Source organism: Hydrogenophaga intermedia, from assembly GCF_023715105.1.
Taxonomy (GTDB): Bacteria; Pseudomonadota; Gammaproteobacteria; order Burkholderiales; family Burkholderiaceae_C; genus Hydrogenophaga; species Hydrogenophaga intermedia_A.
This window is the reverse complement of record NZ_JAMBNO010000002.1, coordinates 222,333-278,849: the sequence shown is the minus strand read 5'-3', so window position 1 is coordinate 278,849 and position 56,517 is coordinate 222,333. Positions and strand designations below refer to the sequence as shown.

Annotated in this window: 53 protein-coding genes and 1 other RNA gene (2 of these 54 running past the window's edge); 42 read left to right on the top strand and 12 right to left on the bottom strand. The window is 68.8% G+C overall.

The genetic code is table 11. The features are described from left to right. The 3 genes in view from M3149_RS03040 to M3149_RS03030 are tightly spaced (at most 12 nt apart) and all read right to left on the bottom strand, a layout consistent with a single transcriptional unit that may run on beyond the window. A protein-coding gene (locus tag M3149_RS03040) for an ABC transporter ATP-binding protein (protein ID WP_251707854.1) crosses the window boundary here: on the bottom strand, window positions 1–217 show its beginning. The gene continues 614 nt to the left of window position 1, outside the view; only the first 217 of its 831 coding nucleotides appear in the window; its start codon is at window positions 215–217; its stop codon lies off the left edge, out of view. 5 nt (window positions 218–222) lie between these two features. Continuing rightward, window positions 223–1,299 (bottom strand): branched-chain amino acid ABC transporter permease, encoded by a 1,077-nt coding sequence (locus M3149_RS03035; RefSeq protein WP_251707853.1) that lies wholly within the window; start codon window positions 1,297–1,299, stop codon window positions 223–225. Between the two features lie 12 nt (window positions 1,300–1,311). Next, window positions 1,312–2,187 carry a branched-chain amino acid ABC transporter permease gene (locus M3149_RS03030; protein WP_251707852.1) on the bottom strand — a complete coding sequence of 292 codons (876 nt, stop codon included), beginning with the start codon at window positions 2,185–2,187 and terminating at the stop codon, window positions 1,312–1,314. A gap of 150 nt (window positions 2,188–2,337) precedes the next feature. On the opposite strand from M3149_RS03030, the gene M3149_RS03025 reads away from it, so the two are divergent. From M3149_RS03025 to M3149_RS03000, 6 genes are all read left to right on the top strand, one after another. After that, complete coding sequence (locus tag M3149_RS03025; RefSeq protein ID WP_251707851.1) at window positions 2,338–3,747, top strand: acyclic terpene utilization AtuA family protein; 1,410 nt, start codon at window positions 2,338–2,340, stop codon at window positions 3,745–3,747. Further along, window positions 3,744–4,124, top strand: coding sequence for an AtuA-related protein (locus M3149_RS03020; protein ID WP_251707850.1), 381 nt, complete (start codon window positions 3,744–3,746; stop codon window positions 4,122–4,124). Before M3149_RS03025 ends, M3149_RS03020 begins: the two co-directional genes overlap by 4 nt. Further along, window positions 4,121–4,936 (top strand): crotonase/enoyl-CoA hydratase family protein, encoded by an 816-nt coding sequence (locus tag M3149_RS03015; protein WP_251707849.1) that lies wholly within the window; start codon window positions 4,121–4,123, stop codon window positions 4,934–4,936. Before M3149_RS03020 ends, M3149_RS03015 begins: the two co-directional genes overlap by 4 nt. 95 nt (window positions 4,937–5,031) lie before the next feature. Further along, on the top strand, window positions 5,032–5,766 hold the full coding sequence (locus M3149_RS03010) for a type 1 glutamine amidotransferase (RefSeq protein WP_251707848.1): 735 nt from the start codon (window positions 5,032–5,034) through the stop codon (window positions 5,764–5,766). Window positions 5,767–5,809: 43 nt separating this feature from the next. Next, window positions 5,810–7,399: a L,D-transpeptidase family protein gene (locus M3149_RS03005; RefSeq protein WP_251707847.1), complete on the top strand. Its 1,590-nt coding sequence runs from the start codon at window positions 5,810–5,812 to the stop codon at window positions 7,397–7,399. After that, entirely contained in the window at window positions 7,396–7,959 is a 564-nt protein-coding gene (locus M3149_RS03000) for a DUF882 domain-containing protein (RefSeq protein ID WP_251707846.1), read from the top strand. Before M3149_RS03005 ends, M3149_RS03000 begins: the two co-directional genes overlap by 4 nt. On the opposite strand, the gene M3149_RS02995 is transcribed toward M3149_RS03000, so the two are convergent. Further along, a complete protein-coding gene (locus tag M3149_RS02995; protein ID WP_251707845.1) occupies window positions 7,956–8,405 on the bottom strand; it encodes an acyl-CoA thioesterase in 450 nt (149 codons plus the stop codon). The two genes, M3149_RS03000 and M3149_RS02995, sit on opposite strands and share 4 nt — an antisense overlap. A 33-nt stretch (window positions 8,406–8,438) precedes the next feature. On the opposite strand from M3149_RS02995, the gene M3149_RS02990 reads away from it, so the two are divergent. The 5 genes from M3149_RS02990 (at window position 8,439) to htpX (ending at window position 14,071) form a co-directional block, all read left to right on the top strand. After that, on the top strand, window positions 8,439–10,283 hold the full coding sequence (locus M3149_RS02990) for an ABCB family ABC transporter ATP-binding protein/permease (protein ID WP_251707844.1): 1,845 nt from the start codon (window positions 8,439–8,441) through the stop codon (window positions 10,281–10,283). Window positions 10,284–10,292: 9 nt separating this feature from the next. Continuing rightward, window positions 10,293–11,225, top strand: a complete 933-nt coding sequence (locus M3149_RS02985; RefSeq protein ID WP_251707843.1) for a LysR substrate-binding domain-containing protein — start codon at window positions 10,293–10,295, stop codon at window positions 11,223–11,225. A gap of 28 nt (window positions 11,226–11,253) precedes the next feature. Next, window positions 11,254–12,300: a dihydroorotase gene (gene pyrC / locus M3149_RS02980; RefSeq protein WP_251707842.1), complete on the top strand. Its 1,047-nt coding sequence runs from the start codon at window positions 11,254–11,256 to the stop codon at window positions 12,298–12,300. 13 nt (window positions 12,301–12,313) lie between these two features. After that, window positions 12,314–13,054: a DUF3025 domain-containing protein gene (locus tag M3149_RS02975; RefSeq protein ID WP_251707841.1), complete on the top strand. Its 741-nt coding sequence runs from the start codon at window positions 12,314–12,316 to the stop codon at window positions 13,052–13,054. A gap of 147 nt (window positions 13,055–13,201) precedes the next feature. Continuing rightward, window positions 13,202–14,071, top strand: coding sequence for a protease HtpX (gene htpX / locus M3149_RS02970; protein WP_251707840.1), 870 nt, complete (start codon window positions 13,202–13,204; stop codon window positions 14,069–14,071). 62 nt (window positions 14,072–14,133) lie between these two features. On the opposite strand, the gene M3149_RS02965 is transcribed toward htpX, so the two are convergent. After that, window positions 14,134–14,841, bottom strand: a complete 708-nt coding sequence (locus M3149_RS02965) for a glycine zipper 2TM domain-containing protein (protein WP_435370724.1) — start codon at window positions 14,839–14,841, stop codon at window positions 14,134–14,136. Between the two features lie 104 nt (window positions 14,842–14,945). Further along, entirely contained in the window at window positions 14,946–16,796 is a 1,851-nt protein-coding gene (locus M3149_RS02960) for an NAD(P)/FAD-dependent oxidoreductase (protein WP_251707839.1), read from the bottom strand. 73 nt (window positions 16,797–16,869) lie between these two features. Here M3149_RS02960 and rnpB point away from each other — a divergent pair. Continuing rightward, window positions 16,870–17,219: RNase P RNA component class A (gene rnpB, locus M3149_RS02955), an RNA gene on the top strand. A 51-nt stretch (window positions 17,220–17,270) separates the two neighbouring features. Here rnpB and M3149_RS02950 read toward each other — a convergent pair. Next, window positions 17,271–18,971 (bottom strand): MBL fold metallo-hydrolase, encoded by a 1,701-nt coding sequence (locus M3149_RS02950; protein ID WP_251707838.1) that lies wholly within the window; start codon window positions 18,969–18,971, stop codon window positions 17,271–17,273. An 81-nt stretch (window positions 18,972–19,052) separates the two neighbouring features. Here M3149_RS02950 and dapF point away from each other — a divergent pair, with 81 nt between their 5' ends. The 30 genes from dapF to M3149_RS02800 all read left to right on the top strand — a co-directional run bounded on the left by dapF (window position 19,053) and on the right by M3149_RS02800 (window position 52,016). Next, the gene (dapF, locus tag M3149_RS02945; RefSeq protein WP_251707837.1) at window positions 19,053–19,928 is read left to right on the top strand and encodes a diaminopimelate epimerase; all 876 of its coding nucleotides are present in this window, start codon (window positions 19,053–19,055) and stop codon (window positions 19,926–19,928) included. 23 nt (window positions 19,929–19,951) lie between these two features. After that, a complete protein-coding gene (locus M3149_RS02940; RefSeq protein ID WP_251707836.1) occupies window positions 19,952–20,650 on the top strand; it encodes a DUF484 family protein in 699 nt (232 codons plus the stop codon). 61 nt (window positions 20,651–20,711) lie between these two features. After that, on the top strand, window positions 20,712–21,662 hold the full coding sequence (locus M3149_RS02935; protein WP_251707835.1) for a tyrosine recombinase XerC: 951 nt from the start codon (window positions 20,712–20,714) through the stop codon (window positions 21,660–21,662). Between the two features lie 25 nt (window positions 21,663–21,687). Continuing rightward, on the top strand, window positions 21,688–22,878 hold the full coding sequence (locus M3149_RS02930) for a class I SAM-dependent rRNA methyltransferase (RefSeq protein WP_251707834.1): 1,191 nt from the start codon (window positions 21,688–21,690) through the stop codon (window positions 22,876–22,878). 56 nt (window positions 22,879–22,934) lie between these two features. After that, window positions 22,935–24,014, top strand: coding sequence for a CobW family GTP-binding protein (locus tag M3149_RS02925; RefSeq protein WP_251707833.1), 1,080 nt, complete (start codon window positions 22,935–22,937; stop codon window positions 24,012–24,014). 283 nt (window positions 24,015–24,297) lie between these two features. Next, window positions 24,298–25,353 (top strand): RNA polymerase-binding protein DksA, encoded by a 1,056-nt coding sequence (gene dksA / locus M3149_RS02920; protein WP_251707832.1) that lies wholly within the window; start codon window positions 24,298–24,300, stop codon window positions 25,351–25,353. Window positions 25,354–25,386: 33 nt separating this feature from the next. Next, on the top strand, window positions 25,387–27,186 hold the full coding sequence (locus M3149_RS02915) for an STAS domain-containing protein (protein WP_251707831.1): 1,800 nt from the start codon (window positions 25,387–25,389) through the stop codon (window positions 27,184–27,186). A gap of 98 nt (window positions 27,187–27,284) precedes the next feature. Beyond that, complete coding sequence (gene hslV / locus M3149_RS02910) at window positions 27,285–27,833, top strand: ATP-dependent protease subunit HslV (protein WP_251707830.1); 549 nt, start codon at window positions 27,285–27,287, stop codon at window positions 27,831–27,833. A gap of 10 nt (window positions 27,834–27,843) precedes the next feature. After that, the gene (hslU, locus tag M3149_RS02905; RefSeq protein ID WP_251707829.1) at window positions 27,844–29,178 is read left to right on the top strand and encodes an ATP-dependent protease ATPase subunit HslU; all 1,335 of its coding nucleotides are present in this window, start codon (window positions 27,844–27,846) and stop codon (window positions 29,176–29,178) included. A 281-nt stretch (window positions 29,179–29,459) separates the two neighbouring features. After that, window positions 29,460–29,876: a division/cell wall cluster transcriptional repressor MraZ gene (gene mraZ / locus M3149_RS02900; RefSeq protein WP_251707828.1), complete on the top strand. Its 417-nt coding sequence runs from the start codon at window positions 29,460–29,462 to the stop codon at window positions 29,874–29,876. A gap of 8 nt (window positions 29,877–29,884) precedes the next feature. After that, on the top strand, window positions 29,885–30,808 hold the full coding sequence (gene rsmH / locus M3149_RS02895) for a 16S rRNA (cytosine(1402)-N(4))-methyltransferase RsmH (RefSeq protein ID WP_251707827.1): 924 nt from the start codon (window positions 29,885–29,887) through the stop codon (window positions 30,806–30,808). Further along, window positions 30,805–31,113 (top strand): cell division protein FtsL, encoded by a 309-nt coding sequence (ftsL, locus tag M3149_RS02890; protein WP_251707826.1) that lies wholly within the window; start codon window positions 30,805–30,807, stop codon window positions 31,111–31,113. The genes rsmH and ftsL overlap by 4 nt, the downstream gene beginning before the upstream one ends. Then, a complete protein-coding gene (locus tag M3149_RS02885) occupies window positions 31,110–32,843 on the top strand; it encodes a peptidoglycan D,D-transpeptidase FtsI family protein (protein ID WP_251707825.1) in 1,734 nt (577 codons plus the stop codon). Before ftsL ends, M3149_RS02885 begins: the two co-directional genes overlap by 4 nt. After that, the gene (locus M3149_RS02880; protein WP_251707824.1) at window positions 32,843–34,357 is read left to right on the top strand and encodes a UDP-N-acetylmuramoyl-L-alanyl-D-glutamate--2,6-diaminopimelate ligase; all 1,515 of its coding nucleotides are present in this window, start codon (window positions 32,843–32,845) and stop codon (window positions 34,355–34,357) included. The genes M3149_RS02885 and M3149_RS02880 overlap by 1 nt, the downstream gene beginning before the upstream one ends. Then, entirely contained in the window at window positions 34,354–35,775 is a 1,422-nt protein-coding gene (locus M3149_RS02875; RefSeq protein WP_251707823.1) for a UDP-N-acetylmuramoyl-tripeptide--D-alanyl-D-alanine ligase, read from the top strand. Before M3149_RS02880 ends, M3149_RS02875 begins: the two co-directional genes overlap by 4 nt. Further along, window positions 35,765–36,943 (top strand): phospho-N-acetylmuramoyl-pentapeptide-transferase, encoded by a 1,179-nt coding sequence (mraY, locus tag M3149_RS02870; protein WP_251707822.1) that lies wholly within the window; start codon window positions 35,765–35,767, stop codon window positions 36,941–36,943. Before M3149_RS02875 ends, mraY begins: the two co-directional genes overlap by 11 nt. Next, window positions 36,940–38,745 (top strand): UDP-N-acetylmuramoyl-L-alanine--D-glutamate ligase, encoded by a 1,806-nt coding sequence (gene murD / locus M3149_RS02865; protein WP_251707821.1) that lies wholly within the window; start codon window positions 36,940–36,942, stop codon window positions 38,743–38,745. The genes mraY and murD overlap by 4 nt, the downstream gene beginning before the upstream one ends. Then, window positions 38,742–40,049, top strand: coding sequence for a putative lipid II flippase FtsW (gene ftsW / locus M3149_RS02860; RefSeq protein WP_435370723.1), 1,308 nt, complete (start codon window positions 38,742–38,744; stop codon window positions 40,047–40,049). Before murD ends, ftsW begins: the two co-directional genes overlap by 4 nt. After that, the gene (gene murG / locus M3149_RS02855; protein WP_435370722.1) at window positions 40,046–41,128 is read left to right on the top strand and encodes an undecaprenyldiphospho-muramoylpentapeptide beta-N-acetylglucosaminyltransferase; all 1,083 of its coding nucleotides are present in this window, start codon (window positions 40,046–40,048) and stop codon (window positions 41,126–41,128) included. The genes ftsW and murG overlap by 4 nt, the downstream gene beginning before the upstream one ends. Further along, a complete protein-coding gene (gene murC, locus M3149_RS02850) occupies window positions 41,125–42,525 on the top strand; it encodes a UDP-N-acetylmuramate--L-alanine ligase (RefSeq protein WP_251707820.1) in 1,401 nt (466 codons plus the stop codon). Before murG ends, murC begins: the two co-directional genes overlap by 4 nt. Further along, window positions 42,522–43,460 carry a D-alanine--D-alanine ligase gene (locus M3149_RS02845; RefSeq protein ID WP_251707819.1) on the top strand — a complete coding sequence of 313 codons (939 nt, stop codon included), beginning with the start codon at window positions 42,522–42,524 and terminating at the stop codon, window positions 43,458–43,460. The genes murC and M3149_RS02845 overlap by 4 nt, the downstream gene beginning before the upstream one ends. 17 nt (window positions 43,461–43,477) lie before the next feature. Then, window positions 43,478–44,278: a cell division protein FtsQ/DivIB gene (locus M3149_RS02840; protein WP_251707818.1), complete on the top strand. Its 801-nt coding sequence runs from the start codon at window positions 43,478–43,480 to the stop codon at window positions 44,276–44,278. 15 nt (window positions 44,279–44,293) lie between these two features. Beyond that, the gene (gene ftsA / locus M3149_RS02835) at window positions 44,294–45,523 is read left to right on the top strand and encodes a cell division protein FtsA (RefSeq protein ID WP_251707817.1); all 1,230 of its coding nucleotides are present in this window, start codon (window positions 44,294–44,296) and stop codon (window positions 45,521–45,523) included. A gap of 160 nt (window positions 45,524–45,683) precedes the next feature. Then, window positions 45,684–46,904, top strand: coding sequence for a cell division protein FtsZ (gene ftsZ, locus M3149_RS02830; protein ID WP_251707816.1), 1,221 nt, complete (start codon window positions 45,684–45,686; stop codon window positions 46,902–46,904). A 414-nt stretch (window positions 46,905–47,318) separates the two neighbouring features. Next, window positions 47,319–48,242, top strand: coding sequence for a UDP-3-O-acyl-N-acetylglucosamine deacetylase (lpxC, locus tag M3149_RS02825; RefSeq protein ID WP_251707815.1), 924 nt, complete (start codon window positions 47,319–47,321; stop codon window positions 48,240–48,242). A gap of 11 nt (window positions 48,243–48,253) precedes the next feature. Further along, window positions 48,254–48,430 carry a hypothetical protein gene (locus M3149_RS02820; RefSeq protein ID WP_251707814.1) on the top strand — a complete coding sequence of 59 codons (177 nt, stop codon included), beginning with the start codon at window positions 48,254–48,256 and terminating at the stop codon, window positions 48,428–48,430. Beyond that, window positions 48,427–48,816: a response regulator transcription factor gene (locus M3149_RS02815; RefSeq protein ID WP_251707813.1), complete on the top strand. Its 390-nt coding sequence runs from the start codon at window positions 48,427–48,429 to the stop codon at window positions 48,814–48,816. The genes M3149_RS02820 and M3149_RS02815 overlap by 4 nt, the downstream gene beginning before the upstream one ends. Beyond that, window positions 48,813–49,574: a YaiO family outer membrane beta-barrel protein gene (locus tag M3149_RS02810; RefSeq protein ID WP_251707812.1), complete on the top strand. Its 762-nt coding sequence runs from the start codon at window positions 48,813–48,815 to the stop codon at window positions 49,572–49,574. Before M3149_RS02815 ends, M3149_RS02810 begins: the two co-directional genes overlap by 4 nt. 13 nt (window positions 49,575–49,587) lie before the next feature. After that, window positions 49,588–50,613, top strand: a complete 1,026-nt coding sequence (locus M3149_RS02805) for a HEAT repeat domain-containing protein (protein ID WP_251707811.1) — start codon at window positions 49,588–49,590, stop codon at window positions 50,611–50,613. Beyond that, entirely contained in the window at window positions 50,610–52,016 is a 1,407-nt protein-coding gene (locus M3149_RS02800) for a glycosyltransferase family 2 protein (protein ID WP_251707810.1), read from the top strand. Before M3149_RS02805 ends, M3149_RS02800 begins: the two co-directional genes overlap by 4 nt. Before the next feature lie 27 nt (window positions 52,017–52,043). Here the strand turns inward: M3149_RS02800 and M3149_RS02795 are convergent, their stop codons facing one another. The 5 genes in view from M3149_RS02795 to mtgA are tightly spaced (at most 7 nt apart) and all read right to left on the bottom strand, a layout consistent with a single transcriptional unit that may run on beyond the window. Continuing rightward, on the bottom strand, window positions 52,044–54,299 hold the full coding sequence (locus M3149_RS02795) for an ATP-binding protein (RefSeq protein WP_251707809.1): 2,256 nt from the start codon (window positions 54,297–54,299) through the stop codon (window positions 52,044–52,046). A 7-nt stretch (window positions 54,300–54,306) separates the two neighbouring features. Further along, entirely contained in the window at window positions 54,307–54,855 is a 549-nt protein-coding gene (ruvC, locus tag M3149_RS02790; protein ID WP_251707808.1) for a crossover junction endodeoxyribonuclease RuvC, read from the bottom strand. Continuing rightward, on the bottom strand, window positions 54,852–55,838 hold the full coding sequence (locus tag M3149_RS02785) for a phosphatidate cytidylyltransferase (RefSeq protein ID WP_251707807.1): 987 nt from the start codon (window positions 55,836–55,838) through the stop codon (window positions 54,852–54,854). Before M3149_RS02785 ends, ruvC begins: the two co-directional genes overlap by 4 nt. Next, window positions 55,838–56,455: a lysophospholipid acyltransferase family protein gene (locus M3149_RS02780; protein WP_251707806.1), complete on the bottom strand. Its 618-nt coding sequence runs from the start codon at window positions 56,453–56,455 to the stop codon at window positions 55,838–55,840. Before M3149_RS02780 ends, M3149_RS02785 begins: the two co-directional genes overlap by 1 nt. Continuing rightward, window positions 56,452–56,517, bottom strand: partial view of a monofunctional biosynthetic peptidoglycan transglycosylase gene (gene mtgA, locus M3149_RS02775; RefSeq protein WP_251707805.1) — the end only. It continues 681 nt past the right edge of the window; the window shows 66 of its 747 coding nt (coding positions 682–747); its start codon lies off the right edge, out of view — the gene reads right to left on this strand; the stop codon is at window positions 56,452–56,454. The genes M3149_RS02780 and mtgA overlap by 4 nt, the downstream gene beginning before the upstream one ends.

Genomic DNA, 56,517 nt, shown 5'->3' with positions numbered 1-56,517 from the left:
GCAAGGTGCCCTCGGGGCCCGAGTAATCGATGGTGCCGGTGGTGGGCGTGTAGATGCGGCTGATGAGGTTGAACACCGTGGTCTTGCCGGCGCCGTTGGGGCCGATCAGGGTGAACACCTCACCCTTCTTCACATCGAAGCTCACGTTGTTGACGGCCAGCACGCCGCCGAAGCGCACGCTCAGGTTCTTTGCAGAGAGGAGGACGTCGTCGTTCATGGTGTTCACTTCAGGCGGTCGGACTTCTGGAACGACTTCTGCCGCTTGAACATGCCCTTGCGGTAGAACGGGAACAGCTGGAAATAGGCGCGCACCTTGAGCCAGCGCCCGTAGAGCCCCATGGGCTCGAACAGCACGAAGGCAATCAGCACCAGGCCGTACACCGTGCCCTGCAGGCCCGCGGCCTGGCCGATGGCGGCGGGCAGGTAGTCCTTGCCGACGGCGATCAGCTGCGGCATCACGATCAGGAAGATCGCGCCGAGAAAGGCGCCGTGGATGGAACCCAGCCCGCCGATCACCACCATGAGCAGCAGGTCGATCGACTGGATGATGGAGAACTGCTCGGGCGAGAGGAACTGGATCTTGTGCGCATAGAGCGCGCCACCCAGGCCCGCCAGTGCGGCCGACAGTGCGAACGACAGCGTCTTGTAGCGCGCCAGGTGAATGCCCATGCTCTGCGCCGAGATCTCCGAGTCGCGGATGGCGACAAAGGCGCGGCCGGTGGATGAGCGCATGAGGTTGACGATGGCCAGCGTGCTGGCCACGCACACCACCAAGCACAGGAAGTAGAACTCGTTGGTGGAGTCGAGCTCCCAGCCGAACAGGCTGGGGTAGTTCACCATCAGGCCCTTGTTGCCGCCCGTGACCGACTCCCAGCGCGCCAGGCCTTCCTCGACGATGAATCCGAAGGCCAGCGTGGCCATGCCGAGGTAGATGCCCTTGACGCGCAACGCCGGCAGGCCCACCACCACCCCCACCGCCGCAGCCAGCAGGGCGGCGCAGGCCAGCGCGACGGGAAAGGGCACACCCGCGTTCACCATGACGGCCTGCGTGTAGGCGCCCACGCCCAGAAACGCCGCGTGGCCCAGCGAGAACAGGCCGGTGAAGCCGGCCAGCAGCATGAGGCCCAGACCGACAATGCCGTAGATCAGCACGAAGGTGAGCTGCGCCAGCCAGTATTCGTCGATGGCCCAGGGCGCGGCGATGAGGAACAGGCACAGCAGGCCGTACCAGAACACACGGCCGCCGTGCTTGGCGAGGCGGATGTCCTGGTCGTAGTCGGTTTTGAAGAGGAAGCGCATGTCGATGTGGCCTCAGACTTTTTTACGCAGCTTCTCGCCGAACAAGCCGTTGGGCTTGAGCACCAGCATGATCAGCACCACGATGTAAGGCGCGATGTCCTTGAAGCCCTCGGGCAGGTAGAAGCCCGCGACCGCCTCGACGATGCCGATGATCAGCCCGCCCACGATGGCGCCGGGCAGGCTGCCGAAGCCGCCCACCACCGCGGCCGGGAAGGCCTTGAGGCCGATGAAGCCCATGTTGGCGTGCACGAAGGTGATGGGCGCCAGCAGCAGGCCCGCGATGGCGGCCACGCCAGCGGCCAGGCCCCACACCAGGCCGTTGATGCGCTTGACCGGAATGCCCATGTAGTACGCGGCCAGCTGGTTCTGCGACGCCGCCTGCATGGCGATGCCGAGCTTGCTGTAGCGGAACATCGTGAACAGCAGCCCGCACAGCAGTGCGGTGGCGCCGATCACCACGATCTGCTCGGCCGAGATCACGAGCGCGCCCAGGTTGAGCACCTGCCCCGCATAGGGCACCGGCAGCGTGTGCGTCTCGGTGCCGATGTTGGGGATCATGGTGATGAGCCCGCGCAGCACGAAGCCCACGCCGATGGTGAGCATCACGATCGAGAAGGCCGGTTGCCCGAGGATGGGGCGGATCACCAGACGCTCCAGGCCGATGCCGAACAGCATCATGCCGATGATGGCCGCCGGCACCGACACCCAGTAGGGGAAGCCCAGCATCGTCATCGTGAGCAGGCCACCGAACGCACCCACCATCATGAGATCGCCCTGGGCGAAGCTCACGGTTTCGGTGGCCTTGTAGATGAGCACGAAGCCCAACGCGATCAGGCCGTAGATGCATCCCTGGGCCGCGCCGCTGATCAGCAGTTGCAGCAGTTGCACGGAACTGTCTCCTGTCTTGTGGTGCCACGGGGCCGGTCGGTGCTTGCTGCAGGCTTTGGAGCAGGCCTTGCCCGAGGGTCGAAGATTTATAGCTGTCCTCCCCGGGACTGCCGCTAGGGGTTCTCCCCCATCGGCAGTCGCGCAGGTGCCATGAACATCGTCGCCATGAAATCGATTCGAATAGGCGCCGGCCTGGGCTTCTACGGCGACGCCTGGGAGCCGATCGCCGCGAGCATCGAGCGCGGCGGTGTGCAGTTCATCGCGAGCGACCACCTGGCCGAGCTCACGCTGGCCATCCTGCAAAAGGACCGCCAGCGCGACCCCGCGCTCGGTTACGCGCGCGACGTGGTGCCATTGCTGCTGCGCCTGTGGCCGCTGATGCAGCGCCACGGCGTGCGCTTCGTCTGCAACGCGGGCGGCCTCAACCCGCACGGCGCTGCGCAAGCGGTGCTGGCGGCCTTTGCGGCCAAGGGGCTGAAGGCGCGCATCGCGGTGGTCACCGGAGACGACGTGCTGCCGCGGCTGCAGGAGGCAGCGGCCGACTTCCCCCACCTGTTCAACGGTTCAGCGGTGCAGGGCGTGCGCGAGCGTCTCGTCTTTGCCAACGCCTACCTGGGTGCGGCGCCCATCGTGCAGGCGCTCGACGACGGGGCACAGATCGTCATCACCGGCCGCGTCGCCGACGCGGCGCTGTTCCTCGCGCCGGCGGTGCATGCGTTGGGCTGGCGCTTGACGCACGCGCGGGAGCCCGCCGACCTCGACCGCCTGGCACAAGGCCTCACCGTGGGGCACCTGCTCGAATGCTCGGGCCAGGGCAGCGGTGGCAATTTCGGTGCGCAAGGCACGTGGCAGACCATCCCCGACCTCGCCCACATCGGCTACCCCATCGCCGAGGTGTGGGAGGACGGCAGCGCGCTCATCACCAAGGCGCCGGGCACGGGCGGGCGCATCAATTTCGACACCGTGCGCCAGCAACTGATGTACGAGGTGCACAACCCGCACGCGTACCACAGCCCCGACGTGGTACTCGACATGGGCGGCATCCACCTGCACGATGAGGGCCACGACCGTGTGCGCCTCACCGGTGCGCGCGGCACGGCGCCGGGCGAGCGGCTCAAGGTGGTGGCGGGCTATCGCGACGGTTACAAGGCCGAGGTGACCTGGGGTTTCTCGTGGCCCGATGCGTGGGACAAATCGCAGCACGCGCAGGCAACGATCCGCGCGCTCTTGAAGGACAGGCGCGTGCCGCACGACGAGCTGTACGTGGAGTACCCGGGCTTGAACTCGGCGCACGGCCCGCTGGCGCCGCTGCCCGCGGCCGACGCGCTGAACCAGCTCAACGAGGTGTGGACGCGGCTCGTGCTGCGCACCCCCGAGAAGGCCGCGGCCGAAGGCTTTGGCCGCTTGTTTCCCTGGATGGGCCTGAGCGGCCCGGCCTACACCTGCGGCTTCACCGGCCTGCACAACGTGAGCGAGTTGCTAGGCATCTGGCCCACGCTGGTGGACCGGCGCGCGGTGGAGGCGGGGGTGAAGGTGGAACTGATGGGAGAGCAAGCATGACCATGCTGCGCATTCCGCTGGCACGCATCGCCCACGCGCGCAGTGGCGACAAGGCCGACTGGGTGGATTTCGGCCTCTTCGCCTGGAACGCGGCGGGCTACGCCATCCTGCAGCGCGAGGTGACGGCCGCGCGCGTGCGCGAGCACTTCGCGCCGTGGTTGCCCGGCGAGGTGGACGCCTGGCCGCTGCCCAACATCCTGGCGCTCAAGTTGGTGCTCAAGGGGGCGCTGCAGGGCGGCGGCGCGCGCAACCTGCGGCTGGACAACCTGGGCAAGGCCATGGCAGCGGCGCTGCTGCGGCTGGAGATCGACGTGGAGGCGGTCGAGCTCGACGCCGCGCTGGCGGCCCCGCGCGTGGGCTGGTGGGGTGAGGCATGAGCGCGACCGACAGCCCCGTGATCGGTGTGCGAACCGAGGTCATCGACGCGATCCACGTGGTCACCCTCGATCGCCCCGAGGTGCGCAACGCGGTCGACAGCGCCACCGCGCGTGCCCTGCATGCGGCCTTTCTGGCTTTCGAGGACGACGCGAACGCAAAGGTGGCGGTCTTTCACGGCGCGCACGGATATTTCTGTGCCGGCTGGGACCTGCAGTTCGGTGCGCGCGCCGCGCAGGCCGGGCAGGGCGGTGTGCTCGCCGATCTGGACTTCGACAGTGCCGATGCACGCGCCCTCGGCCCGATGGGGCCGTCGCGCCTGCGCCTGTCCAAGCCGGTGATTGCCGCGGTCAGCGGCGCCGCCGTGGCCGGTGGCATGGAGCTCGCGTTGTGGTGCGACCTTCGCGTGATGGAGGATGACGCGTACTTCGGCGTCTACTGCCGCCGCTTCGGCGTGCCCTTGATCGACGGCGGCACCGTGCGCCTGCCGCGCCTGATCGGCATGGGCCACGCGATGGACCTGATCCTCACCGGCCGCAAGGTGGAAGCTCCCGAGGCGCTGCAGATGGGCCTGGCCAACCGCGTGGTGCCACGCGGCCAGGCGCGCGAGGCGGCCATCGAACTGGCGCGTCAGCTCGCGGGCTTCCCGCAGGCCACCATGCTCGCCGACCGCGAAAGCGCCCATGCGCAATGGGACCTGCCGCTGGGCGAGGCGTTGCAGCAGGAGTGGCAACGCGGCAAGGCCCGCATCCCCGACGCGCTGGAAGGCGCGCAGCGCTTTGCGGCCGGCGAGGGGCGGCACGGGCGGTTCTAGCCCCGGTGCCCACGCCCGCGGCGATCCATCGGTTCTCGCTGCCCGGGCCCGATTGGTCCCGCCCGCCACCGTAGGCGTGCCTACCATTCACGCCCATGGCTCAAGCGACCCCCTTGCACGACGTGCTCGTGCTGCAGCACACGATCGAAGACCACCCCGGATACCTTGGCCAGTGGCTGAATGACCAGCGCGTGGATTGGCAGGTGTTCTGCGCCGAGGCCGGGCAGGCCTACCCCGACAGCGTGGCACCCTACCGCGCCCTGGCGGTGCTGGGCGGCGAGTGGAGCGCCAACGACGAGCGCCCCAGCCTGCGCCACGCGGAAACGCTGATCCGTGAGGCCGATGCCCTGGGGGTGCCGGTGATCGGCCACTGCCTGGGTGGGCAGCTCATCGCGCGCGCCTTCGGCGGGCGCGTGGCGCGCCTGCCGCAACCCGAAGTGGGTTGGCTGCCCATCGCGGTGCACGAGGCGCCCGCAGCGCGCGCCTGGTTCGGCGATGCGCGCCTGCCCACGGTGTACCAGTGGCACTACGACAGCTTCGTGGAAATGCCTGCCGGCGCGCAGTGGCTGGCCTCGTCGCCCGCCTGCGCCCATCAGGCGTTCGCGCTCGGCATCCACCTGGCGATGCAGTTCCACATCGAGATCACGCCCGACAAGATGGCCGACTGGCTGGCCGAACCCGGCAACGTCTATCCCGACGCGATCGCGCGCTACCCCGACTCGGTGCAGCCGCCCGAGGCCATGCGGGCCGCCACCGCGCGTCACCAGGCAGATAGCGAGGCGCTGGCCGATGTGATCTACAGCGCCTGGCGCGCGCGCTGGCGCGGTTGACGCAGCACGGGATCACCAACGCCGCGGGAGGACAATGCCCGCCATGCAAATGCCCCTGGATGGTTGGCGCCGCCGCGACTGCCTGCTCGCCCTGGCCGGTCTGGGTATCTGGCCGGCTGCGGCTCAGACGCCTGTGCCCCCGGGGCTGGTGTGGACGGCGCCGCTGGCGCGTGAGGCCGTGGCTCTGCTGCAAGGCGCCGCGGCCCACGGCCTGGTGCCGGCCGACTACCACGCCAATGCCCTCGCGCAGGCCCTGCCCGAGGCGGTGCGCCACGCACCCCTGTCGGTCAACACCCCCGACCCGCACGCCGCTGCCTTTGCGCGCGCGCTCGGCGCAGCCATGCAGCAATACCTGCACGACCTGGCGTTCGGCCGCGTCGATCCGCGCCGCATCCACCAGCGCTTCAGCGTGGCGCCACGCCAGGGCTTCGATGCGGCGCAGGCGCTGGCCGCTGGCGTGGCGCGCGGTCGGCTCGACGAGGCGGTGCGCGCTGCCGTGCCGCCGTTGCCGTTTTATGGCCAGTTGCAGCAGGTGCTGGCCGGCCTGCAGGCGCTGGCCAGCCATCCGGCATGGTCCCGGCCCCTGCCGGGGCTGCCGCGACCTGCCGGCTCGCGCAAGCCCCGGCTCGACCCGGGTGCGGCCTGGGCCGGCATTCCGTTGCTGGCCGAGCGCCTGCAGGCGCTGGGTGATCTGCCCGCGGGCGCACCTGTGCCGACGCAACTGGAAGGCCCGCTGCTGGACGCGCTCAAGGCCTTCCAGGCGCGCCACGGCATGGCCGCCGACGGCGTGATCGGCGCCGCCACCCTGGCTGCGCTCGACGTGACGCCCGCGCGGCGCGCGCAGCAGGTCGCGCTCATGCTGGAGCGCCTGCGCTGGACGCCACTGTTCCTGGGGCGGCGCATGGTGGTCGTCAACATCCCCGAGTACGTGCTGCGCGCCTACGAGGTGGTGGACGGCCACATCCACGTGCGTCTGGTCATGCGGGTGATCGTGGGCAAGGCACTGAAGCACGAAACGCCGCTGTTCGACGAGCGCATGCGCAGCATCGAGTTCAGCCCCTTCTGGAACGTGCCACCGTCCATCGCGCGTGCCGAGGTGATCCCGCGCCTGCGCCGCGAGCCGGGCCATTGGGCGCACCAGGGCTACGAGTTCGTGCGTCCCGACGGTAGCGTGGACACGACGCTCAGCGCCGCCGGGCTCGACGCCGTGCTCGCCGGGCGCCAGCGCATCCGCCAGCGCCCCGGCCCGGCCAATGCGCTCGGCGACATCAAGTTCGTGTTTCCCAACCAGCAGAACATCTACCTGCACCACACGCCCTCGGTGGGCCTGTTCGCGCGCGAGCGGCGCGATTTCAGCCACGGCTGCATCCGCGTCGAAGACCCGGTGGGGCTGGCCCGTTTCGTGATGGACGGCATGCCCGGCTGGGACGAGGCGCGCATCCGCGCCCAGATGGCGGCCGGCACCTCCACCCACGTGGCGCTGCGCGAGGCGCTGCCCGTGTTGATCGCCTATGGCACGGCGTTGGTCAGCCAGGGCCGCCCACGGTTTCTGCCGGACGTGTATGGTCACGATGCGCGTCTGCAGGCGGCCCTCGATGCCCGGCCCCGACCGCCTTACGAATGGCCCCGATGAACCACCCGACCCGATACCCGACTTCCCGCCGCCAGTGGCTGCGCACCGCGCTCGGTGCCGCGGTGGCCGCGCCCGTTCTGGCCCTGCCCGGGCGCGTGTGGGCTGCGCCGGTGCGCGAACTGGCCTTCGACCACCTGCACACGCACGAGCAGATCGACCTGGTGTACGCGCGCGGCGACACCTACGTGCCCGAGGCGCTGGGCCGGCTCGACCATTTCCTGCGCGACCATTACTCGGGCGAGGTGGGCCGCATCGACCCGGGCCTGCACGATCTGCTGCACGCACTGCGCCGCGTACTGGCCACCGACCGGCCCTACCAGGTGATCTCGGGGTACCGCTCGCCCCGTACCAACGCCCACCTCAAGGCCACGCGCGGCGGCGGCGTGGCCACGCGCAGCCTGCACATGGACGGCCAGGCCATCGATATCCGCGTGAGCGGCGTGCCGCTTGCGGATCTTCGCGACGCTGCCTGGTCGCTGCAGGCGGGTGGGGTGGGCTACTACCCGCGCGAGCAGTTTGTGCACGTGGACATCGGCCGCGTGCGCCGCTGGGGAAGCTAGGCCGGCGCCTTCCAGCCAGCCCGCGCCTCGTCAGGAATCGGCCGCGGGCGGCCTTCGTGGTCGATCGCCACGTAGGTGAGGCTGGCTTCGGTGACCTTCACGTACTGCCCCTGGGCCGAGAACCGCTCCGCGAACACCTCGACCATCACCGTGATCGACGTGCGCCCGATGCGGGTGACGTGCGAGTAGAAGCTCAGGATGTCGCCCACCCGCACCGGTTGCTTGAAGATGAACTGGTTCACCGCGACGGTCGCCATGCGCCCGCGCACGTAGCGCGCCGGCAGCACGGCGCCGGCCAGGTCCACCTGCGCCATCACCCAGCCGCCGAAGATGTCGCCATTGGCGTTGCAGTCGGCCGGCATCGGAATCACCTTGAGCACCAGCTCGCGGTGGTCGGCGGGCAAAGAGGGCAATGGCGTGCCGTTGGGACTTGAATCAGAGGGCATGGGCACAATCTCCGGTTTCCACGATTGTCATTCATGCGCCCCGACAACCCCACCCAAGGCCGCGTGGCTTTGCCTGCCAACCCCGGCGACGTTGTGCCGGCGCGCCGCTCCGACTGGGCCACCCTCAAGACGCTGCTGCCCTACCTGTGGCAATACAAGTGGCGCGTCATCGCGGCGCTGGGCTTCATGGTGGCGGCCAAGGTCGCCAACGTCAGCGTGCCGGTGCTGCTCAAGCAGCTGGTTGACGCCATGACCATCAAGCCCGGCAGCGTGGAGGCGCTGCTGGTGGTGCCGATGGGGTTGCTGCTGGCGTACGGCGGCCTGCGCCTGTGCACCAGCCTGTTCACCGAGTTGCGCGAACTGGTGTTTGCCAAGGCCACCGAGGGCGCCACGCGCCACATCGCGCTGCAGGTGTTTGGCCACCTGCACGCCCTGAGCCTGCGCTTTCACCTGGAGCGCCAGACCGGCGGCATGACGCGCGACATCGAGCGCGGCACGCGCGGCGTGCAGTCGCTCATCTCTTACTCGCTCTACAGCATCGTGCCCACGCTGATCGAGGTCACGATGGTGCTGGTGCTGCTGGGCACTCAGTTCGACATGGGCTACGTGTGGATCACGCTCGGCGCGCTGGTGCTTTATGTGTTCTTCACGGTCACCGTCACCGAATGGCGCACCCAGTTCCGCCGCCGCATGAACGAGCTGGAGTCGAGCAGCCAGAGTAAGGCGATCGACTCCCTGCTCAACTACGAGACGGTCAAGTACTTCAACAACGAAGCGTTCGAAGCGCGCCGGTACGACGAATCGCTGCAGAAGCTGCGCAAGGCCCGGCTGCTGAGCCAGCAGACGCTGTCCATGCTCAACGCGGGGCAGCAACTCATCATCGCGGTGGCGCTCGTGGCCATGCTCTGGCGCGCCACGCAGGGCGTGGTCGATGGCCGGCTCACGCTGGGCGACCTCGTGATGATCAACGCCTTCATGATCCAGCTCTACATCCCGCTGGGTTTCCTGGGCGTGCTCTACCGCGAGATCAAGCAGAGCCTGACCGACCTGGACAAGATGTTCGTGCTGCTCGAGAAGGATCGCGAGATCGACGACGCGCCCGGTGCGCAACCGCTGGCGCTGGCCGGCCCGCCCACGGTGCGCTTCGAGAACGTGCATTTCTCCTACGAACCCGCGCGCGAGATCCTGCACGGCGTGAGCTTCGAGATCCCGGCCGGCAAGACGGTCGCGGTGGTGGGGCCGTCAGGCTCGGGCAAGAGCACGCTGGCTCGGCTGCTCTACCGCTTCTACGATGTTTCGAACCGTGATGAAGGGGGGCGCATCACCCTCGACGGTCAGGACATCGCCCAGGTCACGCAGGCCAGCGTGCGCGCGGCCATCGGTATCGTGCCGCAGGACACCGTGCTCTTCAACGACACCATCGAATACAACATCCTCTACGGCCGGCCCGAGGCCGGCCACGAAGCCGCCGTGGCGGCGGCCAAGGCGGCACACATCCACGCCTTCATCGACAAGCTGCCGCTGGGCTACAAGACCATGGTGGGCGAGCGCGGGCTCAAGCTCTCGGGCGGCGAGAAGCAGCGCGTGGCGATCGCACGCACGCTGCTCAAGAACCCGCCGATCGTCATCTTCGACGAGGCCACCAGCGCGCTCGACTCCGCCAACGAACGCGCCATCCAGGCCGAGCTCAAGAGCGCGGCGGCCAACAAGACCACGCTGGTGATCGCGCACCGCCTGTCCACGGTGGTCGACGCGCACGAGATCCTGGTGCTGGAGCACGGCCACATCGTCGAGCGCGGTTCGCACGCGCAACTGCTGGCGCTGGGCGGCACCTACGCGCGCATGTGGGCACTGCAGCAAAGCGGCGCCGACACATAATCCGCCCCCATGGAAACCAAGTGGCTTGAGGATTTCGTGAGCCTGGCCGAGACGCGCAGTTTCAGCCGCTCGGCGCAGTTGCGGCACGTGACGCAGCCAGCTTTCTCGCGCCGCATCCAGTCGCTGGAGGCCTGGGCGGGTACCGACCTGGTGGACCGCTCCTCCTACCCCACGCGGCTCACGCCGGCGGGCCAGACGCTGTACGAGCAGGCGCTGGAGATCCTGCAGCAACTCAACGGCACCCGGCTCATGCTGCGTGCGCACACCGCGGCCGCGCAGGACGTGATCGAGTTCGCCGTGCCGCACACACTGGCCTTCACCTTTTTCCCGCAGTGGCTCTCGGGCCTGCGTGAAGCGGTCGGCCCGGTCAAGAGCCGCCTGATCGCGCTGAACGTGCACGATGCGGTGATGCGCCTGGTCGAAGGCAGCTGCGACCTGCTCATCGCTTACCACCACCCGACGCAACCCATCCAGCTCGATCCGGCGCGCTACGAAATGCTGCCGCTCGGCAGCGAGCCGATCGCGCCTTACGTGAAGCCCAATCCCCAGGGCGCGCCGATGTACGCGCTGCCGTCGGCCGGCGGGCAGGCCCAGCCTTACCTGGGCTATGCGCCTGGCGCCTACCTCGGCCGCGTGGTCGATCACCTGCTCAAGGACTCGCCCATGGCCGCGCAACTCGAGCGCGTGTACGAGACCGACATGGCCGAGGGCCTGAAGGCGATGGCGCTTGAAGGCCATGGCATCGCTTTTCTGCCGGCCAGCGCGGTGCGCAGCGAGCTCGCCGCCCGCCGCCTGGTCCCCGCGGCGGAGGGACTGTCGCTCACCATGGACATACGCCTTTACCGCGCCCGTCCGGTGGACGCGGCCAAGGGCAAGCGCGCCGTGGCGGGCTTCTGGAACCGCCTGAGCGACCTGCTGGCTGCGCGCGAGCGCAGCGCTTGAGCGTCAGAGGGCTGCGACAATCGCGCCCATGAGCGCTGCGATCCCCGACACCCTGACCCTCACCCGCCCTGACGACTGGCACCTGCACGTGCGCGACGGCGACGCCCTGCGCACCGTGGTGCCGCACACGGCCGCGCAGTTCGGCCGCGCGATCATCATGCCCAACCTCAAGCCGCCGGTGACCACCGCGGCCCAGGCCGTGGCCTACCGCGAGCGCATCCGCGCCGCCGTGCCCGCGGGCATGGCCTTCGAGCCGCTGATGACGCTCTACCTCACCGACAACCTGCCCGCGGACGAGATCGCCCGGGCCAAAGCGGCCGGCGTGGTCGCGCTCAAGCTCTACCCGGCGGGCGCCACCACCAACAGCGACGCCGGCGTCACCGACATCCGCAAGACCTACAAGACCCTCGAAGCCATGCAGCGCGAAGGCCTGCTGCTGCTGGTACACGGCGAAGTGACGTCCAGCGACATCGACCTGTTCGACCGCGAGGCGGTGTTCATCGACCAGGTGCTGATCCCGCTGCGCCGCGACTTCCCCGAACTCAAGATCGTGATGGAGCACATCACCACGAAGGAAGCGGCTGACTACGTGGCCAGCGCCGGTGCACACACCGCGGCCACCATCACCGCGCACCATCTGCTGTTCAACCGCAACGCCATCTTCCAGGGTGGCATCCGTCCGCATTACTACTGCCTGCCGGTGCTCAAGCGCGAAACGCACCGCCTGGCCCTGGTGCAGGCCGCCACCAGCGGCAGCGACCGCTTCTTCCTCGGCACCGACAGCGCACCGCACCCGGCTCACCTGAAAGAACACGCCACCGGCTGCGCAGGCTGCTACACCGCGCATGCCGCGCTCGAGCTGTACGCCGAGGCCTTCGAAGCTGCTGGCGCGCTCGACAAGCTCGAGGGCTTCGCCAGCTTCCACGGCCCGGCCTTCTACGGCTTGCCGCGCAACGCGGGCACGGTCACGCTGCGCCGCGAAACCTGGACGCCGCCCGAGTCCTTCCGTTTCGGCGAGGCCGACCTCAAGCCGCTGCGCTCGGGCGAGGCGTTGCGCTGGCGCCTGGTGGCCTGACCATCAAGCGGCTGTGTCGTCCGTCGACTGGTCGGCCCCGTGGTTCGCGCCCGTGGCCGGCGCCGGCCGGGCGGTGCAGGGCGCGCAGGCGGCCGGGCTGGCGCTGCCGGATGCGCTCAACGCCGCCGCACCCGGGCCGCTGCGCGCGGTGCCGCAGGCTGCGCTGCCCGACGGCGAGGCCTACGAGGCTTTCATTGCCGACAGCGCCAGCGTACCCACGCGCGAGAACCTGCACGACCTCTTCAACGGCCTGATCTGGCACCGCTTTCCCCTCGCCAAGCGCCGGCTCAACCGCCTGCAGGCGGCGGCCATCGCGGCGCAAGGGGTGGGCGCGGTGCGCGGGCCACTGCGCGATGCCGCCACGCTGTTCGATGAAAACGCGGCCTTGCTGCAGGCGCCGCCGGCTCTGTGGGATGCGCTGCGCGCACGCGACTGGCAGCGGTTGTTCGTGGGTGAGCGCGCGCTGTGGTCGCAGGCGCGGCTGGTGCTGTTCGGGCACGCGCTGCTGGAGAAGCTGGTCGCGCCCTACAAATCCATCACCGCCCACGTGCTGGCCGCGCCGGTGCCACTGTCGCTCGGCGATGATCTGGTGGCCTGGGACGCCTGGCTCGCGGTGCAACTCGATACCACGGCGCTGGCGCGCAAGCCCTTCACGCCGCTGCCGGTGCTGGGCGTGCCGGGCTGGTGGCCGGCCAACGAAGCGCCCGGTTTCTACGACGACGCCCAGGTGTTTCGCCCGCCGCGGGCCAATTGATGCCGGCTTGAAAACGAGCGGCGTCCGCCCCATATCGGTCATCGGTATCATCCGCTGCCCCCAACGGTCGGCGGGGAACCTGCCGGCCCGAAACGGGTCATTGGCGCATCCGGTGCGAACCCGCATCGACGCCCCCACGGAGCACACATGAAACGCATCCTGCTGTTCGTCCTGACCAACGTCGCCGTCATGGCGGTGCTGCTGGTCACCACGCGCATCCTCGGCGTGGACCGTTTCCTCACCGCCAACGGCCTGAACATGACGGCGCTGGCCGGCTTCTCGCTCGTCATCGGCTTCGGCGGCGCCATCATCTCGCTGCTGATGAGCAAGCCCATGGCCAAGTTCAGCACCGGCGCGCGCGTCATCAACCAGCCGCAGAACGCCGACGAGGCCTGGATCGTGCAGACGGTGCAGAAATTCGCCGACAAGGCCGGCATCGGCATGCCCGAAGTCGCCATCTTCGAAGGCGCGCCCAACGCGTTCGCTACCGGAGCGTTCAAGAACAGCGCGCTGGTGGCCGTGTCCACCGGGCTGCTGCAGAACATGACGCGTGAGGAAGTCGAGGCCGTGATCGGCCACGAGGTGGCGCACATCGCCAATGGCGACATGGTCACCATGACGCTGATCCAGGGCGTGATGAACACCTTCGTGGTGTTCCTCAGCCGCGTGATCGGCTACGCGGTCGACAGCTTCCTGCGCCGCGGCAGCGACAGCCAGGGCCCGGGCATCGGCTACATGGTCACCACCATCGTGATGGACATCGTGCTGGGCTTCCTGGCCGCCATCATCGTGGCCTGGTTCAGCCGCCAGCGCGAATTCCGCGCCGACGCCGGTGCCGCCGACCTGATGGGTCGCAAGCAGCCCATGATCAACGCGCTGGCCCGCCTGGGTGGCCTCACGCCGGGCGAACTGCCCAAGACCATGCAGGCCCTGGGCATCACCGGTGGGCTGGGCAAGCTGTTCAGCACCCACCCGCCGATCGAAGAGCGCATCGCCGCCCTGCAGCACAGCGCCTGATCCGCGGGATTCAGCGACAAAAAGGCCACCCTCGGGTGGCCTTTTGCATGGTTTTGCTGGTGTCAGCGGCGGTACTCGAAATCGCGGCGGTGGCCCGGCGGGTAACGGTCGTGCCCATGGGGCGCGCGCCATCCCGGAGCGCGGTGGTAGCGCTGGCCGCCAATGATCACGACCTCATGGGTGATGCTGGAGTAACCCGAGGGGTACCCGCCGTAAACCACCGCGGGCGCCGGCGTTTCGTAGCGCACTTGCGGGCGCGGCGCGTAGGCCGGCGGGGGCGGAGGCAGCGAATCCACCGGTGTGACGTTCAGGCGCACGTAGCGGCCCGGGTCCTGCGCCATCTGGGTGCGGTACTCGCGGCCGGCGTACTCGTACACCACGTCGTAGGCCACCGTGCGCGGTTCGTAGGTGGTCTGGGTACCGCAGCTGCGCACGATTTCGGTGCGCGGTTGCGGCTCGCCCTCGATGCGGTTGCCCAGGATCGCGCCACCGATGAGGCCGATCGCGGTGGCCGCTGCGCGGCCGCTGCCGTCGCCGATGGCATTGCCCATGGCACCGCCGGCAATGGCACCGAGCAGCGCGCCGCCGCCGGATTTCTGTCCGCGGTAGGTGACCTGCTCGTCGGTGCACACGTCGCGAGGCACGGCGACCTGCTGGATGATGGGCGTGCTGCTGATCACGCGGCCTTGTTCTTCCTGGGCTTGCGCCAGGCCGCTGCCTGCCAGGGCGAGCAGGCCGGTCATCACGGGAAGGAGAACGGGGGTTTTCATGGCGAACTCCTGTTGGGGGTAGCGTGGAGCATGCACCGCCAGTGTCAACCCGGCGTGGGGCAATTGCAAAGATTCGTGTCGTCGGCGGCGCCAGGCGGCAAAAGTCACGCCGCCAGCCGTTCGTGCGCCCGTGTCTGCGGCGTCAGCAGGTCGCTCGCCAACGCCTCGGCCACCTTCAGCCCGTCCACACCCGCCGACAGAATGCCGCCGGCGTAGCCCGCCCCCTCGCCGGCGGGGTACAGGCCACGCGTGTTCAGGCTCTGGAAATCATCACCGCGCGTGATGCGCAGCGGCGCCGAGGTGCGCGTCTCCACACCGGTGAGCAGCGCGTCTGGCAGGTCGTAGCCGCGGATCTGGCGGCCGAACACCGGCAGCGCCTCGCGCATGGCCTGCACCGCGTAGTCGGGCAGTACGTTGGCGAGGTCGGTGAGGTGGATGCCGGGGCGGTACGAGGGCTCGACCTCACCCAGCGCCGTGGATGGCTGGCCCGCGAGGAAATCGCCCAGGCCCTGCGCGGGCGCGCTGTAGTCAGCGCCACCAGCCTCGAAGGCGCGGCTTTCCAGTTGCCGTTGCAGCACCACGCCGGCCAGCGGGTGGTGGTGGCCCTGGGCGCGCAGCGCCTGCGCCTGCCGGGCGTAGCGCGCGCCGTCGGCTTCGCCGAAGGCGGCCGTCCACAGCGGCAGGTCCTGCGGAAAGGTCTGCGGGTAGTCGGCCGGGTCGATGCCGACCACCAGGCCCGAGTTGGCGTTGCGTTCGGCGCGCGAGTACTGGCTCATACCGTTGGTGACCACGCGGCCCGGCTCGGAGGTGGCCGCCACCACGGTTCCGCCCGGGCACATGCAGAAGCTGTAGACCGCGCGCCCGTTCTGCGCGTGGTGCACCAGCTTGTAGTCGGCCGCGCCAAGCAGCGGGTGGCCGGCGTGGCGGCCCCAGCGCGCGCGGTCGATCAGGCTTTGCGGGTGCTCGATGCGCACGCCGATGGAAAACGGTTTGGCCTCGACGAAGACGCCCGCGTCCCACAGCAGGGCAAAGGTGTCGCGCGCGCTGTGGCCCAGCGCCAGCACCACGCGTTGCGCGGGCAACTCGAACGTCTCGCCGCTGTCCAGCCGCTGCACCACCAGCCCGGTGAGGCGAAGGCCGTCGCCATCGGGTTCGGTGCGCACGCCCGTCACGTGGTGCTGGAAGCGGATCTCGCCGCCCAGTGCGAGGATTTTTTCGCGCATGGCCTCGACCACTTTCACCAGCTTGAAGGTGCCGATGTGCGGATGCGCTTCGTACAGGATCTCGGCCGGCGCGCCCGCGGCGACGAACTCGTGCATGACCTTGCGGCCGAAAAAGCGCGGGTCCTTGATCTGGCTGTAGAGCTTGCCGTCGGAGAACAGACCGGCGCCACCTTCGCCGAACTGCACGTTGCTCTGGGGGTTGAGGGTGCGCTTGCGCCACAGGCCCCAGGTGTCCTTGGTGCGTTGGCGCACCGGCTTGCCGCGCTCCAGCACGATGGGCTTGAAGCCCATTTCGGCCAGCGCGAGCGCGGCGAACAGGCCGCACGGGCCCAGGCCCACCACCACCGGGCGTTCCCCCTCGAGGGCGCCGAAGCCGGCGGGTGCATGCCCCGGTGGGTGCCAGGCCATGTGGGGTGTGGCGCGCACGTGCGGGTGCTTCGCGTGCTGCGCGAGCAGCGTGGCCTCCTGCGCAGGGTCGGTGAGCGCGAGGTCGACGATGTAGACCGCCAGCAGGTCGGCCTTGCGGGCGTCGAAGCTGCGCTTGAACACCCGCAGTTCGGCGATGGCGGCGGGCGCGATGCCCAGCACCTGCGCCGCCAGGCGGGTGAGCGCGTCGATCGGGTGCGGCGCCGGGGCGCGGTCGGCCTCGGTTTCGCTGGGGGCGTCGGCGGCGCGGCGTTCTTCGAACGGCACCTCGGCCAGGGGAAGCTTGAGTTCGGCAATGCGGATCATGGCGCGGGGCTTGTGGCGATCAAGCGGACCGGAAAGCGCGCGATTGTCGCCGAGGCGGGATAATCGGTGGTGTGAAGCGGGCCAGACCGCCGCTGGCACGATGCCCGAAAGGGGGTGCTGGAGGAACGTCCGGACTGCACAGGGCAGCGTAGGAGGTAACACCTCTCCACCGAAAGACCGCCCGGGTTCGCCCGGGTGGCCCCAAGGTGAGGATCAGAGCAACAGAGACGAGCCGATTCAGTTCGGGTGAAACGGGCAATCTCTACGCGCAGCAACACCAAATAGGCCAGCGTTGAGGCGGCTCCGCGGAGCTGGCGGGTAGGTGGCACCGAGCCGCTTGGGTGACCAGCGGCCCAGAGGAATGGCGGTCACGTGCCGGGCAACCGGCACGCACAGAATCCGGCGTACCGGCGCGCTTCACACTTTTTCCAGGCCCGGCGCACAGCGCGCCGGGCATTGCCGCTTTCGCGCTGCTCAGGCGTTGAAGCCACCCAGCGCGCGAATGCGCTCCACATGCGCCAGCAGCGAGCGCCGCGCCACGGGCCACAGGCGCTCGGGCACATCGTCGTAGGCCAGGGGCACCCAGTCGTCCAGGCCGCCGTCGGGGCGCAACTGCATGGCGCGTGCGATCTTCGATTCGCGCGCCAGCCGGTGCGCCTTCAGGTGGTCGATCGCGCGGCGCGCGCCGCCCTCCACCGGGGCCGAAACGTTGTCGTCCGTGCGGCGCAGATCGCCCAGGGCGTAGCCGTGGGCGGGCAGGATGAAATCGATGCCGTGCTCGTCGCACAGCGCGGCCAGTCGGTCGAGCGCGGCGAGGTAGGCGCTCATGTCGCCGTCGGGCGGGTCGATCACGGTGGTGCTGCCGTTGAGGATGTGATCGCCCGAGAACAGCAGGCCGTCTTCGAGCAACACCAGGCACAGGTGGTTGGCGGCGTGGCCCGGCGTATGCACCACCATCAGCGTGTGCGTCGTGCCGGAGGCATCGCTCAGGGTCAACCGCTCGCCGTCGGCCAGTTCGCGATCGGGTGTGAAGCGCGCGCTCTCGCGCGCGGTGGGTGCGCTGGCCAGGCCCAGGATGGGCGGGCGGGCGCGGCCGGCCTGCACGCACAGCGCCTGCAGCCGCGCGGCGCCGGGCGAGTGGTCGGCATGCGAGTGGGTGCAGACGATGGCGCGCAGGTCGGCGCCCACCGCGCGCCACAGACGCTCCACGTGCTCGGGCTCGTCAGGACCGGGATCGATCACGATGAAACCGGTGCCTGGGTCGCCCACGAGGTAGCTGTTGGTGCCGGGGCCGGTCATCACGCCCGGGTTGGGCGCGGTCAGGCGCGCCACGTGCCTGAGCAGCGCTACAGGCTGCTCGTGCTGCCAGTCCAGGTTGTGCACGATCTGGCCGTCGGGGCTGACCAGTGAAAGTTCGCCGAACGGTGGCTCGTGTTCCATGTGCCGCGATTCGCGTCCGTGCAGCAGGCCCGCGCGCGGGCAGCTCGTCCACAGCGGTTCATCGTGCGCGGCGCAGGCGTCCAGCACCGACTGCACCGAGGCGTGCGCCCGCAGCCGCTCCAGCGTGCGGATGGTCGGGAAGATGATGAAGAACTGGCCTGCGGCGTGGCGCGCCAGGGCATCGGCCGGGCGCACCCACAGCGGCTCGAACTGCTCGCTCTCGTCGGCCACGGGCTCCTGCCCGTCGGGCATGCGCGCCACCAGGAAGGGCACGTCGAAGCGGCGCGGGAGGTCGCGATCGGTGATCCAGTGCGCGAGCACGAAGACCTCGTCGGCCGCCAGCCGCAGGCCGCGCGCGGCGCACTGCGCGGCAAACGGTGCCTTGCGGTCGAGCGCGGTGATGTCCTCGGCCGTGGCCCAGGTGCCGTCGGCGCGGCGCGCCAGCAGCACGCCCAGCTCCTCGAAGCTCTCGCGGATGGCGGCAATGGCCTGCGTGAGGCGCAGGTCGGTCTGCGTGGGGCGGCGTGCAACGGTGTCGAAACACTGCGCGTCGGCGGCGTCGATGCCACCGCCCGGGAACACGTAGGCGCCGGGCGCGAAGCTGGCCGTCAGGGAGCGGCGCGTCATGAGCACCTCGACGCCATCGGGGCCGTCGCGCAGCAGCAGCACGGTGGCGGCGGGGCGCAGTGGCGCGGCAGGGCGGGGCGGGTGCAGGAGCTGGTGGGGTCGGACCATGCGGCGCATTGTGCGCGCGCGACCCGTCACCTGCGGTCATGCGCGCGTCAGGGTCGGGGCAGTGCGCCGATAATCCACCCCATGCAGATCCGCTTCACCAAGATGCAGGGCGCGGGCAACGACTTCGTCGTGCTCGACGAGACGCGCGGTCTGCTCGGCCTCAGCGGCGCGCAGTACCGCTTCCTGGCCGACCGCCATTTCGGCGTCGGCGCCGACCAGATCCTCTCGGTGCGTCCGGCGCCGTCGCCCGGGCTCGACTTCGAGTACGTGATTCACAACGCCGACGGCGGCGAGGTGGAGCACTGCGGCAACGGTGCGCGCTGTTTCGTGCGCTATGTGCACGACAAGCACCTGAGCGAGCGCAACCCGCTGCGCGTGAAGGTGAAGAACGGGGTTCTCGAATTGCGGCGCCTGGCCGATGGGCGTGTCACCGTCGACATGGGCGCACCCGTGTTCGCATTGCCCGATGTGCCCTTCAACGCCAGCGGCCTCAAGCCCGAGCGCCTGGGCAACTTCGAACGCTGGCCGCTCACGCTGCCTTACGCGGGCGAGGTGCCGGTGGCCGTGCTGTCCATGGGCAACCCGCATGCCGTGCTGCGGGTGGACGACGTCGACAGCGCGCCGGTGGCGGGCTGGGGCCCGCTGATCGAGCGCCACGAGCGTTTTCCGCAGCGCGTGAACGCCGGCTTTCTGCAGGTGGTCGACCCGAACACCGTGAAGCTGCGCGTGTACGAGCGCGGCGCTGGCGAGACACTGGCCTGCGGCACCGGCGCCTGCGCCGCCGTGGTGGCCGGCATCCGCCTGGGTTGGCTGGCCGAGCGCGTGGACGTGCATACGCGCGGTGGCGTGCTCACCATCGAATGGAAGGCCGCGGCCGGCCTCGATGCGCCTGTTTTCATGACCGGCCCCGCCACGCCCGTGTTCGAAGGCGTGATCGAGGTCCCCGATTCCCTCTGAGCTTTTCCATCACCACACAAGCCATGACCCAGCCGATCCCGCCCATCACCGAGGACGACATCGCCCAGTACCTGGCCAACAGCCCCGACTTCTTCGAACGCCACGCCGGCCTGCTGGCCGAGGTGCAGCTCACCAGCCCGCACGGCGGGCGCGCCGTGAGCCTGCAGGAGCGCCAGGCCGAGATGCTGCGCGAGAAGATCAAGGGCCTCGAACTCAAGGCCGCCGAGATGGTGCGCCACGGCCGTGAGAACACCGCCATCGCCGACAAGCTGCAGCGATGGACGCGCGATCTGCTGATGGTGCGTGATGCGGTCGAGTTGCCGGGCGCGATCACCGAGGCGCTGGTGACCCAGTTCCAGGTGCCGCAGGTCGCCATCAAGGTCTGGGGCGTTGCCCCCGGGTTTGCCGACGAGACCTTCGCACAGGGTGCGAGCGAGGACGCGCAGGCCTTCGCCTCGTCGCTCAACACGCCCTACTGCGGCAACAACCCCGGCCTGGAGGCCGCGCAATGGCTGGTCGATCCGGCCTCGGCCGCGTCGCTGGCGCTCATTCCCCTGCGTGTGGGTGCCGCGCCCGAGGCCTTCGGCCTGCTGGTGCTGGCCTCGGCCGACCCGCAGCGTTTTGCCGCCGACATGGGCACCGACTTCCTCGAGCGCATCGGCGAACTCGCCAGTGCGGCGCTGGTGCGCTTGCGGCCGGTGGTGCCGGCAGCCGTCGAATGAACGCCGCCGGGCCGCTCCCAGGGCACTCGGCCCCGCAGTGCGCAGCACGGAGGGTTGCGCGGTGATCGACCTGGCCCGCGCCGACGATGCGGGCCTGATCGAGGCCTACCTCGCGCACGTGCGCGTCGGCAAGCGCCTGGCCGAGCGCACCGTGGCGCTCTACACCGAAGATCTGGTCAAGCTCGCGCACTTCGCGCGCGAGGCGGCGGTGCCACTGCGCCAGGTGCAGCCCGCGCACGTGCGGCGCTGGATCGCGCAGATGCACAGCGCCGGCCGCAGCCCGCGCGGCATCGCGCTCATCCTGTCGGGTTGGCGCGGCTTCTACACCTGGCTCGGCCGCCAGGGCATCGTGCAGCACCACCCGGTGCAGGACGTGCGGGCCCCCAAGGCCGGCAAGCCGCTGCCCAAGGCGCTGGCGGTGGACGACGCGGTTCGCCTGGCCGAGCACACGCAGCCCGACGACGACCCGGGCCTGGAGGCGCGCGACGCCTGCATCACCGAACTGCTCTATGGCAGCGGCCTGCGCATCGGTGAACTCGTGGGGCTTGACGTGGCCGCCAGCGCCACGGCGCGCGGCTGGATCGACCACGACGCCGGCGAGGCCCACGTGCTGGGCAAGGGCAGCAAGCGGCGCAGCGTGCCGGTGGGGCGTGCGGCGCTGGCGGCACTGAAGCGCTGGCTCGAGGCCCGCAACGCCTGGGCGCGCGACGACGCCGCGCTCTTCATCGGCCAGCGCGGCCAGCGCCTCACGCCGCAGCACATCCGCGTGCGCCTCAAGCGCCGTGCGCTGCAGGCCGGCCTGGCCACACCGGTGCATCCGCACATGCTGCGCCATTCGTTCGCCAGCCACGTGCTGCAGTCCAGCGGTGACCTGCGCGCCGTTCAGGAACTGCTGGGCCACGCCAACATCGGCACCACGCAGGTCTACACCCGGCTCGACTTCCAGCATCTTGCGCAGGTGTACGACGCGGCGCATCCGCGCGCCCAGTCGCGCAAGCCGCGCGGCAAGTGAGCGCCGGGCCGCGACAATCGCGGCCATGAAATCCATCCGACTCAAGCCCGGCAAGGAACGCTCGCTGCAGCGGCGCCACCCCTGGGTGTTCGACGGCGCCGTGGCCAAGGGCAGCGCCGACCCGGGCGAGACCGTCCGCGTGGACGATGCCGAGGGCCACTTTCTCGGCTGGGGCGCGTGCTCGCCGGCGTCGAAGATCCGCGTGCGCATGTGGAGCTTCGAGCAGGCGCAGCGCATCGACGCCGCTTTCTTCCGCGAACGCCTGCGCGCGGCGATCGCGCTGCGCGATCGGCTGGCCGTGCCCAGCGACGGCGTGCGCCTCGTGCACGCCGAGGCCGACGGCCTGCCCGGCCTGGTTGTGGACCGCTATGGCGACACCCTGGTGGCGCAGTTCGGTGCCGCCGGCGTGGAGCGCTGGAAGCCGTTCATCGCCGACGCGCTGCTGGAGCTCACCGGCCTCACGCGCCTGTACGAACGCAGCGACACCAGCAGCCGCCAGCTCGAAGGCCTGCCGGTGGCCAGCGGCTGGCTGCGCGGCGACGGTGAGACCGCGCTGGTGCTGCGCGAGCATGGCTGGCAACTGGGCCTGGACATCGCCAGCGGCCACAAGACCGGCTATTACCTCGACCAGCGCGACAACCGCGCCATCTGCCGCGACCTGGTGCAGCGCTTCCAGCTCGCCGAGGTGCTCAACTGCTACAGCTACACCGGCGGCTTCAGCGTGGCCGCGCTGGCGGGCGGTGCGCAGCGCGTGGTGTCGGTGGATTCGTCCGGCCCGGCGCTGCAACAAGCCGCGGCCAACGTGGCGCGCAACGGGCTCGATGCCGCGCGCTGCGAATGGCTCGACGCCGATGTCAACGCCACGCTGCGCCGCTTCATTGCCGAGGGCCGGCAGTTCGACGCCATCGTGCTCGACCCGCCGAAGCTGGCGCCCACGGCGGCGCACGCCGAGCGCGCGGCGCGCGCCTACAAGGATATCAACCGCCTGGGCTTCAAGCTGCTGCGCCCGGGTGGTGTGCTGCTCACGTTCTCCTGTTCGGGCGGGGTGGGTGTGGAGCTGTTCCACAAGATCGTTGCTGCCGCCGGCCTGGAGGCGGGCGTGGACGGCGTGTTCCTGCAGCGTCTGGGCGGTGCGCCCGACCACCCCATGACGGTGCAATTCCCCGAAGGCGAATACCTCAAGGGCCTGGTGGTGATGCGCCGTCCCGGACCCTGAAACAGGTTGCTATCGCTACACTGTTGCGTTTTTCTCCACCGTTGCACCGCACGCCCATGGCCCTCATCCCCGCGACCATCCTCACCGGCTTTCTCGGCTCGGGCAAGACCACGCTGCTCAAGCGCGTGCTCACCGAAGCACACGGGCAGAAGATCGCCGTCGTCGAGAACGAATTTGGCGAAGAGAACATCGACAACGAGATCCTGGTGGCCGACACCACCGAGAACATCATCCAGATGAGCAACGGCTGCATCTGCTGCACCATCCGCGACGACCTGCGCGCCACCCTGGCCGATCTGGCGCAGAAGAAGCGCAAGGGCGAACTCGACTTCGAGCGTGTGGTGATCGAGACCACCGGACTGGCCGACCCGGGCCCGGTGGCGCAGACCTTCTTCATGGACGACGAGGTGGCCGAGCAGTACCTGCTCGATGCCATCGTGACGCTGGTCGACGCCAAGCACGCGGCCCAGCAACTCAACGACCGCCAGGAGGCGCGCCGGCAGGTGGGCTTTGCGGACCAGATCTTCATCAGCAAGGCCGATCTCGTGAGCAACGAAGAGGTGGACGCGCTGATCCATCGCTTGAAGCACATGAATCCGCGCGCGCCGATGCGCCCGGCGCACTTCGGTGAGGTGGCGATCAAGGAGGTGTTCGACCTGCGCGGCTTCAACCTCAACGCCAAGCTCGAGATCGACCCGGACTTCCTCAAGGTGGACGACCACGACCATGACCATGACCATGACCATGGTCACGGACATGATCACCATGACCATGAGCACGGCGAGCATTGCAACCACCCCTCGCACCAGCACGATCATGGTCATCACCACCACCACGACGACGATGTGAAGAGCTTCGTCTACCGTGCCGATCGTCCTTTCAGCCCGGAGAAGCTCGAGGACTTCCTGGGCGCGATCGTGCAGGTCTATGGCCCGCGCATGCTGCGCTACAAGGGGGTGCTGCACATGGACGGCACGGATCGCAAGGTGATCTTCCAGGGCGTGCATCAGCTCATGGGCAGCGACCTGGGCCCCCAGTGGGCCGAAGGCGAGAAGCGCATCAGCAAGATGGTCTTCATCGGCATTGACCTGCCGCGCGACATCCTCGAACAAGGCCTTTCGCAAAGCCTGGTCTGAGCGCGCGTGGCCCGCAAGCAGGCGCCCGGCGTGTGTTTTGTCGCGTTGGCGGCAGTCGCCATCCGACCGGCGTGATCGGGGCCCTTGCGTACATCGCTACAATCCGCGCGCCGAACCGACCAGGGTGTCTGCACCGGGGCCTCGCGGCGCCGGCCACGTATCGTCAAGGGGGTATAACAGCGCCTTTGTCGACGCAGCCCCCCGGGCCGAGTCGTCGCACCGGCGCACGAATCGGGCGTTTTGTCCTTTTCGTGCCATGCACGCCATCCATAGGAGACCCGTCGTGAAAGCCCCGGCTTCCAAGGCAGCGAAAGCAGGCAAGTCTTCCGCTGCGGCCAAGACGGCCAAGGTGAGCGCGGCGACACGCAAACCGGTGGCGAAGGCGCCCCCCAAGGCAGTTGCCAAGAAAGCGCCGGCCAAGGCCGTGAAGGCGGCGGTCAAGCCGCTCGCCAAGGCCCCGGTCAAGCCGGCAGGCAAGGCCGCGCCCACCAAGGCCACCACCAAGGCGCCCACCAAGACGGCGCCCACCAAGGCGGCGGCCACCAAAGCCGTGGCCAGACCGGCAGCGAAAGCGGCCAGTCCGGTGGTCAAGCCCGCAGCCAAGGCGCCTGTGAAGGCGCCCGCCAAGGTGCCCGCGCAGGCGGCCAGCGGTGCTGCGGCCCGCGCGGCCTCGCAGGCATCGGCCCTGATCAACAAGGTGGCCTCCACGCCGGTGGTGGTCACCATCCCCAAGCCCATCAGCAAGCGCGACGCGCGCCGCGTGATGGTCGAACAGATGACCCAGGCGGAGGTGATTCCCACCCACGCCCCGGACGCCGCCAAGGCGACCTTCTCCAATACGATCGAGCGAAACGTCATGACGCCCCCCGTCCCCGCCTCCCTCCAGAAGGACCCGAAACGGGCCAACAACTGGAAGACCGTGCCTGTCGAGCAACTCACCGACCAGGACGTGCTGTCCATGCCGGACGGCGAGTACATGAACGATCTGCAGTTGTCGTTCTTCCGCCTCAAGCTTCAGCGCCTGAAGGCCGACATGCTGGCCAACGCGGGCGAAACCACCGAGCACCTGCGCGAGGACACCGTGGTTGTGCCCGACCCGGCCGATCGCGCAACGATCGAGGAAGAGCATGCCCTCGAGCTGCGCACGCGCGATCGCGAACGCAAGCTGCTCAAGAAGATCGAGCAGGCCATCGCGCGCATCGACTCGGGCGACTACGGCTACTGCGAGGAAACCGGTGAACCGATCGGCGTCGGCCGCCTCATGGCGCGTCCCACCGCCAGCCTCTCGCTTGAGGCGCAGCAGCGCCGCGAGCTCAAGCAGAAGATGTTCGGCGACTGATACCGCCGCGCACATCCCGGAATCACGATCTCCATGGCCAAGGACGACTCCAGCGGCGGATTTCTCTCCAAGGTGGTGAAGTTCGTTCGCCACCCCACCACCAGCTGGGCGGACCTCGACACGCGCCAGGCCGACCGCGAGAGCGAGTACAGCAAGGCCGCGCTCAAGGAGATGATCGAGCGCAAGCGGCGCAACGACTTCGTGCGCAAGCGCGAATTCGACATGCTGCGCAAGATCCGCAGCCGCGAGGGCACGCCGGCCGAAGCGCAGGGCATGCGCCCGTCGTTCTTCCAGAGCAGTCTGCCGTCCAAACCGGACGACCGGGCCATGACGCTCAAGAAGATCGACGAGATCGAAGCCCAGATGTCGATGCAGTGGTGGAAGACCAAGGGCGCCGACTCGATGACCAGCACGGGGTCGGGCCTGAACACCGCTCCACACAGCCCGGGTGGCGCACCCAAGGCGGCCGATGCCCCGGCCGCCAAAGCACCTGCCCCCGTGGTGGATCCGGCACGTCTGAAGGCCCAGTACGACGTCACCGAACCGGCACCACTGCTCAACCCGATGGCGCAGGCCGCCGCCGCCCGCACGGCGTCGGCCAAGGCACCGCTGGCGCCGGCCAAGCCACCCTCGACGCAGCGCACCGGGCTCATGGCGCCCAGGTCGGGTGGGGCCCCCAGCGGCCAGAGTTCCTCCTTCTCGGCATCCCACTTCTACGCGCTGGATGTGCAGGAAGTGGCGCAGGACCCGGAGGTCGAAGAGGCCGCCATCCGTTTCGCGAACGGCGATGACGCGGGTGCCGAACAAGGCCTGCTGGATGCACTGGCCGACAACGGGCCGCGGGTGAACCAGGAGGCCGACTGGCTGGCCTTGTTCGATCTGTACCGGGCCACCGGTCAGCTTGCGGCTTTCGAGAGCCGCGCCGTCGATTTCGTCAACCGCTTCGACCGCTCGGCGCCCCAGTGGTACGACATGCCGGCCGAGGTGGCCCGCATGGTCGGCCGCGATGACGAACCCGTCACCAGCGGGCAGACACGCGCCGTCTGGGTGGCCGAGGCCGAACTCGACGCACACGCCATCGGCACCCTGCAGAACGTGCTGTCGCGTGCCCGCCAGCCCTGGGTGATCGACTGGAGCCCGCTCACCTCGATGGATCCCAAGGCCGCGCGTGCGCTGTTGGGCCTGGTGACGCTGTGGACCGATCAGGACGTGGAGTTGCGCTTCACCGGCGGCGCACGCCTGCGCGACCTGCTCAAGGGCATGACACCCTCGGGTCGACGCGACGTCGAGCAGCTCTGGTGGGAGCTGCGCATGGCGGTGCTGCGGCTCATGAACCGGGTCGACGAGTTCGAGCTCACCGCACTCGATTTCTGCGTCACGTACGAACTCTCCCCGCCGGGTTGGGAGCGGCCGCGTTGCCGCTACCAGTCGATCCGCAGCGAGGGCGACGACGGCCTGCAGTCGGTGCTGGGTGAATCGGTGATGGAGGCCGTGTCTTCCACGCTGTCCGGCGAGTCGATCATCGATTCCGCGCCGGCGAGTGCCGTCAACCACCTCGGCCTGGTCGAGCTCTCGGGCGAGATCCGCGGTGATGCGCAAAAGACCATCGACATGCTCGAGCAGCGCCTGAGCGGTGCTGACGTGCTCATCCTGTCCTGCCGCAACCTCATCCGTGTCGACTTCTCGGCCGCGGGCACGCTGCTCAACTGGGTCACCAGCCACCACGCCGAAGGCCGTCTGGTGCAGTTTGTCGATGTGCACCGCCTGATTTCGGCCTTCTTTCACGTCGTCGGCATCACCGAATACGCCAAGGTGGTGCTGCGCAACGACTGACACCGCGCGCGGTCTGCCCGCGCTGTGGTTTCATCCGGTTTCACCCGCAACCGCCCAGCGTCTCTTGCAGCCGGGCGGTGCAACCCCAGATACCTCACATGGAATCGTTTCACGGCACCACCATCGTCTGCGTGCGGCGCGAAACACCGGCCGGCATCCAGGTTGCCATCGGCGGCGACGGGCAGGTCACCCTGGGCAACATCGTTGTCAAGGGCACGGCGCGCAAGGTTCGCAAACTCCACCACGACCGCGTGCTCGCGGGCTTTGCCGGCGCCACCGCCGATGCCTTCACGCTGTTCGAGCGTTTCGAAGCCAAGCTCGAGAAGCACCAGGGCCACCTGGCCCGCGCCGCCATCGAACTCACGCGCGACTGGCGCACCGATCGCGTGCTGCGCCGCCTGGAGGCCATGCTTGCGGTGGCCGACAAGACGGCCGCGCTCATCATCACCGGCAACGGCGACGTGCTCGAACCCGAGAACGGCATCGTGGCCATCGGCTCCGGTGGCGCGTATGCGCAGGCCGCGGCCAAGGCGCTGATCGACCACACCGATCTCGATGCCGAGCAGGTGGTGCGTCAATCGCTGGCGATTGCCGGCGAGCTGTGCATCTACACGAACATGAACCACACCATCGAAACCCTGGATTGAGGGCCGACCGATGTCCTCCATGACCCCCCAGGAGATCGTCTCCGAACTCGACCGCTTCATCATCGGCCAGCACGGCGCCAAGCGCGCGGTGGCCATCGCGCTGCGCAACCGCTGGCGCCGCCAGCTCGTGGACGAGAAGCTTCGCCCCGAGATCACGCCCAAGAACATCCTGATGATCGGCCCCACGGGCGTGGGCAAGACCGAGATCGCACGCCGCCTGGCAAGGCTGGCCGATGCGCCCTTCATCAAGGTCGAGGCGACCAAATTCACCGAGGTCGGCTACGTCGGCAAGGACGTCGATAGCATCGTGCGCGATCTGGCCGACATCGCGATCAAGCAGACGCGCGAGGCCGAGATGCGCAAGCAGCGCACGCGCGCCGAGGATGCCGCCGAGGAGCGCATCCTCGATGCCTTGATCCCGCCGCCGCGCAGCGTCGGCTTCGAGCCACCGCCGGCGCAGGACAGCACGGCGCGCCAGACCTTTCGCAAGAAGCTGCGCCAGGGCGAACTCGATGATCGCGAGATCGAGATCGAATTGGCCGAGCCGCGCCCCGCCATGGAAATCATGGGCCCTGCGGGCATGGAAGAAATGGCCGAGCAGCTCAAGGGCCTGTTCGGGCAATTCGGTGCCGGTCGCAAGCAAGTGCGCAAGCTCAAGATCGGCGAGGCCATGAAGCTGCTGATCGACGAGGAGGCGGCCAAGCTCGTCAACGAGGACGAGATCAAGGCCCGCGCGTTGCTGAATGCCGAGCAGAACGGCATCGTATTCATCGACGAAATCGACAAGGTCACCTCGCGCAGCGACGCCGGTGGCGGTGCGGCCGAGGTCTCGCGCCAGGGCGTGCAGCGCGACCTGCTGCCGCTGGTGGAAGGCACCACCGTCTCCACCAAGTACGGCCCGATCAAGACCGACCACATCCTGTTCATCGCCAGCGGCGCGTTCCACCTGGCCAAGCCCAGCGACCTGATCCCCGAACTGCAGGGGCGTTTCCCGATCCGCGTCGAGCTGCAATCGCTGTCGGTGGACGACTTCGAGGCCATCCTCACGCAGACGCATGCCTCGCTGGTGCGCCAGTACCAGGCGCTGCTGGCCACCGAGGGCGTCACGCTCACGTTCGCGCCCGATGGCATTCGCCAGTTGGCGCAGATCGCCTGCGAGGTGAACGAGCGCACCGAGAACATCGGTGCGCGGCGTTTGTCGACCGTGATGGAGCACCTGCTCGACGAGGTCAGCTTCGACGCGGCGAAACTGCAGGGCCAGACGGTGACCATCGACGCCGCCTACGTGAACGCGCGGCTCGGTGCGCTCAGCCGCGACGAGGACCTCTCGCGCTACATCCTCTGAGGCGCCGAGCCTCTGCCAGCGACGGCTACCGCCCGTCGCCCCAGCGAACGCCCGCCAGCCCTGCTGCGGGCGTTCCTGTTTTGAAGCATCACATGCAGTGCGCGTTGTAAGTGCTTGCTTTTTATGTGCTTTTTGGCTTCCAAAGTTGCACGGAATCGGCTCTAAGTGGTTGATTTCATTGAAAAAACCCGCACAGCCACCCTTGTGGTGAGGTCTTTTCCTGCTACAGTGGAAAAAAGTGCAATTAAGTGGTGAAAAGTGCCATCTGAGGGTTGAACACCGTGTTCCAGGGTCCGTCGTCGCTGAATCTCGATGCCAAGGGGCGGCTGTCCGTGCCGACCCGGCATCGCGACGCCCTGGGCGCGGCGCTGACCATCACCAAACACCCTCACGGCTGCCTCATGGTGTTTCCGCGCACGGCCTGGGAGGAATTCCGCGGCCGCATCGCTTCGCTGCCCATGGGCGCGCAGTGGTGGAAGCGCATTTTCCTGGGCAATGCCATGGACGTGGAGATGGACGCCACCGGCCGCGTGCTGATCGCGCCGGAGCTGCGCGAGGCCGCCGGCATCAGCAAGGACGTGGTGCTGCTCGGCATGGGCGCCTACCTCGAACTCTGGGACGCGGCGACCTACAAGGCGAAGGAGGCCGAGGAGATGCAGGCCGAGATGCCCGATGTGTTCAAGGACTTCTCGTTCTGAGGACGCGGGTGGCAAACGAATGGGCTCACCAGACCGTCCTGTTGAACGAAGCCGTGCAGGCGCTCTCGATCAACCCCGACGGTCATTACGTCGACGCCACCTTCGGGCGCGGCGGCCACAGCCGCGCCATTCTGCAGAGGCTGTCGCCCCAGGGGCGGCTGACCGTCTTCGACAAAGACCCCCAGGCCATTGCCGAGGCGCAGGCCCTCGCCACGGCCGATGCGCGCGTGGCGTTGCGCCACGAGGGCTTTCGCGCGCTGGGCGAGGTGGGTGCGGCGTCGGTGGACGGCGTGCTGATGGACCTCGGCGTGAGCTCGCCGCAGATCGACGACCCCGCGCGCGGCTTCTCGTTCCGCCACGACGGCCCGCTGGACATGCGCATGGACACCACGCGTGGACAGAGCGTCGCGCAATGGCTCGAGACGGTTCCGGTTTCCACCCTGGCGGAGGTCATTCGTAACTATGGCGAAGAACGGTTTGCTTCACCGATTGCAAAGGCGATTGATCGCCGCCGACAGGAACGGGGCCCTTTTCGAACCACCCTTGAGCTGGCCGAAGTCGTGGCTGGCGCGGTCAAAACCCGCGAGCCGGGCAAGGACCCTGCAACGCGCACATTTCAGGCTCTTCGGATTTTCATCAACGCCGAGCTTGAAGAATTGCAAGCGGCGCTAGAGGCCAGCCTCACGGTGCTCAAACAGGAAGGGCGGCTCGTGGTCATCAGCTTCCACTCGCTGGAAGACCGCATGGTCAAGCAGTTCATGGCGCGCCACTCGCGCACCGTGGTGGACCGCCGCGCGCCCTTTGCCGAGCCGGCGCCGATGCGGCTGGCCGATGTGCACCGCGTGATGCCCTCCGACGACGAAGTGAAGGGCAACCCACGCGCCCGCAGTGCCGTGATGCGCGTGGCCACGCGCACCGGGGTGCCCGCATGATCAGATTGAACCTCGTTCTGCTGCTGGCGGTGCTGGCCAGTGCGTTCTATCTGGTGCACACCCAGTACGAATCGCGCCGCCTGTACGCGGCGCTCGATCGCGCGCAGGCCCAGGGCAAGCGGCTCGATGCCGATCACGAGCAACTGGTGGTGCAGCGCCGCGCGCAGGCCACGCCCGCGCGCGTTCAGCAGATAGCCGCACGCCAATTGCAGATGCGGCCTGTCACCCCGGGCATCACGCAATATGTGAGCGAGCGGCCCGCCGCCGCGCCGGCATCGCCCGCGACGGGGGAGGGTGCGCGATGAGCCGCAGCATCAACTACACCTCCAGCCCGCTGTTGGCGAGCAAGACGCCGGTGTGGCGCAGCAAGTTCATCGTGGCTTGCCTGGCGCTCGCCTTTGCAGGCCTGGCCGGCCGCGCCACGTACGTGCAGGTGGTCGGCAACGATTTCTTCCAGCGCCAGGGGGAAGTGCGCTTCGCGCGCACGCTGGAGCTGCCGGCCAACCGTGGCCGCGTGCTCGATCGCAACGGTCTCATCCTCGCCTCCAGCGTGGTGGCAGAGAGCATCTGGGCGATTCCGGAGGATGTCGACAAGAACCACCCGAAGCTGCGCGAACTCGCGCGCCTGCTCGAGATGCCACTGGCCGACCTGCGCAAGCGCCTGGCCAACGAGGACAAGACCTTCGTCTGGGTCAAGCGCCAGGTGGACGAGCCAGTGGCCAAGCAGATCGCCGCGCTAGACATCAAGGGCATCTACCAGCGCCGCGAGTACAAGCGCCAGTACCCCGAGGGCGAGGCCGCAGCGCACGTGGTGGGCTTCACCAACGTGGAAGATCGCGGCCAGGAGGGCGTGGAACTCGCCTTCAACCAGCAGCTCGCAGGCAAGGCGGGTTCGCGACGCGTCATCAAGGACCGCCTGGGCCGCGTGGTGGAGGACGTGCGCGACGTGGTGCCGCCGGTGGACGGCCCCGACCTGCAGCTCTCGATCGACAGCAAGGTGCAGTACTTTGCGTGGCAGAAGCTGCGCGATGCGGTGGCGCAGCACAAGGCCAAAGCCGGCAGCGTGATCGTGATCGACACCGTCACCGGCGAGGTGCTGGCGCTGGCCAACGTGCCCAGCTATGACCCCAACCGCCGGCGCAACCTGAGCGGCGAGCAGCTGCGCAACCGTGTGCTCACCGACACCTTCGAGCCCGGTTCGACGATGAAGCCCTTCATCGCAGCGCTGGCGCTCGACAAGGGCCTCGTGCGGCCCACCACGCCCATTCAGACCGCGCCGGGTCGCATCACCATCGGCGGCTCCACCATCCGCGACACGCACCCGGCCGAGATCCTCACCGTGGCGCAGATCATCCAGCGCTCCAGCAACGTGGGCACGGTCAAGATGGCCATGCAGATGAGCCCGCGCGAGATGTGGGAGACCTACGCCCAGGCCGGCTTCGGCCAGAAGCCGCAGGTGCCGTTCCCCGGTGCGGTGGCCGGGCGCTTGCGGCCCTACAAGAGCTGGCGGCCGATCGAGCAGGCCACCATGAGCTACGGCTACGGCCTGTCCACCTCGCTGTTCCAGCTCGCGCAGGCCTACACCGTGTTCGCCCGCGACGGCGAGATGATCTACCCCACGCTGCTCAAGAGCGACACACCGGCACAGGGCGTGCGTGTGTTCAGCGCCCAGAACGCCCGCGCCGTGCGCGAGATGCTGGGCCTGGCGGTGCAGCCCGGCGGCACCGGCACACGCGCGCAGACCATGGGCTACTCGGTGGGCGGCAAGTCGGGCACAGCCCGCAAGCAGGAAGGCAAGGGCTACGCCGAAGGCAAGTACCGCAGCGTGTTCGTCGGCCTGGCGCCGGTGGAGAACCCGCGCATCGTGGTCGCGGTGATGGTCGATGAGCCCAACAACGGCCAGTTCTATGGCGGCCTCGTAGCCGCGCCGGTGTTCAGCGAAACGGTGCAGCAGACGCTGCGCATCCTCGGCGTGCAACCCGACATGAGCGTCAAGCCGCAGATCGTGGCCGAGCCGCTGGAGGAGTCGTTCTGATGGTGCAGACGCTCGTCCACCCGCTCGCCGTGGCGACCTGGCTGCGCGCCAGTGTCACCGGTTCGCTGGTGTGCGACAGCCGCCGCATCCATGCGGGCGACGGCTTCGTCGCCTGGCCCGGTGCTGCCACCGACGGCCGGCGCTTCGTCGAGGACGCCCTGCGCGCCGGCGCGGGCGCCGCCATCGTGGAGCGCGAAGGCCTGGAGGCCTACCCGTACCGCGACGATCCCCGCGTGCTCGCCGTGCCCGGCCTCAAGGGCCAGGCCGGCGCCATCGCCAGCGCCTTCTGCCACGAACCCAGTGGCGCGCTCGACGTGATCGCCATCACCGGCACCAATGGCAAGACCTCCAGCGCGTGGTGGATGGCGCAACTGCTCACGGCGTGCGCGCGCCCTGCCGCCGTGGTGGGCACGCTGGGCATGGGCCAACCGGGTGCCGAGCTCGTGTCCACCGGCATGACCACGCCCGACCCGGTGATGCTGCAGCACCAGCTGCGCGCTTTCGTCGACGCGGGGCTGCGCGCCGTGGCGATCGAGGCCTCGTCCATCGGCATCGTCGAGGGGCGGCTCAACGGCACGCGCGTGGCGGTGGCCGTTTTGACCAACTTCACCCAGGACCACCTCGAATACCACGGCAGCATGGATGCCTACTGGTCGGCCAAACAGCGCCTGTTCGACTGGCCTGGCCTCAAGGCCGCGGTGGTCAACGCCGACGACCCCAAGGGCGCCGGTCTGATCGATCGTCTCGCCGGTCGCGGCCTGGACCTGTGGTCTGTCGCCATCGACCAACCGGGCGTGCGTCTGCGGGCCGAACACCTGGCCGTCACGCCCGAGGGCGTGACGTTCGAGATCGTCGAGTGCGATCGCCAGGGTCAGGAGCGCCATCGCCACGCGCTCACGCTGCCGCTGGTGGGGCGCTACAACGTGCACAACCTGCTGGGCGTGGTGGCTGCCGCGCGTGCCATTGGCGTTCCGATGCCGGCCGCACTGGCTGCCTGTGCGGCCCTCACTCCGGTGCCCGGCCGCATGGAGCAGGCGCAGCCCGGCACGCGCGACGCGCCGCTGGTGCTCGTGGACTACGCCCACACACCGGACGCGCTGGAAAAAGCACTGCAGGCCTTGCAGCCGATGGCACGTGCGCGTGCCGGCAAGCTGTGGGTGGTGGTGGGCTGCGGCGGCGACCGCGATCCGACCAAGCGCCCGCTGATGGCCGCGGTGGCCGCGCGCGAAGCCGCGCGCGCCGTGCTGACCAGCGACAACCCGCGCAGCGAATCGCCCGAGGCCATCCTGGCGCAGATGGTGACCGGCCTGCCATCGCGCAAGGCCGCCCACACCGAGGTCGATCGCGCCCGCGCCATCGCCTTCGCGGTGAAGCAGGCCGCGCCCGCCGATGTGATCCTGATTGCCGGCAAGGGGCACGAGGACTACCAGGAAATCCGCGGGGTGAAGACGCCTTTCTCCGACATCGCGCAGGCGCGCATGGCACTTGCCGAGCGTGCGGGAGGCCGGGCATGAAGACGCTCACCGAACTGCTGCCAGGCCTGGCCGGCGCGCGCCCGGTGGGCCGCATCACCGCCACCGTGCAACGTGTGCACACCGACACGCGAAGCCTGCGCGCGGGCGATCTGTTCGTGGCGCTGAAGGGCGAGCGCTTCGACGCCCACGATTTCCTGCCGCAGGCCGCGGCCGCTGGCGCCGTGGGTGCCATCGCGCACCATGGCCTGCAGGCCGCGGGGCTGGCGGGTGTCGAGGTGCCGGACACGCTGGCCGCGCTGCAGCAACTGGCATACGAATGGCGCGGGCAGTTCGCACTGCCCTTGATTGCCGTGACCGGCAGCAACGGCAAGACCACCGTCACCCAGATGATCGCGAGCATCCTGCGCGCGCACGCGGGCGACGCAGCGCATTTCACGCAAGGCAACTTCAACAACCACATCGGCGTGCCGCTCACCTTGCTGCGGTTGACCGCCGGGACGCGCTGCTCGGTGGTCGAGCTCGGCATGAACCACCCGGGCGAGATCGCCCAGCTCGCGGCCTTGGCCGCACCCACGGTGGCACTGGTGAACAACGCGCAGCGCGAGCACCAGGAGTTCATGGCCACGGTGGAAGCCGTGGCGCGCGAGAACGGCGCCGTCATCGAGGCGTTGGGCACCGACGGCACCGCGGTGTTCCCCAGCGACGACGTGCACACGCCCCTCTGGCAGTCGCTGGCCGGCGCGCGCCGCGTGCTCAGCTTCAGCGACACCGACCCCGAGGCAAGCGTGCGTGCCCATTCCTACCAATGGCTGGGCGAGGCCTGGGCACTGCATGCCGCCACCCCCGCGGGCGATCTGACGTGCACGCTGCGCATTGCCGGTCGCCACAACGTGCGCAATGCGCTGGCGGCCACCGCCTGCGCGCTGGCTGCCGGTGTGCCGCTGGACGCGGTGCAACGCGGCCTGGAGGCCTTCGAGCCCGTGGGTGGGCGCTCGCGCGCCGTCGCACTGCAGATCGACGGGCGCGTGGTCACCCTGGTGGACGACAGTTACAACGCCAACCCCGACTCCGTGCGCGCCGCCATCGAGGTGCTCGCCACCCTGCCTGGCCCGCACCTGCTGGTGCTGGGTGACATGGGCGAAGTGGGTGACCAGGCGCTGGCATTCCATCTCGAGGTGCTGCGCCACGCCTTTGCGCGCGGCATTGACGAGGTGCGCGTGAGCGGCGAACACATGCGCGCTGCCGTCGACGCCCTGCAAGCCGCAGGCGAGCCGGCGCCCATCCACGTGGCCGAGGTGCCCGCACTCGCCGCCGACGTCGCGGCCGAAGTGGCCACCGGTGCCGTCGGCAGCCTGCTCGTGAAAGGCTCGCGCTTCATGCGCATGGAGCGCGTGGTGCAGGCCGTGCGTGCGCTCGATCCCACGCAACAAGACAAGGACGCTCCCCATGCTGCCTAGCATTGCCCTCTGGCTGCAGGGCCTGTTTCCCGACCTGGGCTTCCTGCGCGTTTTCCAGTACCTCACCTTCCGTGCGGTGATGGCGGCGCTGACCGCACTGGTGGTGGGCCTTGTCGCGGGTCCCTGGTTCATCCGTCGCCTGGCCGCGCTCAAGATCGGCCAGCCGATCCGCGAGTACGCGATGCAGACGCACCTCACCAAGGGTGGCACACCCACCATGGGCGGCGTACTCATCCTGTTCGCGATCGCACTCTCCACGCTGTTGTGGTTCAACTGGAGCAACCGCTTCGTGTGGATCGTGCTGATCGTGACGCTGGGCTTCGGCGCCATCGGCTGGGTCGACGACTGGCGCAAGGTGGTGCACAAGAACCCCGAGGGCATGCGTTCGCGCGAGAAGTACTTCTGGCAGTCGCTCATCGGCCTGGTCGCGGCCTTCTACCTCGTGTTTGCCGTGTCCGAGACCAGCAACGCGCGCGTGTTCGAACTCTTCGTCGACTGGGTCCGCTCGGGCTTCACCGTCGACCTGCCGCCGCAGTCGGGCTTTCTCGTGCCCTTCTTCAAGGAGGTGAGCTACCCGCTGGGCGTGGCTGGCTTCGTCATCCTTACCTACCTGGTGATCGTGGGCGCAAGCAACGCCGTCAACCTCACCGACGGCCTGGATGGTCTGGCGATCATGCCCGTGGTGATGGTGGGCTCTGCACTGGGCGTGTTTGCCTACGTCACCGGCAACGCGGTGTTTTCGCGCTACCTGCTGCTGCCGCACATCCCTGGCGCGGGCGAATTGCTCATCTTCTGCGCCGCCATGGCTGGTGCCGGTCTGGCCTTCCTGTGGTTCAACACGCACCCGGCCCAGGTCTTCATGGGCGACGTCGGTGCGCTCGCGCTCGGTGGCGCGCTCGGCACCATCGCCGTCATCGTGCGCCAGGAGATCCTGCTGGCCATCATGGGCGGCATCTTCGTGGTGGAGGCGCTCTCGGTGATGCTGCAGGTGAGCTATTTCAAGTACACCAAGAAGCGCTATGGCGAAGGCCGGCGTCTGTTCCAGATGGCACCGCTGCACCACCACTTCGAGAAGAAGGGGTGGAAGGAAACGCAGGTCGTGGTGCGCTTCTGGATCATCACCATGCTGTTGTGCCTCGTGGGTCTGTCCACGCTCAAGCTGCGATGAACGACCAGCCTGTCCTCATCCTCGGTCTCGGCGCTTCCGGCCTGTCGATGGCGCGCTGGTGCACGCGCCAGGGCGCGCGCGTGACCGTGGCCGATACACGCGAGGCGCCGCCGCAGCTCGAGGCCTTGCGAAGCGAATGCCCACAGGCCACGTTCGTGAGCGGTGCGTTCGACACGGGCTTGCTGACCCGCGAGCCGTGGACCCTGATCGCGCGCAGCCCCGGCCTCGCGCCCGGCGGGCTGCAGGCCGTTTTCGCGCACGCGCAAGCCGCGGGTGTTCCCGTGCTCACCGAGCTCGATCTGTTCGCGCAGGCGCTGCAAACGCTGGCGCAGCGCGAGCGCTTCCCCTACCGGCCCAAGGTGCTGGGCATCACCGGCACCAACGGCAAGACCACCGTGACCGCGCTCACCGGTTTGTTGCTGCAGCGCGCGGGTTGGACGGTGGCGGTGGCCGGCAACATCGGTCCCGCCATGCTCGACGTGCTCGGCGCCGCGCTCGACGCCGAGGCCGTGGCGCAGCAGGCCGATGACGAGCGCGCGGCGGCCGAGGCCGAAGAAGCCGCAAAGCGCTTGGCCGAGCAAGAAGTCGCCCGGGCCGTGCCCACGCCGGACGCATCCACCACCGAGGCCGGTCCCGACACCAGCGCCGCCAACGCAAGCGATGCCGCCCATGACGAGGATGAACCGCTGCCTGGCGTCTTCGACGACGAGGCCGACACGCAGCTCGTACCGCCGCCGGCCGAGCCGCCGCCTGCGCCGCATCTGCCGCGCGCCTGGGTGCTGGAGCTCTCCAGCTTCCAGCTCGACGGCACCGCGCAGGGCGCCTGGGCCGCCGTGCCCACCGCCGCCACCGTGCTCAACCTCACCGAAGACCACCTCGACTGGCACGGCAGCATGGACGCCTACGCGCAGGCCAAGGCCGCCGTGTTCGGCGCACAGGCCCTCATGGTGCTCAACCGCGACGACGCGCGCGTGATGGCCATGAAGCCCGGTCTCGTGACGGTCAAGATCGGCAACCGCAACCGCCAGGTGCCGGCGCGCCCCTGGACAACCTTCGGGCTTGACGCCCCCGTGCGCCCGGGTGAGTGGGGCCTGGAGAGCGTCAACGGTATGACCTGGCTGGTGCGCGCACTCGCGCTCGACGAGACGCGCAGCAAAGGAAAGGCGCAGGAGGACGAGGAGGTTTACTTCCAGCGTCTCATGCCTGCCGAGGCCTTGCGCATCCGTGGCCGCCACAACGCGGCCAACGCGCTCGCTGCGCTCGCGCTCGCCACGTCCACCGGCGCGCCACTGGGCCCCATGCTGCATGGGCTGCGCGAATACCGTGGCGAACCGCACCGCGTGGAACCGGTGGCCATCGTCGATGGCGTCGAGTACTTCGACGACAGCAAGGGCACGAACGTCGGGGCCACGCTGGCCGCTGTCAACGGCCTGGGCGCCGAGCGCCGGCTGGTCGTCATCCTGGGCGGTGATGGCAAGGGGCAGGACTTTGCGCCGCTGGCCGCACCGCTCGCGCGCCACGCACGGGCCGTGTTGCTGATCGGCCGCGACGCGCCGCTGCTGCGCGCCGCGCTGGGGGAGACGCTGCAGCGCGCGGGCGTGCCGCTGCACGACGCCGGCGAACTGACCGCGGCCGTGGCGCAGGCGGCCACGCTCGCCCAATCGGGCGACGCCGTGCTCATGTCGCCGGCTTGTGCGAGCCTCGACCAGTTCCGCAACTACGTGCAACGCGCCGAGGTGTTCGTGGCCGCGGTGCGCGAACTCGCCGAAGCGCGCGGCATGAGCCTGGAGGGCGGACTGTGAGCCGCCGCAAGACCGCGCCCGACACACCCAGCCGCTGGGCCGCGCTGCGCGACCGCGCGCTGGGCGCACTTCCGGCCTGGGCCGGTGGCCTCGCCGGAGCGGGCGCGGGCGACATTCCGGTGCGCCTGTCCAGCCGCAGCTACGGCCGCCAGCGCGGCGTGGCGGTGCGCGAGACCGGCTTCGATCAACCCCTGCTCTGGGTCGCCGTGGCCTTGCTGGCCTGGGGCCTGGTGATGGTGTATTCGGCCTCGATCGCGTTGCCTGATAACCCGCGCTTTGCCAACTACGCGCACACGCACTTCGTGCTTCGCCACGGGCTGTCCATGGCGATCGGCGTGGTCGCAGCCCTGCTGGCCTTCCAGGTGCCGCTCAGGACCTGGGAACGCGCTGCGCCCTGGCTGTTCGCGCTGGCGCTGCTGCTCATGGTGCTGGTGCTCATCCCCTTCATCGGCAAGGGCGTCAACGGCGCGCGCCGCTGGATCTCGCTCGGCGTCATGAACTTCCAGCCGTCCGAACTCGGCAAGCTGGCGGTGCTGCTCTACGCGTGCAGCTACATGGTGCGCAAGATGGAGATCAAGCAGAACTTCTGGCAGGCCGTGTGGCCCATGGCGGTGGCGCTCGGGGTGGTGGGCATGTTGCTGCTTGCACAGCCCGACATGGGCGCCTTCATGGTGATCGTGGTGATCGCGATGGGCATCCTGTTCCTGGGCGGCGTCAACGCGCGCATGTTCTTCCTCATCGCGGCGGTGGTGGTCGCGGCTTTCGCGCTCATGATCATGGCCAGCGACTGGCGGCGCGAGCGCATCTTTGCCTACCTCGACCCCTGGAGCGCCGAGCACGCGCTGGGCAAGGGCTACCAGCTCTCGCACGCGCTGATTGCCTTCGGCCGCGGCGAGGTGTTCGGCGTCGGGCTGGGGGGCAGCGTTGAGAAGCTCAACTGGCTGCCCGAGGCGCACACCGACTTCCTGCTCGCCGTCATCGGCGAGGAGTTCGGTCTCGTGGGCGTCGTCACGCTGATCGGCCTGTTCCTGTGGATGACGCGGCGCATCATGCACATCGGCCGCCAGGCCATCGCGCTCGATCAGGTGTTCTCCGGCCTCGTCGCGCAAGGCGTTGGCCTGTGGTTCGGCTTCCAGGCCTTCATCAACATCGGCGTGAACCTCGGGGCGTTGCCCACCAAGGGCCTCACGCTGCCCTTCATGAGCTACGGAGGCTCGGCCATCCTGCTCAACCTGATCGCGTTGGCGATCGTGATGCGGGTGGATTTCGAGAATCGCCAGATGATGAGAGGCGCGCGCTCGTGACCACCCGAACTCCCTGCGCCCTCGTGATGGCCGGTGGCACCGGCGGCCACATCTTCCCCGGCCTGGCCGTGGCCGAGGCGCTGCGCGCGCGCGGCTGGCGCGTGCACTGGCTGGGCGCTCCCGACAGCATGGAAAGCCGCCTCGTGCCGCCGCGCGGCTTTGCGCTGGAAACGGTGCAGTTCGGCGGCCTGCGCGGCAAGGGCTTGCTCACCAAACTGCTGCTGCCGCTCAACCTGCTGCGCGCCTTCTGGCAAAGCATCCAGGTGGTGCGACGCGTCAAGCCCGATGTGCTGGTTGGCCTCGGTGGCTACATCACCTTCCCCGGCGGGATGATGGGCGTGCTGCTCGGCAAGCCGCTCGTGCTGCACGAGCAGAACTCCATCGCAGGCCTGGCCAACAAGGTGCTGGCCGAGGTGGCCGACCGCCGCTTCAGCGCCTTTCCAAACGCGCTGGCCAAGGCCGCGTGGGTGGGCAACCCACTGCGCGAGGCCTTCCTCAAGCAGCCCGCGCCTGCCGAACGCTTTGCCGGCCGTACCGGCCCGCTGCGCCTGCTGGTGGTGGGGGGCAGCCTGGGCGCGCAGGCGCTCAACCGCATCGTGCCGCAGGCGCTGGCGCTCATCCCCGAGGCGCAGCGCCCCACCGTGCTGCACCAGAGCGGCGAGAAGCAGATCGATGAGCTGCGCGCGAACTACGCCGCTGCCGGTGTGGCGGCCGATTGCACGCCGTTCATCGACGACACCGCCAGTGCCTACGCCCACGCCGACCTCGTGATCGGTCGTGCCGGGGCCAGCACCGTCACCGAACTCGCCGCGGTCGGCGCGGCCTCGCTGCTGGTGCCGTTCCCCGCCGCGGTGGACGACCACCAGACGCACAACGCGCGCTTCCTCGTCGACGCCGGCGCGGCCTGGCTCGAGGCGCAGGCCGGGCTTACGCCCGACAAACTCGCGGCACTGCTCCAGGGGCTGGATCGCGCCCAACTCCTCACCATGGCCGAGAAGGCCCGCAGCGTGGCCAAGACCGACGCCACCGGCGCGGTGGTCGACGCCTGCATCGAACTCGCGAAAGTCAGAACGGCATGAAACACGCCATCCGCCACATCCATTTCGTCGGCATCGGCGGCGCGGGCATGAGCGGCATCGCCGAGGTGCTGCTCAACCAGGGCTACCGCATCTCGGGCAGCGACCTGGGCGAGAGTGCGACCACGCGGCGTCTGGCCGCGCTGGGTGCACAGGTGTTCGCCGGGCACGACGCGAGACACATCGAAGGCGCAGACGCCATCGTCACCTCCACCGCGGTGAAGGCCGACAACCCCGAGGTGGTGGCCGCGCACGCGAAGCTGATTCCGGTGGTGCCGCGCGCCGTGATGCTGGCCGAGCTCATGCGGCTGCGCAAGGGCGTGGCCATCGCGGGCACGCACGGCAAGACCACCACCACCAGCCTGGTGGCCAGCGTGCTCGCCGAAGGCGGGCTGGACCCGACCTTCGTCATTGGAGGGCGCCTGAACAGCGCCGGCGCCAACGCGGCGCTCGGCAGCGGCGAGTACATCGTGGTCGAAGCCGACGAGTCCGACGCCTCGTTCCTGAACCTGCTGCCCATGATCTCGGTGATCACCAACATCGACGCCGACCACATGGACACCTACGGCCACGACTTCGGTCGCCTCAAGGCCGCATTCGTGGAGTTCCTGCACAAGATGCCGTTCTACGGCGCAGCTGTGGTCTGCGTGGACGACGCCGCCATCCGCGAGATCCTGCCCCAGATCGCGCGCCCCATCACCAGCTACGGTATCGACAGCGAGGACGCGCAGGTGCGCGCCATCGGTGTTCGTGCGGTGGGTGGCCAGATGCACTTCACCGTGCAGCGCCGCAACGGCGTTGAGCTGCCCGACCTGGACGTGGTGCTCAACCTGCCGGGCCGCCACAACGTGCTCAACGCGCTCGCGGCCATCGGCATCGCGGTGGAGCTCGGCGTGCCCGATGCGGCGGTGCTCAAGGCCCTGGCGGAATTCAAGGGCGTGGGCCGGCGCTTCCAGCGCTACGGAGAAGCGGTGCTGCCCGGTGGCGGCCACCTCACCGTGGTGGACGACTACGGCCACCACCCGGTGGAGATGGCGGCCACCATCGCCGCCGCGCGCGGCGCCTTTCCCGGCCGGCGCCTGATGCTGGCGTTCCAGCCGCACCGCTACACCCGCACGCGCGACTGCTTCGAGGACTTCGTCAAGGTGATCGGCCAGGCCGACGCGGTGCTCCTGGGCGAGGTCTACGCGGCGGGCGAGGCGCCCATCGTGGCGGCCGATGGCCGATCGCTGGCGCGCGCGCTGCGGGTGGCAGGCAAGCTCGAACCGGTGTTCGTCGACGACATCGCTGCCATGCCGCAGGCGGTGCTCGACAACGCACGCGATGGCGACGTGGTGCTGTGCATGGGCGCAGGCTCCATCGGCGCGGTGGCAGGACGAATCATGGAGTTGGCGAAATGAACGTGAAGGAATTCGGCAAGGTCGCCGTGCTCATGGGCGGGCGTTCCGCCGAGCGCGAGGTCTCGCTCATGTCGGGCGCGGGCGTGCTCAAGGCGCTGCAATCGAAAGGCGTCGACGCACACGCGTTCGACCCGGCCGAGCGCGACCTCGGCGATCTCAAACGCGATGGTTTCGGTCGCTGCTTCATCGCGCTGCACGGCCGCTTCGGCGAAGACGGCACGGTGCAAGGCGCGCTGGAATTGCTGGGCATCCCCTACACCGGTCCGGGCGTGATGGCCTCGGCCGTGGCGATGGACAAGCTCATGACCAAGCGCATCTGGGTCGCCGAGGGTTTGTCCACGCCCGCGTGGCGGCAGGTGCACAGCGCGGCCGAGACACACGAAGCTTTTGCGGCATTGGGCTCGCCCATGATCGTGAAGCCGGTGCGCGAGGGCTCGACCATCGGCCTGACCAAGGTCACCAGCGCGGCGCAGTGCGAAGCGGCTTACGCGCTGGCGGCCAGGCAGGACCCGATGGTGATGTGCGAGCAGTTCATTGCGGGCGACGAGGTCACCTGCCCGGTGCTGGGAACCGGCCACGCGGCGCGTGCGCTGCCGGTGATCCGCATCGTGGCGCCCGACGGCAACTACGACTACCAGAACAAGTACTTCACCGACGACACCAAGTACCTCGTGCCCAGCGGCCTGCCCGCGGGCGAGGAGGCGGCGATCCAGGCGCTGGTGCTGCAGGCCTACCGCACGCTGGGCTGCCGTGGCTGGTCGCGTGCCGACGTGATGATCGACGCCGCCACACGCAAGCCCTACCTGCTGGAGATCAATACCTCGCCCGGCATGACCGGCCATTCGCTGGTGCCGATGTCGGCGCGCGCGGCCGGCATCTCCTACGAGGACTTGTGCGTGCAACTGCTGGCCAGTGCCGGCCTGGACAACGCCTGAAAGCGCATCGAAGCACCATGGCGAACACCGAACTGCCCCTGGACGTGAAGCTGATGGCCGTGGCCACCCAGCTTCTGCTGGGCGTGTTCGCCGTGCTCACGCTCGGTGCCATCGGCACCTGGGCCGTGCGCCATCCGGTGTGGACGGTCAAGGCCATCAGCGTGCATGGCGACGTGGCCCACCAAAGCGCCGTGACGCTGCGCGCGCAACTGGCCACGCAAATGCGCTCGCGCCTGTCGTCGAGCTTCCTCAACGTCGATCTGCAGCAGGTGCGCACGCTGTTCGAGCAGGTGCCCTGGGTGCGCCGCGCCGTGGTGCAGCGCGAGTTTCCGAACCGCCTGCGCGTCACCATCGAGGAGCACCGGCCCGTCGCCTGGTGGGGCGAGAACGGTTCGGGCGAACTGGTGAACACGCTCGGTGAGGTGTTCGAAGCAAGCCCCGATGACGCCGACAACCTGCCCGAGATCGCCGGCCCCGAGGGCCGCTCTGCCGAGGTGTGGGCGCTTTATCAGACGCTGCAACCGGTCTTCGCCCGCCTCGAGTTCGACCTCGAGCGCCTGGAATTCGGCGAGCGCGGAAGCTGGCGCGCACGGCTGCACAACGGCGCCGAGATCGAGATCGGCCGCGGCACGCCCGAGGAACTGCAGGCACGCGTGCAGCGCTTCATCGGCACGCTGCCGCAGCTCACCGAACGCTACGCCGGCGCGCTGCAAAGCGTGGACCTGCGCTACCCCAACGGCTACGCGCTGCGCATCCGCGGCGTGACCACCGCCACCGACACCCCCGTCAACCCGACCCTACGCCCACCAAACCGGTAAACGCACGCATCCATCATGGCCAAGGAATACAAGGACCTCGTCGTCGGACTCGACATCGGCACCGCCAAGATCATGGTGGTGGTGGCCGAGGTGCAGAACGGCGGCACGCTCAAGCTCGCGGGCCTGGGCGTGGCCGCCAGCCACGGCTTGAAGCGCGGCGTGGTGGTCAACATCGACGCCACGGTGCAGAGCATCCAGCAGGCCCTGAAGGAAGCCGAGTTGATGGCCGACTGCCGCATCGCGCGGGTCTACACCGGCATCACCGGCAGCCACATCCGCGGCATCAACAGCAGCGGCATGGTGGCCATCAAGGACCGCGAGGTCAGCGCCACCGACGTGGCGCGCGTGATCGAGACCGCCAAGGCCATCAACATCTCCACCGACCAGCGCCTGCTGCTGGTGGAGCCGCAGGAGTTCGTGATCGACGGCCAGGAGGTCAAGGAGCCGATCGGCATGAGCGGCATCCGCCTGGAGGCCAAGGTGCACATCGTCACCGGTGCGCAGAGCGCGGCCGAGAACATCATCAAGTGCGTGCGCCGCTGCGGGCTGGAGGTGGACCAGCTCATGCTCAACCCGCTGGCCAGCAGCCAGGCCGTGCTCACCGATGACGAGAAGGAACTCGGTGTGGCCCTGGTCGACATCGGCGCCGGCACCACCGACGTGGCCATCTTCTCGGGCGGCGCCATCCGCCACACCGCGGTGATCCCGATCGCGGGCGATCTCATCACCAGCGACATCGCCATGGCGCTGCGAACGCCCACCAAGGACGCCGAAGACATCAAGGTCGAAAGCGGTTGCGCCAAACAGCTGCTGGCCGACCCGGATACGCAGGTGGAGGTGCCAGGCCTGGGCGACCGCGGCCCGCGCCTGCTGGGCAAGCAGGCCCTGGCCGGTGTGATCGAGCCGCGTGTGGAGGAGATCTTCTCGCTCGTGCAGCAAGTACTGCGCGACAGCGGCCATGAAGAAATGCTCTCCAGCGGCATCGTGCTCACCGGCGGCAGCGCGGTGATGCCGGGCATGGTCGAACTCGGCGAGGACATTTTCTTGAAGCCGGTGCGCCGTGGCGTGCCCAACTACCACAGCGCGCTGTCCGACATGGTGGCGCAGACGCGCTCGGCGACCGTGATGGGCCTGCTCGAAGAAGCGCGCCTGGCGCGCGTGCGCGGCCACAAGGTGTCGCAGAAGGCGGGCTCGATGTCGGGCGCGCTGGAGCGCGTGAAGAACTGGTTCGTGGGGACGTTCTGATGCACCGCTTCAACGACCTGCTCATCCACGGCCCGCCCGCGTGGCGATGTCGACGACGACGAGGACGGTGTGCCGAACACACCGGGCCTCCCGGATGACCCGAATCCCGATTTTCCGCACATCACCAGACAAACAGGCAACTGCATCAAGGAGCACCGAAATGAGCATCGAAATGATCGAAGTCGAAGAATTCAACCTGGGCACGCAGATCAAGGTCATCGGCGTGGGCGGCGGCGGCGGCAACGCGGTCGAACACATGATTGCCCGTGAGGTCCAGGGCGTGGAATTCATCTGCGCCAACACCGATGCGCAGGCGCTGGCACGCAGCGCAGCGCACAAGACCATCCAGCTCGGTGTGACCGGCCTGGGCGCCGGCAGCAAACCCGAGAAAGGCCGTGAGGCCGCCGAGGGCGCGGTGGAGCAGATCCGCGAAGCCATCGAGGGCGCGCACATGCTGTTCATTACCGCCGGCATGGGCGGCGGCACCGGCACCGGCGCCGCACCGGTGATCGCGCGCGTGGCCAAGGACATGGGCATCCTCACCGTGGGCGTGGTCACCAAGCCCTTCGACTGGGAAGGCGGCCGTCGCATGACCAACGCCGACAACGGCCTCGCCGAACTCGAGGCCAACGTCGATTCGCTGATCGTGGTGCTCAACGAGAAGCTGCTCGAGGTGCTGGGCGATGACGTCACCCAGGACGAGGCCTTCGCGCACGCCAACGACGTGCTCAAGAACGCCGTCGGCGGTATCGCCGAGATCATCAACGAGTACGGCAACGTCAACGTCGACTTCGAAGACGTGCGCACCGTGATGGGCGAACCCGGCAAGGCCATGATGGGCACGGCAACCGCCGCCGGCCCGGACCGCGCGCGCATCGCCGCCGAGCAGGCCGTGGCCTGCCCGCTGCTCGAAGGCATCGACCTCTCGGGCGCCAAGGGCGTGCTGGTGCTGGTCACCGCGGCCAAGGGCTCGCTCAAGCTGTCGGAGTCCAAGCTGGCGATGAACACCATCCGCGCCTACGCCTCGGCCGAAGCGCACGTGATCTACGGCGCTGCCTACGACGACAGCCTGGGCGACGAGATGCGCGTGACCGTGGTGGCCACCGGCCTGTCGCGTCACGGCGCGCGTCGCACCGCGCCGCCGCTGCAGGTGCTGCGCACCGGTACCGACAACACGCCGTTCAATGTCCCTACCGTGAACCAGGCCGTGGGCGGCCCCGGTGCCGGCGTCGCAACGGCCCAGCCCGACTACCAGCACATGGCCGTGCCCAGCGTGTGGCGCACCAACCGCACCCAGGCCGCGGCCAAGGTGGACGCGCTGGCCTCGGGTGGCATGGACGACTTCGAGATTCCTGCCTTCTTGCGCAAGCAGGCGGATTGAACGGGGGCACGTCGCTCGTGGCACCTCGCGCACGCTCGCGGGTGTGGGGTACTCCACTCCGCGGCTGTCCCCCGGACCGCTGCGCGGTCCTCCTCCTTTATGCCGCTGCGTGGAGCACCCCACACCCGCGAGCTGAAGTGATGCCGGAGCGCGCGTGATGCCGGAGCGCGCATCCGCCGAACGCCGAGAGGTCGGCGGTGATCGGTGTCCGGCGTAGCGACATAAAGGAGGAGCCAAGGGCAAAGCCCTTGGCGGGGGACAGTCGCGGAGCCGGATACCGGTCGGCGACGACCGGACCCGCCGGAGATCACAACAACAACCCAGGAAGCGGACGGAGCACACAACCGCCCCCCCCTATCAAGCCCATCACCATTTCTCACCGTGTTCCACAGGGGAAAAACCTACAATCCGGGAATGCTTGCGCAACGCACCCTCAAATCACTGACCAAGGCGGTGGGCGTCGGCCTGCACAGCGGTCAGCGCGTGGAGCTGACGCTGCGCCCGGCCGCGCCCGACACCGGCATCGTGTTCCGCCGCGTCGACCTGCCGCAGCCCGTGGACATCCCCGTCAACGCCACTGCGGTGAGCGACACCCGCCTGGCTTCCACCATCTCCAACGGCGGCGCCAAGGTGCACACCATCGAGCACCTCATGAGCGCCTGTGCCGGCCTCGGGTTGGACAACCTGTTGATCGACATCACCGCCGAAGAGGTGCCCATCCTCGATGGCTCCTCGGCTTCCTTCGTCTACCTGCTGCAAAGCGCCGGCATCGTGGCGCAGAACGCGCCCAAGCGCTTCATCCGTGTCACGCAGCCGGTGGAGGTGCGCGAAGGCGAAGGCCGCAGCCTCAAGTGGGCGCGTCTCGAGCCGTACCACGGCTACAAGCTCGCCTTCGAGATCGAGTTCGACCACCCCGCGGTGAACGCGTCGGGCCAGCGTGTGGAGTTCGACCTCGGCAGCGGCAACTACGCGCGTGAGATCGCGCGAGCACGCACCTTCGGCTTCACCAAGGACGTGGAGATGATGCGTTCCCACGGCCTGGCGCTGGGCGGCGGCCTGGACAACGCCATCGTGATGGACGACGTGAAGGTGCTCAACGCCGACGGGCTGCGCTACGGCGATGAATTCGCCAAGCACAAGATCCTCGACGCCATGGGTGACCTGCACATCGTGGGCAAACCCCTGCTCGCCGCCTACAGCGCCTTCCGCAGTGGCCACGCCATGAACAACCAGCTGCTGCGGGCATTGCTGGCGCGGCCCGAGGCCTACGAGGTCGTGAGTTTCGAGAACGATCGCGAGGCGCCGCGCGGCTTCGCGCAACTCACGCCAGCCTGGTAAGCGCTGCCAAGATGCTGCTGTTCCGTTGGGCCGTCCTGCTGCTGCTGCTCGCGGCAGGCGTGTGCTTCGCCCTCTACATCGGTACCGGCCAGGCGCGGTACCGCACCTGGGGGCTGGTGATCCTGAAGTGGACGGTGCTGGCCGCACTTGGCTTCTTTGCGGTGCTGGCCATGGAGCGCCTGCTGTGAGTGCCAGCACCCGCCCCCTGGCGCTGGTCGTTGAAGACGACGACCACATCGCCCACTTGCTGCGCTTCATGCTGGAACGCGAAGGGTACGAGGTGCTGCACGCCGTCGATGGCCGCGAAGGCGTGCGCCTGATCGAAACCGGGGCGGTGCCTGCCGTGGCGTTGCTGGACGTGATGCTGCCTTTTGTGGACGGGTTCGAGCTCGTGCGTCGCCTGCGCGCCCAGGCAGGATGGGCCGACGTTCCCGTGGTCATGCTCACCGCCAAGACACAGGAAAGCGACATCGTGCGTGCACTGGACGCCGGCGCCAACGACTACATCCTCAAGCCGTTCCAGCCGGCCGAATTGCTCGCCCGGCTGCGCCGGTTCTCGAAAGGACGCCCGTGAAGCGCTGCGCGGGCTGGTGGTTGGTCCTGCTGCTGGCAGGTCCGCTGGCACATGCACAAGATGCAGACGCTCCCCGCACGGAGGTGGGCCTGTCCACCGAACGCAGTGACCTCGACCGCGGCTACGCTGACTGGACCGAGCACAGCCTGCGCGTCCAGCGTCACCATGGCGCGCGCGACTTCAGTGCCTTCGCACTCACCCGCACCTCCCGTTTCGGGCTCGACGACACGCAGTTCGAACTCACGCACGAGCGCGCGTTGTCGCCCGCGTGGGTGGCCGGGTTGTCGCTGACGGTCAGTCCCACGCACCGCGTCCTGCCCAGAACAGGCCTGGCGGGGCGCCTGCAGTACGAATTCGCCCCGGCGTGGCTGCTGCACCTGGGTGCACGCCACACCCGCTACCGCAGCAGCGAGGTTGATCGCCTCGATCTCGGTCTTGAGCGTTACGTGGGTGATTTCAGCCACGCCCTGCGTTGGTCTCCCGTGCGTGCGCTCGGGCGCAGCGAGCAGGTTCTCGAATGGCGCAGCCACTGGTATCCGGCCGAAGGCCGCTCACTGGGATTGATCGTCGCTGCCGGCGACGAGGCCACCGAGCTCGGCGCGGGCAATATCGCGCTGGCCCGCGTGCGCTCGCTGGCGCTGGTGGCGCGCTGGCGCCTGGACGACGCCTGGACGCTCACCGGCTCGCTCAGCCGAACGCGCCAGGGCGACTTCTATGTGCGCACGGGTGTGGGCGCCGGTGTTCAGCGACGTTTCTGACCCAGTCCTGCGGGTGGCTCTCTGGAGCGGCGTGGTGGCCACGTTGCTGACGGTGATCGTTGCACTGGTGATCGTGTTGCTGCGCCTTGCCTTGCTTCGGGAAGAGCGGCGTTGGCAGGCCTTTGTGGCGCAGTGGCGCCCCCGGTTGCTGTCGCTGGTGATCGAGCCCTCGACCGCCCCGTTGCCCGCGCTGCCCGCAGGCGAGCGCCGGCGCTTCCTGCGGCTGTGGGTGTATCTGCACGAGTCGGTTCGCGGTGAGGCGGCCGAGCGGCTCAACAACGCCGCACGCAGCCTGGGCCTGGACCGTTTCGCGCGCAGTCTGCTGGCCGGTGGATCGCGGCCCGCGCGCTTGCAGGCGGTGCTGGCGCTGGGTCATCTGCGCGATCCAGCGGCGTGGGAGGCCTTGCATCGGTTGGCCGGGCTGCGTGATCCGCTGCTGTCGATCAACGCGGCCCGAGCACTCGTGCAGATCGACCCGCTGCGGGCGGCCGAGACCCTCACACCGGCGGTATTGCAACGTGACGACTGGGACGTGGCCCGTCTCGCCGCTTTCATGGCCGATGCGCGTGATGCCTTCGCCCTCATGCTGGCGCGGCATCTGCCGGGCCTGCGCCCGAGCCGTTTGCCCAGGGCCTTGCGTCTGGCGCGTGCCCTGCGCGCGAACCTGCCACCGCCGAGCCTGCATCGGCTGCTGCAACAGCGCACGGAGCCGGCGGTGGTGTGCGAATTGCTGCCCTTGCTGCACGGCCCCGAGTGGCACGACGGGGTGCTGCAGGCGCTGCAGCACCCGCACGCGGGTGTGCGCGCTCAGGCCTTGCGCGCCATGGCCAGCATCGCGGTTCCCGCCGACCTTCCCCGACTGAGCGCCTTGCTCCAGGACGCCGACGCCGATGTCCGGCTGGCGAGCGCCCATGTGCTCGTCGATCTGCCGTTCCTGGGCGAGCCGGATCTGCGGGCGCTGGCAGCGCCGGGTACCCCGGCGCACGACGCACTGCGCCACGCCATCGCGCAGCGCGAGTGGGGCGGGGAGGCGCGATGACGGTGCCGTTGCTGATCGAGGCGACCACGGCGTTCGTGCTGGCCTATTTCGTTTTGCTCAACCTCGGTTATCTGCTGCTCAACCTGGTCTCGATGATCAGCCTGTGGCGCGGCCTGCAGGAGCGCGTGCTGGATGAGCTGCCCCAGGTTCACAGCGGCATGGACCCGGGCATCAGCCTGCTGGTGCCGGCCTTCAACGAGCAGGCTTCGATCGTCGATTCCGTGCGTTCCATGCTGGGCTTGAGCTACTCGAATTTCGAGGTCATCGTCATCAACGACGGGTCGCGCGATGGCACGCTGGCGGCGTTGGTCGAGGCCTTCGCGCTGGAGCCGTTCCCGGAGGCCGTGGCACAGCGCCTGCCCACGCAACCCATCCGGGGGTGCTTTCGCTCGCGCCTTCACCCCAACCTGCGGGTGATCGACAAAGCCAACGGTGGCAAGGCCGACTCGCTGAACGCGGGCATCAACCTCGCCCGACACGAACTCTTCTGCGGCGTCGATGCCGACTCCATCCTGGAGCGCGATGCCTTGCAGCGCGTGGTCAAGCCGTTCCAGCGCGACCCCTTCGTGGTGGCCACCGGCGGCACCGTGCGCGTGGCCAACGGTTGCCGAATCGAAGGCGGGGTGCTCACGCAGGTGGGGCTGCCGCGCAACCTGTGGGCCCTGTTCCAGGTGGTGGAGTATCTGCGGGCGTTTCTCTTTGGCCGCCTGGGCTGGTCCCAGCTCAACGCCATGCTCATCATCTCGGGCGCCTTCGGCTTGTTCCGGCGCGACCTGGTGATTGAAGTCGGGGGCTACCGCGTCAAGACCATCGGTGAGGACATGGAGCTGGTGGTGCGCCTGCACCGCCATCTGCGGGCACTGCAACAACGCTATCGCATCGAGTTCGTGCCCGACCCGGTGTGCTGGACCGAAGCGCCGGAGGACCGACTCACCCTGCGCAACCAGCGCATCCGCTGGCAGCGGGGCTTGTCAGAGAGCATGAGCACCAATGTCGGCCTGATGTTCAACCGCCGGGGTGGAGCGCCCGGTTGGCTGGCCTACCCTTTCTTTGCGGCCTTCGAATGGCTGGGCCCGCTGGTCGAACTGGGCGGCTACGTCTTCATGGTGCTGGCGTGGTCGTTCGGCCTGATTTCATGGCAGGCGTTTGCGATCTTCCTGTTCGTGGCCGTGGGCCTGGGCGTGCTGCTGTCGTTTTCCGGCCTGTTGCTGGAGGAAATGGCGTTCCATCTGTACCCGCGTGCGGGGCAACTGGCCCTGCTGGTGCTGATGGTGGTGCTCGAGAACTTCGGCTATCGCCAGCTCAACAGCTGGTGGCGCCTGATCGGCCTGTGGCGCTGGGCCACCCAGCGCGAGTCCCAGTGGGGCGAGATGAAGCGCAAGGGACTCAACGCCGGCCCGTGACACGGCACCACCCGACCCGCTGGACGATCAGGCCAGCGGCAGCTCGAAGAAGAACTCGGTGCGGCCGGGCTCACTGGTGAAGTCAATGCGCCCGCCGTGCGCCACCATGATGCTGCGACAGATCGCCAGGCCCAGGCCGGTGCCGCCTTTCTGTCGTCGGTCGGAGCCGTCGGCCTGCGCGAACCGCTCGAAAATGCGCGCGCGAAAGGCCTCGGGCACGCCTGGCCCCTGGTCCAGCACCGACACCCTGACATGACCCGATCGCACCTTGATCGACACGTCCACCATGCCGCCGCGAGGTGAGTACTTGGTGGCGTTGGAGAGCAGGTTGACCACCACCTGCACGATGCGGTCGCCGTCGACATCGACCATGGCGTCGGCACCAGCCAGAAAACGCAGTTCGACACCATAGTGGCTCGCGTAGGCCATGGTGTCGCGCACCGCGCGCATCACCAACGGCTCGATCGGCTGGCGGCGCATGTCGTACTGCATGTTGCCCGCGTCCATCTTCTCGATGTCGAGCAACTCGTTGATGAGCCGGATCAGCCGCTCGCAGCTGTCGTTGGCCAGTTGCACCAGCTCCCTGGCGTCCGCTGGCAGCTCGCCAGCCATGCCGGTGGCCATCAGGTTCAGCGAGCCGTACATGGCGGTGAGCGGGGTTCGCAACTCGTGCGAGACGGTCGAGACGAACTCCTTTTTCAGGCGCTCGATTTCCTGGCGCTCGCGGATGTCGTGCAGGAACGCGCTGAACAACTGGACCGGCGGGTTGTCGATCAGGCCGATGCGCATTTCCACCGGTATCTCGCGCCCCTGGTTGTCGATGATCAGGCGCTCGAGGCGCTGGCCCACGAACGGCGCTTCGCGGGTTTGCAGGTAGTGCGCGAGCGCTGCCTGCATCTGTCCGCGGTAGCGCGCAGGAATGATGATCTCCTCCAGCGGGCGACCGATCACGTCCTCGCTCTTCCAGCCCAGCAGTTGCTCTGCGGCCGAGTTCCAGTCGGTGATGCGGCCGAAAAAGTCCATCGTCACGAACGGGTCCTGTGCCAGTTCCACGAGCGTTTCGATGCGCTGCTCGTTGGACTTCACCTGTTCGAACGCCTTGCGCAGCTCCTGCGTGCGGTCGTTCACGCGTCGCTCCAGGTTGGCGTTGAGTTCGAGCAGCTGCACCTCGTTGGCCTGCAAGCGGTAAACGAGGGCATTCAAGGCCTGGCCGAGTTGCGCCACCTCTTCGTAGTGGTTCGATACGGGCACCCGCACCGGCTGGCCCTGCTGCAGTTGTCCGGCCGATGTCGTGAGGGCGCGCAGGGGTCGCGAGATCCAGCGAGCCACCCACCAGCCCAGCACCGAGAAAACCAGCGCCGCGAGCAAGCCGGCGACGAGCAGTTGGCGCTGTAGCGCGGAGGCCGGCGAATAGGCCTCGTCCAGGCGCTGCCGCACGAGCACACGCCAGCCCATGCCCGGGTAATCGTCGAGTCCGCGATCGCTGGCATAGCCCACGAGGTAGCGATGGCCGTCGGGCCAACTTTCTTCGGTGTGACCGGTGGCCTTGCCCGATGCCATGGCAGCCTGGCGCAGGCTGGGCAAATCCAGCGCGGTGCCCAGGAGGTCGGCGGGCCCCAGAAGAACGCGGTTGTCTCGGGAAACGATCAAGGGCGTGATCGCGCGCGTGGCGTCCAGCGGCTGGAAGATGGCCCGCTCCACATCGCGCGCCCACGACCAATTCAGGTGCGCCGCCAGTACACCGCGTGGGCTGCCGTCGGCGTTCGACATCGTGAACGCGATGTCAACGAAGCGGGGCGGCGCCTCGCCTTCGTTGCCGAGCAGGCGGGCCAGCAGCACGGCTTCGTGCACGTCGCCCATGGCCTGACCACGCTGGGCGTTGATGAACCAGGGGCGCCCCGATACATCGACGCCTTCGAGCAGGCCGCCTGTGGCGGTGAGCACCGTGCCCCTGTCGTCGGTCAGTCCGATCCAGGAGTACAGCGGATAGCTGGTCTGCAGGGTGTCGAGTTCGCGCCGCACGCGGGCCGGATCGGTCACGTCACCCAGGCGCGCCGCCATGAGCCGCACCTCGCGGTGGCGTTCGTACATGGAGCGATCCAGGCGGCTGGCGGTCTGCGTCGCCAGCTCGGCCAGGTTCACGCCGATCGTGGACCGCAACTGCCCGATCGCGGCGTGGCCGATGAACCAGGTCAGGGCCGCGGTGAGCGCCATCGACAGCACGATGAAGGCCAATGCCAGCCACGCGCCCAGGCCCGCTGGGCGACGGCCGAGCCAGCGCATGACCACCTCAGTAGCTCCTGCCGGCCTTGTACGCCGCGTGCGTGCGCGCCCGCAGCGGCGCCACCCGTTCGATGGCCGCGGTGGTGCGTGCCACCTGTGCGTGCGTGATGGCCAGGCCCAGCGCGTCGGCCGCGTCCTTGCCGGGCAGGCCGGGCAACTGCAGCAGGCGTTTCACCATTTCCTGCATCTGCTCCTTGGTGGCGCGGCCGTGCCCAGCCACAGCCTTCTTGAGCTGCAGGGCGGTGTATTCGGCCACGTTCAGGCCATTGGCCACCAGCGCGGTCAGGCAGGCGCCGCGCGCCTGGCCCAGCAGCAGCGTGGCTTGTGGATTCACGTTCACGAACACGATCTCGCACACCGCCACCTGGGGCTGGTAGCGCTGCACCACCTCGCCAATGCCGTCGAACAGCACCTTCAGCCGAGCGGGCAGCAGGGCGCCGTCCTTCGGGCTGGTCTGGATGGTGCCGCTGGCCACGTAGTGCAGGCGCGGTCCGTCGGCGTCGAGCACGCCGAAGCCGGTGCACTGCAGGCCGGGGTCGATGCCGAGAATCCTCATAGGTCGAAGGTCCAGCGCACAGAATGGAAAAACACGGGTGCCGCGAAACACAGCGCGTCGATGCGGTCGAGCAGGCCGGCCGCGCCGGTGACGGAGCGGCGCTCGCCGCCCCAGTTCGTCACGCCGCGGTCGCGCTTGATGGCTTTCATCACCAGGTGGCCGAGCGAGCCCGCCACGCATGCCACCAGCGCCATGGCCAGTGCCTGCAGTGGCTTGAAGGGTGTGAAGCCCGCGAGCAGTGCGCCCAGCAGGCCGCCCGCCAGCAGGCCCCAGCCCCAGCTCTGCCAGTGAAAGCTCTCGCTGATGGCGGGTGCCACGGGCCGGGAGCGCCCGCGAGCGGTGAGGTGCTGCACCAGCATGCAGGTCTGCACCACCAGCACCAGGAAGAACACCAGGAAGGCGTTGTTGCCAAGCCAGCGCGGGAACTGCAGCAGCAGCAATGCCGGCACGTGGCTCAGGCCATAGACGCAGACCATGATGCCCCATTGCAGCTTGGCGTTGCGCTCCAGGAAGCGCTGCGGGTCGTTGCGCAGGGCGCTCACCACCGGCAAGGCCAGGAACACATACACGGGCACGAACACGGTGAACAGGTCGAAGTGTTTGTTCCAGACCAGGGCGAACTGCGCTGGCAGCACCACGAAGAAGGCCAGCACAAGGCTGCGATGGTCGCCGCGGCGCGTGGGCGAGAGGCTGATGAACTCGCGCAGGGCGAAGAAGGAGAGCACGCCGAACAGCACGATGGACACACCTTCGCCGAGTACCCAGCCGACCCAGAACACCATGGCCATGATCCAGGACACGCGCAGCAGGTTGGCGTTGTCGTGGCGGCGCCGGGCCAGCTGGGCGTCGTCGCCGTGGGCGCGGCGTTCGCGCAGCGACAGCAGCATGCCCGCCACCGTGACCAGGGTGAGCAGACCGAACACCACCAGGAACAGCAGGCCCACCTGCTGGTTCTGGCTCAGGCCGCGCAGGAATGCGCCCATCAGATGTCCCTCAGGGCGATGACCGCCGCACGCGCGCGGGTCAGGAAGTCCGCCCGCGGCTCGTCGGCACCCAGCCGGATCGGCTCGCCAAAGGTCACCGAGCACAGCACCGGCACCGGCACCACCTCGCCCTTGGGCATCACGCGCTGCACGTTGTGGATCCAGGTCGGCACCAGCACCACCTCGGGGAAGCGCTGCGCCAGGTTGTAGAGGCCGCTCTTGAAGGGCTGCGGGTCTTCCTCGTGGCCTCGCGTACCCTCGGGGAAAAGGATCAGCGAGTCGCCGCTCTCCAGCGCGGCGATCAGCGGCGCCAGCGGGTCCTCGTCGCCCTTTCGCTCACGCTCGACGTAGACCGCGTTGAACACCTCGGTGGTGATCCAGCGCTTGAGCGGCGAGGCGGTCCAGTAGTCCTTCGCGGCGATCGGGCGCGTGATGCTGCGCAGCTCCTGCGGCAGCGCGGCCCAGATCAGCACCAGGTCGGCGTGGCTCTGGTGGTTGGCGAAGTAAATGCGCTGCTCGGCCTTGGGCGGGCAGCCGTGCCAGCGCGCCTGCGCACCGGTGAGCAGGCGCACCAGCCCGAGCAGGAAGTAGCCGACAGCGCTGGCGGCGGGCCTCATGGCAGCCTGATGTCGCCCATGCGGGCGACGATGGTGCCCGCGCGGCGCGCGAGGTAGGCCGA

What these genes read in the sequence shown, in the direction of transcription:
- M3149_RS03035 (WP_251707853.1), bottom strand. Translation starts at nt 1,299, where the DNA reads ATGCGCTTCCTCTTCAAAACCGACTACGACCAGGACATCCGCCTCGCC.
- M3149_RS03025 (WP_251707851.1), top strand. Translation starts at nt 2,338, where the DNA reads ATGAACATCGTCGCCATGAAATCGATTCGAATAGGCGCCGGCCTGGGC.
- M3149_RS03020 (WP_251707850.1), top strand. Translation starts at nt 3,744, where the DNA reads ATGACCATGCTGCGCATTCCGCTGGCACGCATCGCCCACGCGCGCAGT.
- M3149_RS03015 (WP_251707849.1), top strand. Translation starts at nt 4,121, where the DNA reads ATGAGCGCGACCGACAGCCCCGTGATCGGTGTGCGAACCGAGGTCATC.
- M3149_RS03010 (WP_251707848.1), top strand. Translation starts at nt 5,032, where the DNA reads ATGGCTCAAGCGACCCCCTTGCACGACGTGCTCGTGCTGCAGCACACG.
- M3149_RS03005 (WP_251707847.1), top strand. Translation starts at nt 5,810, where the DNA reads ATGCAAATGCCCCTGGATGGTTGGCGCCGCCGCGACTGCCTGCTCGCC.
- M3149_RS03000 (WP_251707846.1), top strand. Translation starts at nt 7,396, where the DNA reads ATGAACCACCCGACCCGATACCCGACTTCCCGCCGCCAGTGGCTGCGC.
- M3149_RS02995 (WP_251707845.1), bottom strand. Translation starts at nt 8,405, where the DNA reads ATGCCCTCTGATTCAAGTCCCAACGGCACGCCATTGCCCTCTTTGCCC.
- M3149_RS02990 (WP_251707844.1), top strand. Translation starts at nt 8,439, where the DNA reads ATGCGCCCCGACAACCCCACCCAAGGCCGCGTGGCTTTGCCTGCCAAC.
- M3149_RS02985 (WP_251707843.1), top strand. Translation starts at nt 10,293, where the DNA reads ATGGAAACCAAGTGGCTTGAGGATTTCGTGAGCCTGGCCGAGACGCGC.
- pyrC (WP_251707842.1), top strand. Translation starts at nt 11,254, where the DNA reads ATGAGCGCTGCGATCCCCGACACCCTGACCCTCACCCGCCCTGACGAC.
- htpX (WP_251707840.1), top strand. Translation starts at nt 13,202, where the DNA reads ATGAAACGCATCCTGCTGTTCGTCCTGACCAACGTCGCCGTCATGGCG.
- M3149_RS02965 (WP_435370724.1), bottom strand. Translation starts at nt 14,841, where the DNA reads ATGAAAACCCCCGTTCTCCTTCCCGTGATGACCGGCCTGCTCGCCCTG.
- M3149_RS02960 (WP_251707839.1), bottom strand. Translation starts at nt 16,796, where the DNA reads ATGATCCGCATTGCCGAACTCAAGCTTCCCCTGGCCGAGGTGCCGTTC.
- M3149_RS02950 (WP_251707838.1), bottom strand. Translation starts at nt 18,971, where the DNA reads ATGGTCCGACCCCACCAGCTCCTGCACCCGCCCCGCCCTGCCGCGCCA.
- dapF (WP_251707837.1), top strand. Translation starts at nt 19,053, where the DNA reads ATGCAGATCCGCTTCACCAAGATGCAGGGCGCGGGCAACGACTTCGTC.
- M3149_RS02940 (WP_251707836.1), top strand. Translation starts at nt 19,952, where the DNA reads ATGACCCAGCCGATCCCGCCCATCACCGAGGACGACATCGCCCAGTAC.
- M3149_RS02930 (WP_251707834.1), top strand. Translation starts at nt 21,688, where the DNA reads ATGAAATCCATCCGACTCAAGCCCGGCAAGGAACGCTCGCTGCAGCGG.
- M3149_RS02925 (WP_251707833.1), top strand. Translation starts at nt 22,935, where the DNA reads ATGGCCCTCATCCCCGCGACCATCCTCACCGGCTTTCTCGGCTCGGGC.
- M3149_RS02915 (WP_251707831.1), top strand. Translation starts at nt 25,387, where the DNA reads ATGGCCAAGGACGACTCCAGCGGCGGATTTCTCTCCAAGGTGGTGAAG.
- hslV (WP_251707830.1), top strand. Translation starts at nt 27,285, where the DNA reads ATGGAATCGTTTCACGGCACCACCATCGTCTGCGTGCGGCGCGAAACA.
- hslU (WP_251707829.1), top strand. Translation starts at nt 27,844, where the DNA reads ATGTCCTCCATGACCCCCCAGGAGATCGTCTCCGAACTCGACCGCTTC.
- ftsL (WP_251707826.1), top strand. Translation starts at nt 30,805, where the DNA reads ATGATCAGATTGAACCTCGTTCTGCTGCTGGCGGTGCTGGCCAGTGCG.
- M3149_RS02885 (WP_251707825.1), top strand. Translation starts at nt 31,110, where the DNA reads ATGAGCCGCAGCATCAACTACACCTCCAGCCCGCTGTTGGCGAGCAAG.
- M3149_RS02880 (WP_251707824.1), top strand. Translation starts at nt 32,843, where the DNA reads ATGGTGCAGACGCTCGTCCACCCGCTCGCCGTGGCGACCTGGCTGCGC.
- M3149_RS02875 (WP_251707823.1), top strand. Translation starts at nt 34,354, where the DNA reads ATGAAGACGCTCACCGAACTGCTGCCAGGCCTGGCCGGCGCGCGCCCG.
- mraY (WP_251707822.1), top strand. Translation starts at nt 35,765, where the DNA reads ATGCTGCCTAGCATTGCCCTCTGGCTGCAGGGCCTGTTTCCCGACCTG.
- murD (WP_251707821.1), top strand. Translation starts at nt 36,940, where the DNA reads ATGAACGACCAGCCTGTCCTCATCCTCGGTCTCGGCGCTTCCGGCCTG.
- murC (WP_251707820.1), top strand. Translation starts at nt 41,125, where the DNA reads ATGAAACACGCCATCCGCCACATCCATTTCGTCGGCATCGGCGGCGCG.
- M3149_RS02845 (WP_251707819.1), top strand. Translation starts at nt 42,522, where the DNA reads ATGAACGTGAAGGAATTCGGCAAGGTCGCCGTGCTCATGGGCGGGCGT.
- M3149_RS02840 (WP_251707818.1), top strand. Translation starts at nt 43,478, where the DNA reads ATGGCGAACACCGAACTGCCCCTGGACGTGAAGCTGATGGCCGTGGCC.
- ftsA (WP_251707817.1), top strand. Translation starts at nt 44,294, where the DNA reads ATGGCCAAGGAATACAAGGACCTCGTCGTCGGACTCGACATCGGCACC.
- ftsZ (WP_251707816.1), top strand. Translation starts at nt 45,684, where the DNA reads ATGAGCATCGAAATGATCGAAGTCGAAGAATTCAACCTGGGCACGCAG.
- lpxC (WP_251707815.1), top strand. Translation starts at nt 47,319, where the DNA reads ATGCTTGCGCAACGCACCCTCAAATCACTGACCAAGGCGGTGGGCGTC.
- M3149_RS02820 (WP_251707814.1), top strand. Translation starts at nt 48,254, where the DNA reads ATGCTGCTGTTCCGTTGGGCCGTCCTGCTGCTGCTGCTCGCGGCAGGC.
- M3149_RS02800 (WP_251707810.1), top strand. Translation starts at nt 50,610, where the DNA reads ATGACGGTGCCGTTGCTGATCGAGGCGACCACGGCGTTCGTGCTGGCC.
- M3149_RS02795 (WP_251707809.1), bottom strand. Translation starts at nt 54,299, where the DNA reads ATGCGCTGGCTCGGCCGTCGCCCAGCGGGCCTGGGCGCGTGGCTGGCA.
- ruvC (WP_251707808.1), bottom strand. Translation starts at nt 54,855, where the DNA reads ATGAGGATTCTCGGCATCGACCCCGGCCTGCAGTGCACCGGCTTCGGC.
- M3149_RS02785 (WP_251707807.1), bottom strand. Translation starts at nt 55,838, where the DNA reads ATGGGCGCATTCCTGCGCGGCCTGAGCCAGAACCAGCAGGTGGGCCTG.
- M3149_RS02780 (WP_251707806.1), bottom strand. Translation starts at nt 56,455, where the DNA reads ATGAGGCCCGCCGCCAGCGCTGTCGGCTACTTCCTGCTCGGGCTGGTG.